The sequence below is a fragment of the Flavobacterium kingsejongi genome, assembly GCF_003076475.1.
GTDB classification, from domain to species: domain Bacteria; phylum Bacteroidota; class Bacteroidia; order Flavobacteriales; family Flavobacteriaceae; genus Flavobacterium; species Flavobacterium kingsejongi.
On sequence record NZ_CP020919.1, the window covers coordinates 2,997,369 to 3,055,039 of the forward strand.

Sequence of the window (57,671 nt, forward strand, 5' to 3'; positions counted from 1 at the left end):
GCCCTTATTAGTAGTTGTAGGAGTAATTGAATTTACAGATTTACTTTTTGCCGTAGATTCAATCCCTGCGATATTTGCAATCGCGCCTGATGATCCGTTTATACTCTATACTTCAAATATTTTCGCAATCTTAGGATTAAGAGCGTTGTATTTCCTTTTGGCAAACTTTATACATTTATTCAGCAAATTAAAATACGGATTAGCAATTATCCTGACCTTTATCGGTGTGAAAATGGTAATTTCTCCGTTCTTCCATATTGAATCCCTTCATTCGCTAATTGTTGTGGGAAGTGTATTGGTACTTTCAGTAGTAGCTTCTTTGCTTTTCCCAGAGAAACCGGAAAATGAGATAGAAGCATAAGTAGAAATGCCGTTTATGTAGGTAATTTATAAAGCAAAAAGCCCTGTTCATTGAGATGAACAGGGCTTTTTTATAGTTAATGGTTTTCTGTAGCTGTTATTTTTAAATAAGGGTAGCTTAACGTATACCGTATAATTTAATATATAAAATAGGGAGCATATTTAATGTAATATTTCATGGCTATACTACAGTTGATCCAGGTCGATACGGAGGAATATCCTTTTGCTGCTTTGGTAATTATTTCGTTTTTCATAACCTTATTATTTGATAGTATAAATTTGCGAAAAGATTAAAATCTAAGTGTTATACCATTTTTAATTATGTTTATATGATTTCCATTTGATCAATTTAAATGAGATGCAGCAGTATAAATATCTAATATTCCAACTCCCGTAAGGCTTGTCGTACTCTTTTTTCATTCATTCGCTCGAGTTGGTGTAGTGCCTCAATACCATTTTTCGCACAGCCATCAATTGTCTGGAAACCTTTTATAAAATGTGTAAGTTGCGTTGCTTCTTCCTGTGTCAGTTTCGGTAAAATCAATTTTGTAAATTGCTTGAAATCATGGTGGAGTGCGGTATGTTCATAATATTCTGCTTTCAAATCGTTATAGTATTCTTTGATGTCTTTGCTAAGCTCGCCACCATAAGTAGTATTGATTTCTGCATATTCCTTTTTTATTTTCTCTTTACTGCTGCTAAATAATCCCATACAATTTTCTTGGTTTAAAAGTTTTGATGCTGCAATATGATTAATTTTTTGGAGTACTTTTTTAGCTGGAGATTATTAATGTATTATTTATATTCTATAAAAAAGTCTGGAAATACCGATGAAATGGACACTTGGCACAAAAAGAATAATAATAACATAATAGTTAAATCATTACAAATCAATATTTTTATACGTATTTATAATTATAACTTATATGGACCTAACAGGCAATAAAGCGCATACAACTCCGGAAGATCTCTTTTTTGACAGGGATATCAGCTGGTTGTCGTTTAATGAAAGGGTATTATTAGAAGCCAAGGCTCAGGAAGTGCCTCTTTTTGAACGTATAAAATTCCTGTCCATTTATTCTTCCAATCTGGATGAATTTTATAGGGTGCGTATTCCTTCCCTGATGGCTTTAAAAAAAATTGCCCAGAAAAAAGTAGAAAACAATACCCTTTTTCAAAATACCTTAGATACAATTCAGCATATCGTAAACCAGCAGCAGAAAGTTTTTGGCACTATAATGAATGGATTGCTACCGGAACTCCGGAAAGAGCATATCCATCTTGTCTATGATGAGCCAATCCCTGCAAAGATACACCAACAGGTAACCGATTATTTTTTTACAGAAATCCTTTCATTCCTACAAATTGTACAGATTACTGCAGCGACTGAATTTTTTCCTGAAAATAATAAATTATATAAGATTGTTATTCCACAGGATCAGGAGGAATCAAATGCCGGTAGGATTGTAACGATACCTTCGGACGACCTGCCGCGATTTTTTAGTACAGAAGACGAGGGCGTACTGTATATTATTTTTATAGATGATATTATAAAGTTAGGGCTACCATTAGTATTTAAAAATGAATTGCTGTCGGATTATAACTTTAAAGTAACGCGTGACGCTGCGTTAGAACTGGATGATGAATACGATGAAAGCCTGGCGGAAAAAATGGAGAAGAAAATTGCAAAGCGCGATTTTAGTTTTGCCACACGTTTCTTATTTGATTCCCGTATGCCCGCACCATACCTGCAACTTCTGATTGATTGTTTTAAATTGAAGGATGCCACAATAGTGCTGGGCGGGCCTTACCATAATCTTAAAGACCTGGCGACACTGCCCATCCATAATCCAAAATTAGCATACCCCAAAATAACTCCGGTACCATACTTTTTGGATAGTAATACAATGCTATTCGAGAAAATTGCGGAACGTGATATTCTCCTTAATGTACCATATGAATCCTATACACCCGTTTTGCGTTTTTTTAATGAAGCGGCAATTAATCCCCAGGTAAAAGAGATCTATGTTACATTATACCGTGTTGCCAGTGATTCCAGAATTGCCAATGCACTGATCAGTGCAGCGCGAAATGGTAAAAAAGTGACTGTCATTGTAGAGCTCAAAGCCCGGTTTGATGAAGCCAACAATATCAAATGGTCTAAATTTCTGAAAAAGGCCGGCGTAAAGATTATTTATAGTATCCCATCCTTAAAAGTCCATGCTAAGATTGCACTGGTAAAATTTTCTGAGGAAAGTGCCCTTCCTGTATTGGGATTATTGGCTACTGGTAATTTAAATGAAAATACCGCCCGTTTTTACACCGATCATATCATCATGACACCAGATCCAAAGCTAACCCATGAACTTGAAAAATTATTCCGGCATTTGGGAGATATTAAAAAAATATCAAAAACCAATAAGACTATTTTTAGCCATCTTTTGGTCGCTAAATTTAACCTTCGGGATCGTTTCATAGCCTTGATTGACCGCGAAATAGAAAATCAGAAAAGGGGCCTTGCTGCGGGAATTACACTAAAAATGAATAATCTGGAAGAAAAAAAGCTGATTGGAAAATTATATGAAGCTTCAAATGCAGGAGTACACATCAATTTGATTATCCGTGGGATTTGTTGCCTTATTCCGGGGGTGCCACAAATGAGCGAAAATATTGTCGTTCATAGGATTATTGACCGTTATTTGGAACATGGAAGAATCTTTATTTTTAAAAACAATGATGATCCGCTGGTTTATATGGGATCGGCCGATTGGATGAATCGTAATATTTACAATCGTATTGAAGTCTGTTTTCCTATTTATGATGTGGACATAAAAGAAGAAATTATGGCAATCGTGCAGTTACAGTTGGAAGATACTTTAAAAGCCGTATTGCTGGATAGCGAATTGCATAATGTGCCTTTTAAAGAGGCAGGAAAGGGAGATAGTGCACAACAAAAGATATACGAATATACCACAAACAGGAAAACTACTTAGCGGACTATTACCAATACAATAGTCTATCAAAGTAGTATTTTACAAGGAGATTTTGAAAGAGTATCAGTTATCATACGAATAACGGAAAGTCATACTCATTGTCATATACATCTCTGTCTTCTGTCTCGTCTTTAGTATCCTCGAATTTATTTCGGAAAATTCTATTTAGGAATGCTGTAATCAGATGGTAAAGTTTTAGTATCATGATATTTTAATTACTGGTGATTGATTGAATATAGTATGGTCTATTAATAGAAAACGGCTTAATCATGGGAATGATAAGCCGTTTTCATTAGATACAACTAAGAAATCCCTTAGGCTCTTATGTAGTTGCATTTTTTGCTGTATCGGCTGCATCATTAGCAGAACTTGCTGCTTTTTCAGCATATTTTTTACCTGTATCAATTGCAGCATCAAGTTCTTTTCCTGCTGAATCTTTTAGGTTGTTGAATTTATCTTTGACGTTGGAAGCTAAGTCTCCGGCTTTATCACAGATCGAATCAAAATCGATCAGGCCTTTCTTTTTACAAATTACTCCGGCTACTGCTAAGGCTGCAACTCCCGCTGCGATTCCTAATATTAATTTTTTGTTACTCATAAAATACTGTTTTAATTAGTTAATTCTTTTTTTCCTTTATCTCCATCTCAACAAAAAATGCTGTGATAGAAAGTGGAGCTTTTTATTCCTAAAAAACTCCACTATGAATAAAGAGTTTGGTTGGTTGGTTATAACATTACAAAGTTGCTGAAATCCCGGAAGAGTTGTATTACAACTTTAATTGGATAGTTTACACAATTCCCATATTAGCTTTATTTTAAGAAAATTACGAATAATAATTATCATGGAATTTGAAGGTAATTTCTTTGTAAACCTGATCGTTAGCGTAGTACTTTTAGAATGAAACTAAAAAAAAACGCTCCCGGATAGGAGCGTTTTTATAAACTATAAAAAATGATTTATTTCGCAGTCATGTTTTTCATTTCTTTTTCAATCATGTCGTAGAACTGATCAATTTTTGGAAGTACCACAATACGTGTTCTTCTGTTGATTGCTCTGTTTTCTGCACTGTTATTGTCTACTAAAGGAATATATTCACTTCTACCGGCAGCAATAAGTTGTTTTGGATTAACGTTCAATTCCTGTAACACACGGATAATAGAAGTAGAACGTTTAACACTCAAATCCCAGTTGTCTAACAATACACCATTAGATTTGTAAGGTACATTATCAGTATGCCCTTCAACCATACATTCGAAATCTGGTTTGCTGTTTACTACTTTTGCAACTTTCGCCAATACTTCTTTTGCACGGTCACTTACATTATAGCTACCACTTTTAAACAATAATTTGTCTGCTATAGAGATAAAAACCACTCCTTTTTCTACGTTGATCTGGATATCCGGATCGCTGATTCCTACAGAGCTTTTTAAACTGCTTACTAAAGCAAGCGTTACAGAATCCTTACGGGTAAGTGCATCCTGAAGACGGGTGATCTTAAGGTCTTTTTCTTTCATGCTTTCCAATGACTTCTCAAGGTTTTGAGCTCCTTTAGTAGATAACGTGGTAATATTACCCATGTTATTCATTAAATCAGAGTTGTTTTTCTTAAGATATTCTACCTGGCCAGCCATTGCTTCTCTTTCAGTAAGACAAGTGTTCAGTTTTACTGTAGCTGTATTCAACAAATCCTGGATTTCTTTGTTTTTGCTTTCTAATTCAGCAATCTTCTTCTTGGTACCACAAGAGGTTGACAATAAAGCTACTATTGAAAGTGCTAAAATGACTTTTTTCATAAGTTTCGTTTTAATTGAGTAATGTTACAAAGTTAGTAATAATAAAAAAAATAGTCATAAATTGATATAAACTATTGTTAATTTTGGTTATCAAAGACTTTGCCATTTTTAAAATAATAGCGGTAAACGATGCTGTTAATAGTGTAATATTTTTCGGACTGGTAGGTGCCCCTCTTTTTGTAATTCTGCATAAAATTCCTGTAGAAGTCATAATGTGCCCTGAGTATGGCCCATAGATGGGATGGTTTGCCTTGAAGCAAGAAAAGAATCCCTATCGGGCCATCCTGGACAAGCCGCATCAATAATGTTGGAAATAGTTGGTGCTTGGGCAGGTTTTTAACCAACATGTATAATGAGTTCCTAAAATTCAGGAATGTTTTTTGGGAACTTCCGGTTTTAAGCGTAGCGCCTCCAACATGGTATACTGTAGCGCTGCCACAATAGTAGATTTTATAACCTTTATTGAAAGCCCTCCAGCACAAATCAATTTCTTCCTGATGTGCAAAAAAATCACTATCAAATCCTCCCAGTTCACGGTATACCGATTTTCGGATGAAAAAACAGGCACCGGATGCCCAGAAAATTTCAATGGTGTCATTATATTGCCCGGTATCTTTTTCAAGCGTGTTGAGAATTCTGCCACGGCAATAGGGAATACCGTATTTATCCAAATAGCCACCACCAGCACCGGCATATTCAAAATAACTTTTGTTTTTAAAATCGAGTATTTTCGGCTGTACAATTGCCGTTAACGGATCCGTTTCAAAAAGCGCTATAGGGTCGGTCAGCCAATTGGGGGTTACTTCAATATCAGAATTCAATAAAACATAATACTCTTCTTCAACCGACTTTAGCGCCTCATTGTAACCTTGGGCAAAACCATAGTTCTGATTATTTTGGATGATTTTAATGTTGGGATACTCGGTCTGTATATAGGCTATGGAATTGTCTGTAGAGGCATTGTCGGCGATATATATAACGGCACCGGCAGAATGCTGTAGTAGTGCCGGAAGAAATTGTTCCAGTAACTGCTTACCATTCCAGTTGAGTATTATAATGGCTGTAGTGTGTTGTGTCATAACTGTAAAATCAACTGTTTTTATTTTGATAATCCGGTAGCTCCTGTAAGAAATTATATTGTTCCTGCTCAAAATCCATCTGGCAAAAATAATGATTGAGGCCGTTGGTTACCATCAGGTATTCGGCTTTCATAGTCATATTATACCGCGCAATCTGATCGAATGTAATCTGGGAGATCGAAATATCAGCAGACTTGCATTCTACCAGGATAAAAATACTGCCATCTGTATTGAAAACGACCACATCATAGCGTTTGGTAATGCCATTAATTTTGAGCAGTTTTTCGACATTGATCATTGATTTTGGGTAGCTTTTGGCTTCAAGAAGGTAACGGACTACATGCTGACGGACCCATTCTTCCGGAGTGAGGATTACAAATTTTTTACGGATTTCATCGAAGACCGCAATTTTATTTTCGCTATTTTTGAAACGAAATTTATAAGCAGGGAAATTCAGTTGATGCATAAGGCAAATGTAATTTGAAAATTCGGAACTTAAAAAGCTGGAGATTTATATTTACCATAAATTTGCAGCCAAGCCAACCCAATACATGAAATGGACGAAGTAGTAAAAATTGTAAACGAAATAAAGCAGGGAAATATAAAGCCTATTTATTTTCTGATGGGTGAGGAGTCCTATTATATCGATAAATTATCGGAATATATTGAGCAAAATATACTTGCAGAAGAGGAAAAAGGATTCAATCAAATGGTATTGTATGGACGCGATGTTACTATTGATGACATTGTTTCCCATGCTAAGAGGTATCCTATGATGGCCGATCGCCAGGTTGTAATTGTTAAAGAAGCCCAGGAACTCAGTCGTACAATTGACCGCCTGGAATCCTATGTTGAAAATCCACAGCCCACGACAGTACTGGTATTTTGTTACAAATATAAAACCCTGGACAAACGCAAGAAACTTACGAAGTTATTGGGCCAAAAAGGGGTAGTGTTTGAAAGTAAGAAACTCTATGAAAACCAGATCGGGGACTGGATCAAGCGGGTGCTTTCCGGGAAAGGCTATACCATTGAACCCAAAGCGGCAGCCATGCTTGTTGAATTTTTGGGAACCGACCTGAGTAAAATCAATAATGAATTGGAAAAACTGCAAATCATATTACCCAAAGGCGGGACAATTACACCCAAGCTGATTGAAGATAATATTGGATTCAGCAAGGATTTTAATGTATTTGAATTACGAAAAGCATTAGGGGAGAAAAACCAGCTCAAGGCGTATCAAATTGCCAATTATTTTGCAGAAAATCCCAAGGATAATCCTATTGTAGTGACGACAAGCCTGGTATTTTCTTTTTTTCTACAATTGCTGCAATACCACGGGCTAAAAGATAAAAATCCCAAGAATGTAGCGTCCGTACTCCGGGTGAATCCTTATTTTCTTAAGGATTATGATGTAGCACTCCGCAATTATCCAATGCGCAAGGTGAGCCAGATTGTAGCTACTTTACGGGATGTCGATGTAAAAAGCAAAGGGGTGGGTGCCAATGCATTGCCACAGTCCGATTTACTTCGGGAAATGTTATTTAAAATTTTTAATTAGCAGCCGGCACCCTTAGCGAACAGATGTAACTTGTTATGATCGTTTTACCAATTAAAATTTCGATATTTGTAATGCTATCAGAATAAGAAAAAATATGGGAATGAATAAAAATACAATTTTAGGATGGGCCACTTTTATTATGGTTCTTATGGGACTATTATTAATTGCGCTCGGGATATTCAAATACAGCGAATTAGCAGGATATGGTTTTTCGGCTGTAGGAATAGGTTTCTTCGCTATCGCCTGGGTTTTTAATGCGCTTAAAGGCAGGGTATAATCCATTAATAAACTATTATCGAATAAAAGAATCCGCTAATTGGCGGATTCTTTTGTTCTAGCATACTCATTTTAAGAGCTATTTTCCATCAAAAAATCGTTTGAAGAAATCCAGTTGCAATAGCGCTGCCTTTGACCAATAGGCCGCATTATGGTTCCCCGGATGTTCCATATAGTCGTGGAGAATTTTATGTTGTACCAAAAGATCGTGGAATTGTCGGTTTTGCTGTGCCAGCGGATCTTCAGTACCACAATCCAAAAGTATTCTTTGGCCTGAAGTTTCCAATGCTGTAATGCGGCTTCTGACCAGGTATTGCTCCCAGACGAATCCGTCATTGCCCAACACCTTATCGATGTCATACTCTTTTACATAGTCCCTAAAATCGATTACACCACACATACTGCCCAAGATACCAAAGGTCTCAGGATGCTGGCTACCAATGGTCAAAGTGCCAAAACCTCCCATGCTCCAACCGAGCAGGCAACAATTTTTAGGCCCTTTTTTGGTTGGGAAATGTGCCTCTGTATAGGAGGGAAGCTCTTTAGAAATAAAGGTTTCATACTGGATACTTTTGTTTACTGGGCTGTTGACATACCAGCTGTTAAAACCGCCGTCAGGCAGGACAAAAATTACCTGATCGGTATCTGCACGCTGTACAAGGGATGGAATATCCTGTGAAAGCGTACGTTGCGGATTGCCGCTGTAACCATGTAAAATGTAAATCACCGGATAATTACTTTTGATAGTAGTCTTATCGGGCACAATTACAAGGACAGGGATTATTTTACCCATAGATGCACTATAAACAGTGATGGAATGTGTTTTTGAAGCCTGGATACAATTAGTAATTATAAGTGCCAAAAGGAGCATTATTTTTTTCATCAGTTTTTATTTTGAAGGTTATTTTTTAGGCAGTACCGCAATGGCATCGATTTCTATTTTCATATGGTCCAATGCCAGTCTTGGCACCGGAATCAAAGTACTCACGGGATAGTTTCCATTTTTCCATATTTTTTGAACCTCTTCGGTATAAATCCTCAGTTTTTCAGCATCGTGATCCACTATCAGGATTGTAAATTTGATGACATTTTCCGGTGTAAGCCCGTAGCTGGCCAGTGCAATTTTAAGATTGGCCAGTGTAAACTGAACCTGTCTCCTAAAATCATTGCTTAATGTACCCGAGCGATCTTCCGATCCACTTTGCCCTGCGATGAAAACATACTGGCTGCTGGCAGGTGCCGTTGCGGTATGGCTAAAACCATAAGGTGATGGATCAAAAATGCCTGATGGATTTTTAAATGTTTGTGCCTTTGCAGGTAGGATGATGCTGCACAATAGCGTAGCAAATACTATTTTCATAATTAAAAAGATTAGAATTAGAAGTACAAAATTCTGTCTTTTTACTCTGTAAAACATTTACATATGTTGACGTTTATGATTTTTCCAAATCGCGTCGGATGCGGCTGAGTTGTGTAGGCGTAATGCCAAGGTAGGAAGCGATTTGATGTTGCTTCAACCGGGGTTCAATGGTATGGTATTCCATTTTGAATGTGCTATAGCGTTGTTTCGCTGTTTCATATTTCAGGGAGATTTCCAGGTTTTCTTTTGCAATAACCCAATTGATTTCGAGGTATTTCAATTGAAAAAGAGTGAGTTCATGGTATTTTTCCATCAACTGCCGAAATTCCTTGTTGGGATAAATCAGGATTTCACTGTCTTCCAGGGCACAAATGCTAAAATGGCTCGGCTGTTGCTGCAGGAGGGCGGAAGTAGAAGCCATAAAACTATTTTCTCCAAAAAACTTTTTGATGACATCATCCCCATTATCGGCACTGTGGTAGTAGGAGAACAATCCTTTTGTAATAAAAGCATACGTATCGGGAACAGCTCCCTGACGCAGGAAAAAATCATTTTTTGCAATGAATTTGGGAACAACTAAAGCAGATAATTCCCTTTTGCATTCGGGAGAGAGCTTTTGGTATTTTTCAATTTCCTCAAATAGTTTTTCCATAACGATAGCTACAATAGTAATAGGTAAAGATACACTATCTGTTACAATTGGAATTTCAATTTTGCCGGAGTATAGCCAAATTTATTCTTGAAGGCCGTGGTAAAATGATGAACGTGCTGATAGCCACAATAATCGGCGATTTCCGGAATGGATTTATGCTCATCCAGTAGCATTCTTTTGGAATATTGCATCCTGATCTCATGCAGGTAACCAAAAACAGTAGTTCCAAACAGCTGCTTGAACCCTTTCTTCAGTTTAAAATCATTCAACCCTACTTTATGTGATAACTCCAGCAAGGAATAGGGCTGGCTCATGTTTTTTTCGACCAGCTCTTTGGCATAATAAATCTTCTCAATATCTTCTTTACGCAAATTAGGAGGAGCAACCGTATTTTGTGAGGCTTCAAATTGCTCAATCTGTAGTAGTAATAATTCGATGATTTTGGATTCGAGATACATTCGTTTTAGCATGCCGGTTTTTTGGCAGCTCCCAATCTCAAACAGAATGAGGTTCATTTGAGGTGTAATAGGCATATTTTTAGGACTCAGCAGATTCACCATTTCATAGTGCCCGGATTGTTTTAGGAAATTTTGGATCGTTTTATTCTCTGCATCAGCAAAGCGATTGAAATAGGCTTCTGTAAAGTGAATTTCAAAAACCTCATGATTTTCCCTTTGTTTGCCTACCTTAAAAGTGCCTTCAAACTGATTGGAAAAGAAAAAATTATGCTGTTGGGCAGCAAAGCAAATGCGTTGATTGTGGTTTAAAGAATCTACCTGGGCTGTGCCACAAAGTGAAAAATGCATTTCATAAATGGAGTCTTTATTGTCAAAATTGATAGCAAGATCCTGGTTCATCTTACTGCTGTGTTTTAAAATATGTACCCCGTCAAACCAGGTTTGGCGAATGATAGCTTCTCCTATTTTGTCATCTTTTAGTTTTGCGGTTTTCTCCACGATACTCTGGCTGCTATTGAAACCATAGTCAAAATGATGCTCTAATAATATCTCTTTTAAATCTTTATCCTGTATAGTAAGTTTCATAATCCGTCTGGCGTAAAATATAATCCGTTTAGCGTATGTAGTCCACAGATACAATAGCAGATATTTGCAAAAATATAATTATTTAGAATCAATCTAAACAAAATAATTTCATTATGCCAAAAATTTCAAAATGGCTGGGGGACACGATGGAAGTGGTCTACCATAAATTTATACATGAGGTAAAAGTAACAGGCATCCAGTATTTGGATTCCAATTTAAAAAAAATCCGATTCACAGGGGATTTAAAAAATATTCGGTATGTGCCCGGCAATGTGGTTAAAATTCGCGTGAATGATACAGCATTCAGGCACTATACTATTTCCGCTTTTGATGCCGAATCAGGGAGTTGCGAAATTTTGTTTTACCTTCATGAAAAAGGGCCTGGAAGTGACTGGTCGGCCACATTGAAGGTCGGAGATACCGTTAGATTATTGGGGCCTGGTGGTCGTTTGCACTATATGCCGGATCAGGAAAACCATTTTTTATTTGGGGATGAAACCTCACTGGGCTGGATGCAATGCATGGAGCATGAAATTGATAAAAATAACCAATTCTTTTTCGGCTTTGTAGAATTGGATCCGGAGCATGGGCATTGGGCGAATCTGGCTGACAGTTCTGTAAAAGTAGTATCAAAATCAATGGCTGATCCGGCAGCGCCTACTATTGCCATCCTGAAAGAATGGGAAGACGACTTTTGGGAAACCTCAGACCGGATGGTTTTTTACCTGACCGGCAGGGCACAATCAATCCAGGCATTCCGAAAATTTCTATTATCCAAAGGGATTTCCGGCAGGCGCATAAAAACAGAACCGTATTGGGCCGATGGAAAATCGGGTTTATAGTGCAATAATGACATTAAGCAATACTTTTTTTGGCTTGTGCCGGCAGCTTATAGACCAATAAGGAGAAAATAATCAGGCATCCGATATCCAATACCATTCCGATCCTGAAAGCAGTATAAAAATCATCCTGAAGGGTAAAAAATGTTCCCCCAATCAATGTAATTCCCAATGCTGCTGCTGTTTGTTCAAAAGTGACATATACTCCGGAAGCTACACCTGCCAATTGTTTGGGTACATTTCGTAATGCCACATTCAATAACGACGGCAGTACCATGCCAACTCCGAGGCCATGAAGACCGAGAAGTATACAAATGGAGGTGAAAGGAACATCCTGATACTTAAAAAATGCTGCCTGGAAGCCAATTGAAATAGCGATAAGAAGTGCGCCGAATTGCAGCACTTTTTTGCCATACTTCGGTGCGAAACGAATCGATAGCAGGGAGGAAACCATAAAACCCAATCCCTGGAATACGACTATTATTCCTGAAGCAGCAGACGTCAGGCCCCGGCCTTCCTGTAGGTAAACGGAAAGCATCATAAAATAAGAATCCAGCATCATGAAAAAGAATGAAACGGCAAAGATACCAACGGCGAAGCTGGAGTAAGTAAAAAGGGTAGGGTCAATCAGGGGTAACTGTTGTTTCCGGAATTTTTGACGTTGGGAATAGGCAAAAAATAAGAGGATTATAATTGCAGTTCCGATAGATATAAATGTCCAAGCCGGCCAATGCAAATCACGACCCAGTGCTAATGGGGCAATTAACGCAATCAGCCCAGAGCTGAGTAATAGTACACCTGATACGTCAAATTTTCCATCATGCCGTTCTGTAGCTTTGAGATATTTTTGAGCCCCCCAAAAACCGAGGATGCAAATGGGCAGGTTGATGAAAAAGATAAGGCGCCAACCGGCAACTGCTCCGTTACTACCGGAAAGAATACCTCCTAATAATTGCCCGGACATTGTGGCAAGGCCGATAACAATCCCATAAATACCAAATGCTTTGGTACGTTCACCAGGCAAAGGAAAAAGGAACTGGATATAGGATAATACTTGTGGGGTCAGAAAAGCGGCACTCATTCCCTGAAAGAATCGCGCAGCATTCAGTTGGAAAGCCGTTTGGGCCAATCCACAGGAACAGGAACTCACAGTAAAAAATACCAAAGCCCAAAGGTATGTCTTCTTCCGGCCGTAATAATCTCCGGCGCGGCTTCCGGTAATCAGGAACGAAGCGTAGGCAATCAGGTAGACTGCAATCATTAGTTGTATGGATCCACTGGAGGCCTGCAGGCTGTTTTGTATGGAGGGGATGGCGACGTTGATAATAAAAATATCCATAATGACCATGAAAGTAGCCAGTAGCAGGAACGATAGCGTTATCCATCTGGAAGATAATTTCATTGTTGGAATCATAATAAGGATTGAATTGTCTTTTTTACCTGCACGAAAGGCCAGGTACTTTTATAAATACTGGCGGCTGTAACAGCCCCTTCAATAAGTAAAAATAACATATCGGCTAATGCTATTTTTTCTGTTTGGCTCTTATCGGGTATTCCTGCTATGATTTCCATGATGTAGTTGCGTTGCAGGTCTTTATGCAAGCGTATTACATTCAGGATTTCCGTTTCACCTGAATTGATTTCCGCATTGATTTTATTAAAATGACAACCTCCAAATTCCGAGCTTTCCTGAAGTTCCATCCTGAAATCGACCAATTGCAGTATTTTCTTTTTTGGATCTTTCCCATTGATGGGATAACCGGCTAGTTTTTCAAGCCAAATTTTATTTTCATACTCCAGATAGGCGAGCAGTAAAGCCGTTTTCGATTCGAAATGATTGTATAAGGATCCAATAGCAATCGCTGCCTCTTTTACAATCTGGTTGATTCCAGTGGCTGTATAGCCCTGGGTATAGAATAAATGGGAGGCTGTATTTATAATACGGTCCCGTACAGGTATTTTTTCGGGCATCATTTTTTTTACAAAGTAAATCAATTTATTTTTTAAATAGAGTGATCTATATAATTTATTTGTGCAAATATAAATTATTACATGGTTTTTTAGTCTATGTATAGTATAAGGGGGGCTTTAATTGCCCCCCAATTGTTTTTGCATATCCAGTGTAAGCATATAATTCTCCGTTGTTGGGACAATTGTACGGCTCAGCTCTTCAAAATCAGTATATTTTGTCCATAAAAAAGGATAAAAGGCAACAGTCTGATTACCATTCATATTTTCCAAATCGGTCTGCCAGCCTTTCCATTTAAAGGTTTGATAAAACTTTTGAAGATCTCCGTTCAGTGCCCATCCGATAAAGTCAGAATAGCCACAGCCCAAATTTTCCCATTGTAATGTATCTTGTGGTAAATAGTAAACCATACCGGGCTCATCGCCAATCCCACCCGCATTTAATGCAAAATAGCCACCAATTGTATCATCAGCAATGAGGAGATGTGTTGGTTGTTCGCTAACGGAGGTTACTGTTTTTCCCGTATTCCATTCCATGATGCCCCGGTCAAGTTGTGGGCTTCCGGATCCTAAAATCCTGATCCAGCCATGATCGATTAAGATGCCACCCGTTTCATAGATAATGGCACCCATGGTAGAACGTGTAGTGACTTGCGCCTGCACTAATTCCCGTTCTGCCCGTGTTGCCTCCTTGGGTAATATTTCATAATGATTGGTAGCCTCTTTCAGCCATTCCTGTATCAAATCCCATCCCGGATCTGTTGTATTAATGAGTTCGTTGATCGATTTCATGATTATAAATTGGGTTTACAAAATAAATATACTATTTCTGGTCCAAGCGATTGTTATGACAGATTAAAAAAACATTTTTAAATTCCAGCACTTTCGAAACCATCTCTTAATAATTCCGCTGTACCATTTTTATTCTCTTTTATTTAGGGCTATATTTGCAGTTCTGAAAATACTATATATTTGTAGTAGGGAAACAGTATTCCGTGCCGGTATTTTAAAGTGTTATAAATAAAAAAATAAAATCAATATGTCAGACGATAAGAAAGTCATTTTTTCGATGTCAAAATTGAGTAAGACTTACTCAAGCAGCAACAAACAGGTATTAAAGGATATTTACCTGAGTTTTTTCTACGGTGCTAAAATTGGTATTTTGGGTCTTAACGGATCTGGTAAATCATCATTATTAAAAATTATTGCCGGAGTAGATAAAAACTACCAGGGAGATGTTGTTTTTGCACCGGGTTATACTGTAGGGTACCTGGAACAGGAGCCCCTACTGGATGATACCAAAACAGTAATCGAAATTGTTCGTGAAGGTGTTGCAGAAACCATGACTGTTCTGGATGAGTTTAATAAAATTAACGATATGTTTGGCTTGCCGGAAGTATATGAAGATGCTGATAAAATGCAGCAACTAATGGACAGGCAGGCTGACTTACAGGATAAAATTGATGCTTTGGGTGCGTGGGAAATCGATACCAAACTGGAGATCGCAATGGATGCCTTGCGTACACCGGAAGGAGATACCCCGATTAAAAATTTATCCGGAGGAGAGCGAAGACGTGTAGCTTTATGCCGCCTGTTATTGCAACAACCTGATGTATTGCTTTTGGATGAGCCTACCAACCACCTTGATGCAGAATCGGTACTATGGCTCGAACAACACTTAGCACAATATGCAGGAACGGTAATTGCAGTGACGCACGACCGTTATTTCCTGGATAATGTAGCGGGATGGATTTTGGAATTGGACAGGGGAGAAGGTATTCCATGGAAAGGGAATTATACTTCGTGGCTGGATCAAAAATCAAAACGTATGGAGCAGGAAGAAAAAACAGCTTCAAAACGCAGAAAAACGCTGGAGCGCGAATTGGACTGGGTACGTCAGGGCGCCAAAGGACGCCAGACCAAACAAAAAGCACGACTTCAGAATTATGACAAATTGCTGAATGAAGATCAAAAACAACTGGATGAAAATCTGGAAATCTATATCCCGAACGGGCCACGTTTGGGAACTAATGTAATTGAAGCGAAAGGTGTTGCAAAAGCTTTTGGGGATAAATTACTGTACGAAAACCTGAATTTTACATTGCCACAGGCTGGAATTGTTGGAATTATCGGGCCTAATGGTGCGGGAAAAACAACTATTTTCAAAATGATCATGGGCGAAGAAACTCCAGACAAAGGAGAATTTGCTGTAGGTGATACTGTAAAAATAGCATACGTCGATCAGACCCACTCTAATATTGACGCTAATAAATCCATTTGGGAAAATTTTGCTGATGGGCAGGAATTAGTGATGATGGGTGGTAAACAGGTAAATTCAAGAGCCTATTTAAGTCGTTTCAATTTTGCTGGAAGCGATCAGAATAAAAAAGTCTCCATGCTTTCCGGTGGTGAGCGTAACCGTTTGCACTTAGCAATGACACTGAAAGAAGAAGGAAACGTCCTATTACTGGATGAGCCAACGAATGACCTGGATATTAATACGCTTCGTGCACTGGAAGAAGGGTTGGAAAATTTTGCAGGCTGTGCCGTAGTAATCTCTCACGACAGATGGTTCCTGGATCGAATTTGTACTCATATTTTAGCGTTTGAAGGCGATTCAGAAGTGTACTTTTTTGAAGGTAGTTTCTCCGAATATGAAGAGAATAAGAAAAAACGTCTTGGTGGTGATTTGACTCCGAAAAGACTGAAATATAAAAAACTGATCCGAAACTAATTTCTAAAATCCCGATAGTCTTATCGGGATTTTTTTTTTTCAATTTTAAGCGTAGATTTGCAATCCCAATCTTATTGAAAGTCCTACACTTATGTCAAAAATTACCTTGTTATTTTTGAACATTTTTTTTCTAACTGTTTTTCCTGTGCCTTCTCAGGAAAAGGATACCATTAGAGAAGAAAAGCTCTATAAGTCCATCCTTAAAGGTGAAAACCTTTTAACAGCTATGGAGTATAAAGAATGTCTTGAACTCTGTCAGTACAACATCAAAGAGTCCCTGAAACTCCATAATGACTATTATACTACGATATCCTATAATACGATTGCCGGCGTATATGAAGTGCTGAAAGAAACAGATAAGGCGCTTTACTATTACAATAAAGCATTGCACCACGCCCAAAAATCCAGGAATGATAAAACGATGAACTGGATTTATAATAATCTTGGAAACATCTACCTGTTTGACAAGAAAAATGCGGACAAAGGGATTGAGCTGTATATAAAATCATTGCAGCTGAGTGAAAAGATAAAAGACACCACTGAAATCAATTATACGAGACTCAATTTAGGCTGGGCTTATTTTTGTAAGGAGGAATATGAAAAAGGATTTTCAGAAATAGAATTTGTAAAAAAACATCCAAAATTTAGTGCAGACGCCGATTCTCAACTGATCCTCAATACCCTTTATGGTATTTATTACAGCCATATAAAAGACATCAAAAAAGCAGATTATTATTTTGACAAAGCCATTAGAATAGGGGAGCAAAATGATAAATCACTGGAACTTGCAGAGACCTACAATCAATATTCCACGCATCTGTTTAGCATCGGCAATTACAAACAGGCTTACCTGATCAGTGAAAAAGAGAAAATCCTTCAAAAAGCGATATTTACCAGCACTAAACTGAGGAATGCTCAGATGGCCTGTGCCAGTTTTGAAATTGATGAATTCAAGCGGGAAATCGATAAGATTGAAAGTGAAAATAAAGTACACGAACAAAATCTTATGATGTCAAGGATTATTGTTGTTTTGGCCATTGTTATTATGGTGTTCCTATTATTATTGCTATTTTCCCTTTACCGTAATATAAAATTCAGGAAGAAGATTAATGCCTATCTCACTTCTGAAAATGTAGAGCTGGCCGAAGCCAAAAACCGGGCCGAGGAATCTTCCATACTCAAAAGCCAGTTTATTTCGACTATTAGCCATGAATTGCGTACGCCTTTATATGGTGTTATTGGAATGACCAATATTATCCGGGAAGAGCATCCCGAATTGGAAGATAATCCCCATTTTAAATCCCTGCAGTTTTCTTCTACCCACTTGCTCAAACTGATCAATGAGATCCTGCTGATCAATAAAATAGAAGACAAAAAAGCTACCAGAAAATTTACTGCGTTTCAATTGTCCGATGAAATAAATACAATCAAAGACAGCCTGGATTATATTGCGCACCGCAATAAAAATGAAATCAGGATTGAAATCGATCCCGATATCCCGGAATCCCTTATAGGCGATAAAATTATGTTGTCACAGGTATTGGTCAACCTAACGAGTAACGCACTTAAATTTACTACAAATGGGCAGGTATGCCTAATCGTTGACCTGATTGGGATTGATAATGGATATTGTACGATGCGTTTCAAAGTAATGGACACGGGTTGTGGTATTGACATCCAGGATCAGAAAAAGATTTTTGATAAATTTGTACAGATTAACCGCAAAGAAGAGGATTATCAGGGCACAGGACTGGGATTATCCATTGTAAAAGCACTTTTAGACGCTCAGGGCAGTGAAATAATCCTGGAAAGTAACAAGAATGTAGGCTCAGTCTTTATCTTTACGCTTCGGTTCGAAATCGACAATGCGATAACCTATCCAACCGCCCATAAACAACTGAATATAAACGTGCTGTATCAATACAAAGTTTTAATAGTAGAAGACAATAAAATCAACCAAATGGTCACCCGTAAAATCCTCGAGAAAAAGCAGTGCGAATGCGTATTGGCTGAAAGCGGGGCAGAAGCGGTGGCACTTTTGGAAACGGAAACATTTGATGTAGTCCTGATGGATATTAATATGCCGGTGATGAATGGATTTGAAACGACACGCCTGATTCGCAGTAAGGGAATTACCACACCGGTAATTGCGCTTACAGCATTTGATAAAAACCAGATTGTAGAGGAAGTATATGCATCCGGTATGGATGGTATCATTATCAAGCCTTTTGAGCCGGAAAAATTGTTCAGTATGATTGAAGAGTTAACCCATAAAAAAAACGCTGATTAATACCAGCGTTTTTTGTTTTGTTTTGAAGCATCCGATTTTCGTGATTTAGTACGTTCTCCGCCACGGTTGGAATTGCCTTGTTTTTTTTCTGTGGTTGCACTTCCGCCGCCACTTCCTTCCGCCCATGGATAAGGATGGTCTTCTATCGTTTTTACATTCACTTTAATAAGCTTTTGGATATCGGACCAGTAGGCCTTTTCATCTTTACTGCAAAAAGAAATTGCGATTCCACCATTTCCAGCACGTCCGGTTCTACCAATACGATGTACATACGTTTCAGGGATATTGGGAAGGTCGAAATTGATTACAAAAGGTAACTGGTCTATATCGATACCACGGGCAGCAATATCCGTAGCTACCAGTACACCGACTTCTTTCGTTTTAAAATGCTCCAATGCCCTTTGTCTGGCATTTTGGGATTTGTCACCGTGAATTGCTTCGGCATTGATTCCGTTTTTCTTCAGGGCTTTTACAACATTATCAGCACCGTGCTTGGTTCTTGTAAAAACCAATACATCGGATAAATCGTCATTTTTGATCAGGTGATACAGTAATTGCCTTTTATTTTCTTTTTCAACAAAATAAACGCGTTGTTCTACAGTTTCTGCTGTGGAAGAGACAGGAGATACGGTAACATATTCCGGAGATTTCAGGAAGGCATCTGCCAGTTCCCGGATCGCCATAGGCATTGTAGCAGAAAACAATAAGGTTTGTCGGTTGGACGGGGTCAGTTTGACGATTTTTTTCACATCGTTGATGAATCCCATATCCAGCATTTGATCTGCTTCATCCAGTACAAGAAAGTGCAATTGATCAAGATCAATAAATCCCTGCTTGTGTAAATCCAGTAATCTTCCCGGAGTAGCGATAAGCACATCGACTCCTTTTTTTAATTTGTCTACCTGCGGCACCTGTGATACACCACCAAAAATAGTAAGTTGTACCAGGTTAGTATATTTTCCATAAGCATCAAAACTTTCTCCAATTTGTATGGCAAGTTCCCGGGTTGGAGTTACAATCAGGGCACGGATTTGTTTTGCTTTTTTGGATGACCCTACCATATGATGCAAATGATTGATGATCGGGATTGCAAAAGCAGCCGTTTTACCGGTTCCGGTCTGTGCACAGCCAATGAGGTCAGTTCCTTTCAATATGATCGGGATAGCCTGTTGCTGTATCGGCGTGGGTGTGTTATAGCCTTCGTCAATGAGGGCTCTTTGAATACTTTTATTTAATGATAAATCTTCGAATTTCATAAGTGTATTTTGTGCTTTAGTGATAAAGCCATTATAATGATGTTACAAAGGTAACTTTATTCTTGTAAATAGCATGAACTAAATTGTGCCATCCGTGCGGTAACGACTTGATTTCTTCTTATAGCGATAAATAAAAAACTCCGGCACCTTTTTAGGGTATGCCGGAGTTTCAACCAAATCAACTTTAATCAACCTATTTATTTTCTTTTTTACGGTAGGCATAATAGAATACCTGAGGCAGTACGGTAAGCGATAGTATCATACAGATTATAATTCCGCCCACAATCATAATGGCCAGTGGTTTCTGGATTTCAGCTCCCATACCGCTCGATAATGCTGCGGGCAGTAATCCTAAGGATCCCATCAGTGCGATCATTACTACAGGACGGATTCGGCTATAAACACCGTCTGAAATCGCCTGTCGCAGTGGAATCTTGCTTTTCATGTTTTCTTTCATTACACCAATCAGTACAATCCCATCAATGGCACTCACCCCAAAGAGGATGATAAAACCAATTCCTGCAGATATTCCGAAGATGGTGCCTGTTGCCCAAAGGGAGATAAATCCACCAATAAAAGCATAGGGCATGGTACTAAGCGCAATCAGCGTGTCTTTAAGATTTCCAAAATTGAAGTACAGTAAGAACAGTATAAACAAGAGTACCACAGGTACAATCATTGCCAATTGTTTTGAAGCTCTTTCTTTACTTTCAAATTCACCGGCCCATTTCATGGTATTCTGTTTCGGAAGCTTTACTTCACGGGCTACTTTTTTCTGTGCTTCGGCAATGGTACTCCCCAGGTCACGGCCTTCGATACTAAAACCAACAGCAATATAGCGGCTGTTGCCCTCGCGGTAGATAAAGGTCGGGCCCGTTTTATAGCTAACCGTAGCAATCTCTTTCAACGGAACCTGTTTGCCGTCCATTGTCGGGATCAGTATGGTTTCTATTTTGTCTTTGGAATCCCGGTATTCTTTAGAAAATCGCAACCTGATGTCGAATGTTTTTTCATTATCATAAAAAGTCGACGCTGCCTGTCCACCAATAGCCATTGCAATGACCGCTTGAGCATCGGCAGTAGTAACCGCATACTTGGCCATTTGTGCATCATGGAGCTGGATGCGTAATTCCGGCAAACCGATATTTTTGTATACATTGATATCTTCGATACCGCGTACTGTTTTAATCGACTTGGCTACCTCAGCAGCATATTTTTCAAGTTCATACAGGTCATCACCAAAAATCTTGATTACCAGTGGGCTTTTTACGCCGGCCACATACTCTTCGACATTATCCTGGATAGGCTGGCTAAAACCGAAATTAATTCCAGGATATTCTTCTAATACTTTTTTAATTTCACCTACTAACTGTTCCTTGGTCATTTTTCGTTTCCATTCCTTTTCAGGTTTCAGCTCCATGTGGAATTCGATATTGAAGAATCCGGTTGGATCGGTTCCGTCATTAGGCCTTCCGGTTTGGGTCAGTATGAATTTTACCTCTTCAAATTTCTGAAGCTTGCCTTTCATTTCATTGGTCAGCCGTACCGATTCATCAAGATTGATACTGTTCGGAAGTGTAGCTCGGATGTATACCGCACCCTCGTTCAGTTTTGGTATAAATTCGGAACCGTAGAAGGCGAACCTGCCCAGGCATATGGACAGGATGATCAGGAATATATAGATAGTACTTCGTTTATGACGGGTGCTGAATTTGAAAAGCTTGTATAGATTTTCCCTGAAAAAACGGGAAATGATATTTTCCTTTTCCTGGATGTTTTTAGTCAATAGGACTTTACACATAGCCGGTACGTAAGTAAGACTCAGGATAAGGGAACCAACTAGTGCGTAGCCCAATGTGAAAGCCAGTGGCGAGAACATTTTTCCTTCTACTTTTTGGAAAGAGAAAATAGGCATCAGGGCTACAATCAATATAAGCAACGCGAAGAAAATGTAGGTAGCCACACTTCCGACACTCTTCTTGATGAGTCCCATTTTTGACATTTTATTGAATTTTTCCATCCCCACCCGATGGGCTTTCTTTTCGAGTGAGACAAATACCTGTTCGACGATGACCAGTGTTCCCTCCAGTAACAATCCAAAGTCCAAAGCTCCCATAGAGATCAGGTTGGCAGGAAGTCCCTGGATTTTCAGCATAATAATAGCAAACAGGAAGGATAAGGGAATAACGGAAGCTACAATAACAGTAGTTCTCCAGTTGTATAGGAAGATAAATACAATCAGGGAAACGAGTATAATACCTTCGGTAAGATTCTTGGTTACGGTATGCACAGTAGTGTTTACAAGTTCTGTACGGTCGATGAACGGAACAATGGTAACTCCTTTGGGTAATACACGGTTATTCAGGTCTTCGATCCTGGCTTTGAGGTTTGTAATTACCTCACTTGGGTTTTCGCCTCTCAGCATGACAACAATCCCTTCTACAAGGTCTTTATCATCATTCAGCCCTACCTGGCCCAGACGGGGTTTGGCAGAAATGGAGACCTCAGCAATATGCTTCACCAGAATCGGTGTGGAACCTTTTACTTTGATCAGGATGTTTCCGATATCTTCTACATTATCAATCAATCCGACCCCACGAACGACATAAGCCTGATCACCTTTCTGGATCACATCACCACCTACATTAATATTACTTTTGGATACCGCCTCATATACATCCAAAGGAGAGAGGCCATAGTTAACGAGTTCTGTAGGATTGATTTTAATTTCATATGCTTTTTCTTCACCACCAAAACTTACGACGTCTGCTACACCGGGTACCGATACCAATTCGCGTTCAATTACCCAATCCTGGATGGCGGTAAGTTCCTTAATGGGGAGGTCTCCCTTTACAACATATCGAAAAATCTCTCCGGTAGCACCATACGGTGGCTCTATAGAGACATCACTGCCTTCCGGCAGATCAATTCCTGCCATACGGTTTGAAGCATATTGCTGGGCATAAAAATCCTCAACGTCATCTTCAAAAAGTACAGTAACCACAGACAAACCAAATAAAGAGATGGAACGAACCTCTGCTTTTTTTGGAATGGTATTCATTTGTTTGGAAATAGGAAGCGTGATGAATTTTTCTACTTCTTCAGCACTTCTTCCAGGCCATTGCGTAATAATACGGGCACGGGTATTGGTTACATCCGGAAAAGCTTCAATAGGCGTATGGATGTAGCTGTAAATTCCTGCGGCAAATAATAAAGCGGTCGCGAAAAATACGATGAGCGAATTTTTCAGTGAAAAAGCCACTATATTCTGAACTAATTTTTGCATTTTGTAATTGTTATAGATTTCACTATTTTCATAAATAGGATTCCCCGGTTACAGGATCATCTCGTAAGCATCAGTAGAACGATTGTTTAATTTTTTAGGCGCTCGTAAATCAGTAATTGATTTTTAGTAATGATTTTTTCATTTTCCTGAATTCCTTTGTCAAAATAGAGAACCTGGTCATTTTTGGCACTGGGCTCTACTTCGCGTACTTCCAGGTTACAGTCATCTTTATACACTAACAGGAAATTACGGTTGTTATCAAAAATCATTGCCTTATTTGGAACGGCTACCGCCTGCTTGTCTGATACCTCTTTATTGATGATGATATCGGCAGACATTCCCGGTTTGAGTTTCAGGTCTTTATTCTGCATCACAATACGTGCTTTAAGCACTCTTTCTTCTGAATCAAACACATTGGACAGCGATGATATTTTGCCATTGAATATTTCATCCGGATAAGCCAGTGTTTTGATTTTTACATTCATATTCTCTTTGATGCTTTGCATGTTTGTGGCGTAGATATTCACCATTACCCATACTTCATTCAAATCTGAAATGGTAAAGAGCGATTGGCTTTCGGAAGAAATCTGCATTCCGGTACTCATGTTTTTTTCTACGATATAACCATTCCCCGGAGCTTTGATCTGGAATACTGATTTTTCAGAACTGGCACTGTATAAATTCAGGTTCTCCCGGATATTTTCTAAAGAAGATTTTAAAACGTTGACATCATTCTCTGCTGACAGTAAATCTTTCTGTGAAGCAATCCCGTCCTGAAACATCGACTTCGTAGATTGCAGCTGTCGTTGTGCTACCGCAAGCTGGGATTGCAAAGAACGATTTTCCGATTGCAATCCGTTGAGTTCGGTACTTTTAATTTCAGCTAAGACTTGTCCTTTTTTGACATAATCCCCAAGGGAGAAATAGGTTTTAGTCACCACACCGCTAATAAGGCTGGTAAACTGTACGACGTTATCCGTATTGTAGGATACGTTTCCAGTAAGCGTGATGGTTTCTGTTAGTGGTTCTTTTTTAAGGGTGTCAATGGTAATCTTGCTTTTCAGTTCCTTATCCAGGCAGAATTTAGGTTCCGTTACAGGAGTAGTCTCGGCTGTTTTTTCGGTACAGCTTTGTAACGTGATCAGCGCAAGAAGGGAAAGTGTGGCTATTGTATTTTTCATTTGAATTGATTTTTTTAAGATGGCAAATTGCTATTTTCGGCGGTATGGAATTATAATTCTTTACCAATGGCAAATTGTAATTCCTCATAATGTTGGTTCAGTTCTTTTTTGCTGTCCAGGATAATTTTTTTATTTTGAAGGTAAGCTTCAACATAATCTAAGTATTCGAGCATGCTGGTATTGCGTTGAGCGAAATTTTTAAGGTGGCTTTCCAGTAGTTTATCCAGGTCGGATTCATAGGTAGCGTCTACACTTTTGTATAATTTTTCGGCAACAACCAGGTTTTGATAACTTTGGATCACTTCCGATTGGGCCTGAAGATTTTTCTCCTGTGCCTGAAGATTACTTTTTTCAATATCAATTTTGGCAATTTTAATATTTCCCTGATTCCTGTTAAAGAAAGGCAGATCCATCGAAAATCCAAATCCAATAAAATCCCGCATGATGTTTCCTCCACGGTCATAACTGGCCTGTAGGGTAACATCAGGTGTTTTTTGTGCCAGTTCATATTTGTATTTATTCGCACTGTAAGCTTGTTCTAATATAGAGGCTTTAACATCGGGCCTGTTTTGCAGCGCGGAAGCAGTCAGGTTTGCCAGGTTGATGTTTTCTATTTTCTGGATATCCGGCACAAAGCCTTCAGCGGTCATTTTTATGATGCTCGTTGCCGGTAAAGCCATCAGGACTTTCAGTTCCTTCTGGATTTCGTTATTCTCTTTCTGCAGGTCACTAAGCTCTTTTACAAATTCGAGTTCCGAAGCCTTAAGCCGGATGTATTCGCTTTTGCTGATATTACCTTGTTTCAGCTGGTTGGTATAAGCACCCAGCAATTTTTGTATTGAGGTAAGCTGTCGGTTATAGATTTTTTGTTCTTCCTGTAGGTATTGCAGACGGGTAAGGTTATTCCGAAATTCTATTTTAAGGTTCCGAAGGAAATCTTCAAAATATTGTACACTCATTTCCTTGGCTACTTTTTCCATAGCCACCAGTTTCTTCCGTTTTCCGGCGGTAACAATTAGTTGTTCCAGGGAAGCTGTGATCTCAGAGGTTTTTCCGAAATTTTTGTAAATAGGAGGGAGCTGTTCTGCTCCGCCATTGGTCCAAAGGTTGACTTCACTTACCTCGAGGGTAGGATTGGGCCATAACTTGGCCTGGATCACCTGGGCTTCTGCCTGGTCGATACTGAGTTTTTCTGAAATTAACTTCAGGTTTTTCTGCAGGAAAATAGTCTCAGCTTCAGCGCGGGAAAGCGAAATGGTATCGCTTAGCTGCTGTTGCGCATGGATTTTTCCAAAGAATAAAAACAGGAGGGCTGCTGTAATACTAATACGTTTCAAAATAGCTTTTTTTTTATGCAGCAAAGCTATAGCGCAAAGATTACAGCTAAATTGAACCGGGATTAAGATTGGATTACAGCAACATTAGAAAACGATTAGAGTTTTGGAAAGACCAATTCAATCAGGGTACCGTGGTCTTTTTCAGAGGTGATGAAAAAGGAAATATTATGCTGCCGGAATATTAGTGTAGCAAGGGATAACCCTATACCGCTACCGGTTACACCAGAAACATTGCTGCCCCTGAAAAAAGGCTGATTGATATGTGCCAGTTCATTTTCGGGAATGCCCCTGCCAAAGTCCTGCACAATTAGTTTAAGTTGGTTTCTTATATTGGTGAGCGTAATTTTAACGGGATTATGATCGGCATATTTTACTGCATTCTCGATAATATTGTATAGGGCGAGTTGCAACTGTAAGGTATTGCCTTTTACAGACAATAACGCTTCATGGCTGACCTCGATATTGGCCTGTATAGAAGTTTCCTCAGGAGGATAGCTCAAGGCAATACGATCAATAATTCCCCAGATAATTTCATCGACCCGGGCAGTTTCATTTTCAGAAGCAATAGATCGTAATCCTGAAATAGTCATGAGCGTATTCAGGATTTCTTCGATGTGGTACACGTTTTTTAAAGCATCCTGGGCTACTTCTTTATATTCGGCTCCCGTACGTTCCTTTTGGGCAAAAACTTCCAGATTGCCGGATATGGCAGCCAGCGGTGTCTTAAATTCGTGGGATACATAATTGATGAAATTCTTTTGGATCACAAAGGTGTCGGATAGCCGGCTCAGCAGGTTATTGAATGTAGTGATAAGATCCTGGATTTCATCGTTGGAATTGGTCGAAATAATCGATTCGTTCAGGGAATGAGGCTCTATTGCATTTACCTGGTTAATGACATGAGTAATAGGGCGGTAGGCAATATTGGATAAAGCTTTACTAACGAGTAGGATAATAATAAGCCCGGAACACAGTACAGAAGTCAGGATGATGAGTAATAGTTTTTTCTGGGATTGGAAAAATTCATTTTCTGCTTTGATGAATACGACAAAATTGCCCTGATTATCCGGATAGTATATCCCGTAATAAAAATATTGTTCGTGCTTGAAATAGACTTTCTCCCTGTTTCTAACAGCATCTAAAATAGCAGGAGTGATGAGTGGATCCGGTGTTTTATTACCATAGGAAATACCATTTTCCGCATTGTAGATTTTAAATTCAGAATTTTGTATGTTTTCTTTGAATTGTGCCCTGATGGCCTTGTGTTCCTTGCTCGACAACTCATCTTCTTCGAGGTAGAAGATACCCGTGAGCTGGACCGTCTTAGCCAGCTCATTAAAGATTATTTTTTTGGAACTGTCGTAAAAGATATAATACACCAGCGCAGAAGCGATGACAAAAACGACTCCAAAAGTGAGGGAGGAAATAAGTGTTAAGCGGTTTCTGATAGTCATTGGTATCGTATTTGCAGTTACAGGATCTTAATCCTTGATCATATACCCGGAACCTTTGATGGTGTGGATAATTTTCTCGGTTCCCGTTTCGATCTTATTCCTAAGATACGAAATATAGACATCGACCACATTGGTATTGGTGTCATAGTTAATCCCCCATACGGAATTCAGGATTTGTGTGCGGGTTACGACCTTATTTTTGCTTTCCAGCAAAAAAAGGAGAAGCTTATATTCTCTCGGGGAAAGTTCAATCGGAATGTCATTTTGGGTGACCTGGTGCGTATCCAGATTTACTTTAAGATCATTGCAGAAATAAATCGTTTCCCGCGTCTGATAATTGAATTTTGTCCTTCGGGTAAGGGCATTGATACGGGAGATGAGTTCTTTAAAATGAAATGGTTTTACCAGATAATCGTCAGCACCATTGTCCAGTGCCGCTACACGGTCGTCAGCATCACCAAGGGCACTTAAGATCAGTATTGGAGTGTGGATTTTTTTGTAGCGGATCATTTGGGTTAGCTGTATCCCATCAATGCCGGGCAGCATAATATCCATTAAGATAATGTCCCACTCATTTTGCATGACCAGTTCCCGGGCTAATTCACCCGATTTGGCCAGGGTAACCAAAAAACCATTTTCTTCCAGTCCTTTGATTACAAAATCACTGATCCTGCTATCGTCTTCTATTAATAATATATTCATCTGAATTTTCCGTATTTGATTTCATGAAATCCGTTACGAGATAACCGATTAGTTTACCAATAAGATGGTTGTTCTTTTCTTCTCCTAAAACGGGAGCGCCTTCACAAATGTGGAGGTAAGAAGCATTTTTATGTTGCCCGAAATGATAAATAAAACGGCGCAACTGCTCTACCGAGAATCCACTCATGGTCATCGCGCTGCTCGCCACGTTGGGGATGGCGTCTAAATCAATTTCAATGCCATAAAAATCCGTACGTACAAAATTATAGGCATCTGTGATTTCAGCATCAAAGTTCTTCATCCTGCTGATGGAGATTTCATCATAGGTATTGTAACGCACACGATCTTCGGTTTTCTTGATGATATCGAGTACGCTTTTGGACGTATAACTTTCGTGTAATCCGAAAATAAAGTATTTACTCAGGAAGCCTTCTTCATAAGCATAGGAAAATCCATTACCACTATGGCGGCCTTCCAGGATTCGGAAGTCAGAATGGGCGTCAAAATTAATAGCATTAATCGGTTTTGCTTTCGCAAGTGCCGTTCCTTTGATGCAACCATAGGCATTATTGTGCCCGCCACCGATGACAATTGGAATTTTACCCGATTTAATAATATTAAAAATAATATGGGATACTTCTTTATCTATTTTTTCTACCAGCTTAAACAGCTGTTTGCGGTCTTCTTTTTCTAAGTAATTGAGTTTTTCCGCTTCATCCATTTCGGCTGAAACATCCAGATGTCCCAAAATTAATAACTGGCTGCCTTTACAAAACCGGTTGTTCTGTATGTTGGCAATGGCACTCACTGCACTTTCCCACGCTGATGCAGCTCCGGGGCGGCCTATGTTGGCACGGATGCCAATGTCTTCCGGAATCCCAAACAGCACATAGCGGGCTTCGCTGGTGTTCAGGTGCTCGATAATATCACGCTCCAAAGGAATAATTTCTACCCTTTCTCCAAATTTAACCTCACCATTTCGGTAGTTGGTTACTTTCGTTAAATCATTCTGTGTGAATCGAATCAGTTTTTCCATGTTAATTTAGTTGAGGTCAAAAATAATATAATTATATAAATTAGCGTTATTAGATTTACATTTAACCCAAATTATTCTATTTTTATAAAAAAATCACATCTATGGAAAACCAAAATTATGAACCCCAAAAGAGCAATTCAAGTTTAAAAGCAATTATTATCGTTTTGGCTATATTGTTAGCCGGTAGTTTAGCATACATGTATAAAATGAGCCAGGATATCCATACTGTGGAATCGGCTTTTACCAATGAAAAATCTTCTAAGGAAGAAGTGCTGAAAGAATTAGAAACTTTAAAAGCGAGTTATGATACTGCCATTGCTGAGAAGTCCGTACTTTCGGATGAACTTAAAATCCAAAAAGAGAAAGTAGAAAAACTGATCGCTGATCTTAAAAAATCGAATAATGATGTTTCTTCATTATCCAAATATAAACAAGAAGCACAACGCTTGAAAGTACGTTATGACACTTTGGTGAAAGAAAATGATATTCTTAAAAAACAAAATGCAACCCTTCAAACGGAAAGAGACAGCACACAAACCCGACTGGAAGAAGAGCGTCGTTACAACGATTCTTTGGTAAACCAAAACTCGAACCTGGCCAAAACGGTTGAAAAAGCGTCTAAATTATCCATATTGAACCTGAAAACGGAAGCTTACAAACAAAGAAGTTCCGGGAAACAGGTAACTACAGAAAGAGCGAGAAGAGCAGATGGTTTAAAAATCAGTTTTACAATCGCTGAAAATGAAGTGGCAGCTTCTGGAGACAAAAGCTACTACGTACAGGTAATCGATAGTAAAAACAATGTACTGGGAGATAAGAAAACCAATACTTTTGGTGAGTTTTCATTGACCTACAGTTTTACAACTACAGTAAAATACCAGAATAAAACGGTAGATGTTGCTGAAGACCTTCCAGGGGAGGATTTTGAAAAAGGTACTTATTTTGTCAATATCTTCGATAAAGGACAATTGGTTGCAAAAACAAGCTTTACCTTGAAATAGTAATTCAACACTTATAGTATATTTGAAAAGGAACCCAAGATTGGGTTCCTTTTTTTGTGTAATCAAAGGAATATTTTAAATGGTCTTTTTAATTTTGGATAAGAATTCGTGGGAAACCCCAAAATAAGAGGACAGATTCTTATTAGTGATGTGCGGTGTTTTGTGTGGGTATTTTTTTATGAATTCCATATAACGTTGCTTAACGGTTTTATTCAATGCATCCAAAAGCCTCTCCTGTATAAGGGTATTGGCTCTTTCCACCATTAGGATATGGAAATGAAGCAGTTTTGGAACCTTTTCAAATAAGAGGGTTTTATTGGATTTGGTGATGACAATTACTTCGCTATCTTCAATCGCTTTTATATTGTATTTGGTTGGTTTTTGATGATAAAAGCTTTCAAGATCACACATCCAGTCATTTTCAAAAGAGAAAAACAGGATGCTCTCCGTCCCATCTTCGTTTATAATATAAATCTTGAAGGCCCCTTTCAAAATAAAACCTTCATAAGCGCAATTAGAATCCTGAACCTGTAGGAACTGGTGTTTTTTTAAGGTAACGAGTTCGGCTTTTTCCGCTATAGCTTGCCATTCGGCATCCGTAAGGCTAACTCTTCGCTCTATATTTCGTCGTAAAGGTGTATACATAATATTATTGTTAGGAGTACTTACCTGCTTCAGGAGTTTGTAGCATATAAGGCAATAATTAAATAATGTAATCGATTGCGTAAAGCTATAAAAATTAAATTATTGATGAAATTTTAATTAAAAAAAAATAAACTATTTCATAAAAGTAGAACTTGTTCAATTTTTTTAAAATAGTTTAGAAACATATTTGTGGTGTTATAAAACAAATAATAATCCCCAAAATCTTTTTTTATGAAATTTAAATCTACATTATCCGCTTGCTTGCTAACGGTTGTAATTGGTATGGCCAGTTGCAATACCGAAGAGCTTACACAGGAAACATCATCGGTTGATCCAAGCACTGCTGCAAAAGCTGGCAATTGTACCGCTGTTCCCGGTTGGGCATCCCAAAATGGAAGCACCACAGGCGGGGGAAGCGCAGCAGAAACTACTGTAACTACCTATGCACAGTTAAAAACGGCTATAGAAAATAGTACTGTAAAAGTGATTAAGGTGTCCGGTACCATTATGATTACTGCAAGACTGACATTACAAGATCAGTCCGGTAAAACCCTTTATGGTGTTAGTGGTGCAAAATTACTATCTAATGACCAGACAAAAGCTACTTCTGGTATTTTGAATGTGAAACGTTGTACTAATATAATTATTCGTAACCTGATATTTGAAGGTCCTGGTGCCTACGATACAGATGGTTGGGACAATGCTGTTTTAGACGATTGCAAAAATGTATGGGTGGACCATTGTGAATTTAGAGACGGTGTAGATGGTAACCTGGATGTTAAAAACAAATCTGACTATATTACTATTTCTTATACGAAATTCAATTACTTAAAAGCACCAAAGCCAGGAGGTTCAGGAGGTACTGATGATCATCGTTTTTCAAACCTGATAGGGTCCAGTGATACTGCTACAGCCGATCGTGGTACGCTGAGAATTACTTTTGCACGTTGTTGGTGGGCTCCTGGTTGTAAGGAAAGAATGCCAAGAGTTCGGTTTGGCAAAGTGCATGTAGTAAATAGCTATTTTAATAGTTCCGTTAGTAATAAATGTATTAGTGCTGGTTTTGAAGCGAATCTTTTAGTTGATCGGAATGTATTCGAAAATGTAGCCAAACCTATTGACTTATTGACGGGATACACCGCAGTAACCGCTACAGGTAACGTTTTTACCAATACCACAGGAAATACAGCAGGAAGCAATACCGCTTTCACGCCTCCGTATTCCATTGTTACCCTTGCTGCTTCAGCAGTTAAAGCTGATGTTTCAGCAGGTGCAGGTGCTACGCTTACCGGTAATATTTGCGGTTCTTTCTAATAAACAAAGTACAGATACTAAAAGGAGCTGACCCAATGGGCGGCTCCTTTGTTTTTATAAGCCTTAAGGAATAGTATAAAATGATTCTAAATATTCTTTATTGTGTTACCAATTTTCCTTCAAGTAGAACCTCACTGATAAGGTTGGTGCCAAATGAATAGGGAAGCTCATAGAATGAATTAATGGGTTTTGTAATGATCAGGTTGGCTCTTTTTCCTTTGGTAATGCTACCATGACTATCGGAAAGGCCCATGGCATAAGCCCCATTGATGGTAGCCGCATTAATAGCTTCCTCAGGATTCATTTTCATCTTGATACAGGCAGTGGCTACAACAAGGTTCATATTACCGGAAGGCGTTGTACCCGGATTGTAATCGGTTGCTAAGGCTAAGGGAAGTCCTGCTGCCATCATCTTGCGGGCAGGAGTGTAGGGAATACTGATAAAAAAGGAACAGGTAGGCAAAGCTACAGGCATTGTAATGCTGTCTTTCAATGCCTCAATATCAGCATCGGTTACCACTTCCAAATGATCAACGGACAAGGCACCATTGGCTACACAAGCCTGGATACCACCGATCGCCGTAAACTGATTGACATGGATCTTGGCAGTTAATCCGTATTGGGTTCCGGCTTTCATAATACGATCCGTTTCCTCAACCGAAAAATAACCGGTTTCCAAAAAAGCATCTATATAATCGGCTAAATTTTCATTGGCTATCGCCGGTAACATTTCTTCAATAATAGAATCGATATAACCACTATGATTGTCTTTGAATGCAGCAGGAAAGGCATGCGCTCCCAAAAAGGTAGCTTTTACTGCTATGGGGTAATTGTCTTTGAGCCTTTTGATAACACGCAACATTTTTAGTTCTCCTTCTACTGTCAGGCCATAACCCGATTTTATTTCAATAGCGCCCGTTCCTGTGGCAATTACTTCTTCCAGTCGCAGTCGGGATTGTTCGTATAAAGCATCTTCGGAAGTCTCATTCAACTTTTTGGCAGAATTCAAGATACCACCACCGCGATTGAAAATTTCCTCATAGGTAAGCCCGTTAATGCGATCTACAAATTCCTGTTCGCGGTTGCCCGCATACACCAGGTGGGTATGGGAATCACACCAGGAAGGAAGTACCATTTTTCCGGTAGCATTAATTACGGTTTCGGGATAGTCAGGGCAATTTTCCATAGTGCCATAATCAGCGATCAGGTTGTCTTCAATTAGCAGGTACGCATTTTTAATGGTAGGCAATATTGCCATAGCTGCACCCGAAACTTTATCAGGAGCATTATCCCGGACCTGTAGGAGTTCTTTTATATTAATTAACAGTGTTTTCATGGATTTGAATGATATAGCGAATTAGTAAGCACCACACGGAAATCTCCGGATTTGATGTATTGCAAATTTAGTTCTAAAAGATAGCATCTCCCAAAAACTTTCAATTTAGTTCTGTTTTTAATCGCCTGATAGTCGCAAAATTCTTCTAAAACAGTATCGGTTTTTTAAAAAGACAGCTTATATTTATATAAAATTAGTGGCCTTGAGAAAAGTAAAATACAAACATGTCCGTAAGGTACAGCCCAATTATTATGAATATACCGGAATCCATAAATCGGATCCCGTGGCAATGCAGTTATTTGTATATAATGATGATGGATTTGAGGAATATACTGATATAACATTTCCGAAGATTAAACAGGAGCTGGAAGACGCATCTCAGATGGATGAAGTGAAATGGCTCAACGTGCATGGGCTCCACAATGTAGAGCTGATCAAAAATATAGGAGAACTGATGCAGGTACAGCCTTTTATTATAGGCGATGTGCTCAATACTTCCCGCCGTTCGCGTATGGAGGAATTTGATGATGTATTGTTCTTTAGTATTAAGTCCGTATTGCCTGGGGAAAGTTTGGATAATATCCAGGTAGAGCAGGTGAGTTTCCTGCTGAAAGACAATACGCTGATCTCGTTCCAGGAGAAAAAAAGCGATTATTTTACCCATATCCGCGAAAGAATCCGGACGCATACCGGAATTGTCTGCAAAAAGAAAAATGATTACCTGTTGTACCTGATGCTGGATGCTATCATGGAAAATTTCTTTATCTCTATTGAAAGTTATGAAGAGCGAATTGAAGGGCTGCTGGTAGAAGGGAAGACAGGATATAAAAAAGACCTCTTGGAACGGATTGAAAAAAACCGTGAGAATGTCAATTACCTTAAGAGGGCAGTATTGCCACTACGGGATGCCTTATACAACCTGAAAAGCATACAGGATGATTCTGATTTTGACGGGATCGAAAAGGCAAATTATACTTTTTTTGCGCGGTTGCATCAAAAGGCATTAGAACTGCTCGACCAAATGGAATATGATATGAGTTCGCTGGATAGTGCTTCTAATTTCTTTTATTCTTCCCAAAGCCAGCGGATGAACCAAATAATGAAAACCCTGACCATTTTCTCCGTTATTTTTATGCCATTGACATTTATTGTAGGGGTATACGGAATGAATTTCGACCACATGCCAGAACTACGGCTGTATAACGGGTATTATTATGTTTGGGGACTTATGATTGTTATCGCTATTGGAATGGCAATTTACTTTAAACGCAAACGCTGGTTCTAAGCATCACTACACCATCGTATATAAATAAAAACTCCTGTAATTATAAATTAATTACAGGAGTTTCATCATTACTATAAATGTAATAGTTACCACGTAGAATAAAAATGTAATATGTGATAATCTATTACATAAAGATACGAATAAAAATCACTTATGCTACCTGATTAACTGATTTTTATGATAATATTAGCACCCTAAGGGCATCACCAATATACAATCAAATCACTGCAGCAATACGATTATTTTAAAGTTCCTACCATATCTTCCGGACGTACCCAGGCATCAAAATCTTCCGGGGTCACATAACCCAGGCGTACCGCTTCTTCTTTCAGGGTGGTGCCATTTTTGTGGGCAGTCTGAGCGATTTCAGCAGATTTGTAATAGCCAATTTTCGTATTCAATGCCGTAACCAGCATTAGAGAGTTATCCACGAGTTCTTTGATTCGTTTGTGGTTAGGCTCAATACCAGCTGCACAATGCTCTTCAAAAGAAATGCAGGCATCTCCAAGTAGGGTAGCCGACTGTAGGAAGTTGGCAGCCATCAACGGTTTAAATACATTCAGTTCATAATGTCCCTGAGTACCACCGATAGTGATTGCTACATCATTCCCCATTACTTGTGCGCAAACCATAGTTAAAGCTTCACATTGTGTCGGGTTTACTTTCCCGGGCATGATAGAAGATCCCGGCTCATTTTCCGGAATGATGATTTCCCCGATTCCGGAACGTGGTCCTGAAGCCAGCATACGGATATCATTGGCAATTTTGTTTAGTGATACGGCCAATTGTTTTAAGGCACCATGCGTTTCTACAATAGCATCATGAGCCGCCAGAGCTTCAAATTTATTTTCTGCAGTGATGAATGGAAGTCCGGTAAATTTTGCAATATACTCGGCAACCTTTACATCATAACCCGCAGGAGTGTTCAATCCGGTTCCTACTGCAGTACCGCCTAAAGCGACTTCAGAAAGGTGTGCTAATGTATTTCTTAGTGCTTTTAAGCCGTAATTCAATTGGGCAGCATATCCGGAAATTTCTTGTCCTAATGTTAAAGGTGTAGCATCCATAAGGTGCGTACGGCCTATTTTTACCACATTTTTGAATTCTTCTGATTTCGCTCTTAAAGTATCTCTTAATTTCTCTACTCCTGGGATTGTTACTTCAATTACGGCTTTGTAAGCAGCAATATGCATTCCTGTAGGGTACGTATCATTAGAAGATTGTGATTTGTTGACATCATCATTGGCTTTAATGAAAATTTCACCTTCACCAATTTTTCCACCGGCCAATACGTGGGAACGGTTTGAAATTACTTCATTGACGTTCATGTTGCTTTGTGTTCCGGAACCCGTTTGCCAGATTACTAATGGAAACTGGTCATCCAGTTTACCTTCCAGGATTTCATCGCATACCTGTGCGATACCATCTCTTTTTTCAACCGAAAGTACATTCAGGTCATGGTTGGCATAAGCAGCAGCTTTTTTCAGGTAAGCAAATCCTTTGACAATTTCTTTAGGCATAGAGCCTGCAGGGCCAATTTTAAAATTGTTTCTTGAACGTTCGGTTTGTGCACCCCAGTATTTGTCTGCAGGAACCTGCACTTCACCCATGGTGTCTTTTTCTATTCTGAATTCCATTGTTATATGTATGTATTTGTTTTACACTGTCGCATTCCGGAGTTTACTGTAACGATCACACTTTTGTTTCCCGTTTTACAAAAAGAAAAACTAAAGGCAGGAACAGTTGAATTGCTTTCCGGAATTGTTCAAGCCAAATTTAGGCATATTTGACTGTTTGAAAAAATTAGAATCCTACTATTTTTATTAAAATCCCATATTTTATTGGTAAGAAAGAATATTAAAAGTATCTTTGGGCTTGAATTCATTAAATTCCGGAAAACATGTTTGAATTTCAACAGTATTTAGGCTTCATTCTTTTCTTAACAATTTTAACTATCGGTTTTTGGCTGATGTTCTTTTTGGTAGGGTTCGTTCAATATTGGTTGGGCGGTGCGATTATCGAATTGATTAAAGAGAAAAGAAGCAAAAAGAAGTAAGGAGCTTTACACCGTAAAGTAATCCAAAAAAAAAAGGGAAACCATCGTGGTTTCCCTTTTTTTGTTTATCCTCCCATGTAATCCTCGCCACCGTTACTATCGGTTTCCTTACGGGTTTGTTTTTCCCGTTCGGTTTTCGGTTTGTTGAAACGGTACGTAAATGACAAGGTAATCTGGCGTTGTCTCCATTGCATTTCCGAATAGGAATTCTGCGTTGGCAGATTGGTTTCCATTTTTCGTTTTCTGGAGTTGAATAGGTCACTGGCATTTAAGGCTATGGTAGCTTTGTCTTTCAAGACATCCTTACTCAGAGCCATATTGGCACTGATGATTCCTTTAGAGCGACCCTGGGCATTCTTTTCGGCACCATTATAGGTAGCGTTCGTCTGCCAGTCGATTTTATACGGCAACGTTACTTTAGAACTCACTCTCGTAAACCAGGAATAGGCTGTGTTATTGAAATTTTGGGTAAACGTTTCGTTTTCCAAATTGGTATAGCTATAGTCACCACGCGTTTCATTTCGGTAGAAATTAAAATTACTGTTCAGCTTCCACCATTTGTATGGATTATAGCCAACATTAAATTCAAAACCAAAACGGTCTTCATAACCCACATTCACCGGTTTAGTTACTAAAACCGGATTTCCGGAAATAGTTTCCTGAGTACGTACATACTGCTCTGCATCCTTAGTATGGTTGAAGTACATTGAGCTGTTCAGCGTTACCTGATCCCATTTCATCATATAGCCTAAATCAAAGGAATTAGTATACGATGGATTCAGGTCCGGGTTTCCGATAAACTGGTTTGCAGTACTTGAAATGTTAGAGAACGGGTTAATAGAGCGGGAGCGTGGTCGCGAAATCCTTTTGCTATAACTTAAGGTCAGGTTACTGGAATCATTCAGTTCATAGGATACAAATGCGCTTGGGAAAAAGTTATTGTATTTTTTATTTTTGAATGCATTCGTGGTAAGCTGATTGATATCAATATTACTGTCTTCCCATCGCAATCCTAATAAATAAGAGAATTTATTGACCTTAGAACCAAATTGGGTATACAATGCGTTTACTTTTTCCTTGTATTCTAACGTATTGGTATATAAAGGATCATTAACCCAGATTCCATCCTGTAAGGCTTCTACAGAGTAATCAGTAGTCAGTTTTGAGAAGTTACCACGGTATCCAGCCTCAAAACGGCTTTGTTCTCCAATAGGCAATACATAATCTGCCTGGATGAGGTTTCTGTTTTGAGTTTGTGCATTACCGGTACGCTGGCTTCCCAAGGTAGTTGTAGCCGCTACATAATCATTATCCGTAGTGGAGATGGTAGAGTCATCATGATCATCATTACGGGAAAAAGAGGCATCAACAGAAAGCTGGTGGCCATCTTTTTTGAATTTTTTGATGAAATTAGTACTGTATTCCAGGTTTTTGCTGTCGTTATTCTGATCGTTGAAACGGTTAACATAACGCGTGTTATTACGGCTCGCATCAAAATAATTCAAGTTGACATTATCCGGATTGCTACCGTCGCTTTTTCGATACGATAATGTATTGGTCCAGCTTGTCGTTTTGTCTAAGAATATTTCAGCGCCAATTGTTCCATTATAGCCCTGGCTCTGGCGTTCGTTTTTACGACGTTCTTCCAGGAATCGCTCATTCGGATTGGTATTCATCAGGTATTCGGTATTGGTCATCGAATTACCTGGGTTTTTCCTGTAGTTATAGCCTTGTGTAGTAAATAAATTAAAATGTTTACTACGGTAATTTATATTCCCGGTAATACCATACGTTTCCGGATTTCCCGTAGAGGCCGTTACAGTCCCGTTTAATCCCTGTGCTTTTCCTTTTTTCAGGATGATGTTGATGATACCACCGCCACCTTCAGCATCATAGCGTGCAGAGGGGTTGGTAATGATCTCTACTTTATCTACAGAATCTGCCGGTAGCATACGTAACGCATCCGCCACATTAATACCGATCATCCCGGATGGTTTGCCATCAATCAGGATTTTTACGCTGCCATTACCACGAAGGCTTACATTTCCTTCGGCATCTACGGTAACAGAAGGGACGTTATCCAGTACATCACTTACGGTTCCACCTTTTACCATCATGTCCTGGCCTACATTATATATTTTTTTGTCAAGCTTAAATTCAACGGTTGATTTTTCTGCGGTAACTTCCACTGCATCCAGTTGCTGTGCATCAATACCCAAGGGAATTGTACCAAGATTGGTGTTCGCCGTGATTTCACGTGCCGGATATTCCTGGGATTTAAAAGAGATGAAATCAATTTTAATGGTATAGCTCCCAGTCGGGACATCAAAGCTGAAACCACCATTGGACTCGGTCATTCCACCATAAATTCCTTTGGGATTTGTGGTACTGTTAATGGTTACTGTAGCATATTCCAGGGGTTGTTTGGTGTCTTTATCGACTACCGTTCCGGATACTTTTACTTTTGATCCCGGTGCTTCCTGAGCCCAGGAAACCAGTCCCGCACACAGTAACATAAAAGTAACTACTAATTTTAAATTTTTCATCAAGTAAGGTTTAATATAGGTTTAAAGGTATAAGACCGCAAAAACTCCTATAGGTTTAATCGCGGAATCATAAAGGTTTGTTAAAACAAAAATCATGCCTTTTGCAGGAAAGTACTGGTTTTTTCCGGTGGTCTTCCAATGACTCCAGCATTCCCCTTAATCACTATGGGACGTTCTATAAGCTTCGGATGTGCTACCATAGCGGCTATGATCTCAGGGTCAGTAAGTTCCTTTCCTTTATAGGATTCAATCCATATCGTTTCTTTCTGGCGTACGAGATCGATGGGGTTAATGTTAAGGATCGCTATTATATCTTTTAATTCGGTAGCATTCAGCGGTGCGTCAAGGTACTTTACGACTTCAAAGGGCTGTCCGGATTCTTCCAACAGTGCCAATCCTTCCCTTGATTTTCCACATCTTGGATTATGGTATATTTTCAGAATAATTTTTTTTGTTATTTTTATGCAAAGTAAGGCATTACTCAATAATAATTGCGTTAAATTAGTTCAACAAAAAATCAACAGAATGCTAATTCTGAGTCATTAAAAAAAAAGTAATATAAATGTTTTTATCCCAGGCTTTTAGGCACCAAAACGAATTGTGGAAATATGCCATCGGTTTTATTATTATCATGGTAGCCTATTTTATAGGACAGCTTCCGCTCACTGCTGCGGTATTGCTAAAGGTATTTTTGGAGGATGCCCCGATGCCAACTACCAACGATGAGGTCTTCGGTTTTTTTACACCCAACCTTACTTTTTTCCTGATGCTCCTGATTTTTGTATTTGCGTTAGCAGCCCTCTACTTAGTAGTTAAAAAACTCCACAAACAGCCTTTTCTGGAGGTAACGACTGCCCGTAAAAAGGTGGATTGGAACCGCATTTTTTTCTCTTTCTCCCTCTGGGGTGCTTTTACGGTGATTACTACTGTTGTCGCGTATTACCTGAATCCCGGAGATTATATCGTAAATTTTAAACTGGGTCCCTTTTTGATCCTGAGTGTTATTGCCATAGTGCTTATTCCGATACAGACCAGCTTTGAAGAATATCTCTTCCGTGGTTATCTGATGCAGGGATTTGGCATGATGGCCCGTAATAAATGGGTACCTCTCGTGCTGACCTCTGTCATTTTTGGCTCCATGCACTTATTGAATCCGGAAGTCGAAAAAATGGGCTATATCATATTGGTCTATTATATTGGTACTGGGTTTCTGTTAGGAATACTGACACTAATGGACGAAGGAATGGAACTAAGTCTGGGTTTCCATGCGGCAAATAACCTTTTTGGAGCCCTGCTGGTTACCGCTGACTGGACTGTATTCAAAACCGATTCTATTTTGCGGGATATTGCAGAACCTACTGCGGGCTTTGATGTGCTATTGCCCGTATGCATCGTATATCCGATTCTTTTAATTATCTTTAGTAAGAAATACAACTGGACAGGATGGAAAGAAAAACTGACCGGGAAGTTATACCCGGAACTTAAAACTGAGAATAACGAAATTGCAAATTAAAATATGAATAATCCGACTTACACCAATGTGCATAACCGTTTTAAGCTGAATGGATTTCAGCTGGACAGGGAAGATTTATGCCGAGTTGCCTACAGCTTTATTAAAGAAGGTGATGATTTTGAAAAACCGGTCGGAATTTTTATCCGGGACTGGTTTGATGATAAAAGTACCATAACGCTTAACAGTTCCGGAACTACCGGAAAGCCGAAATCATTCGAGGTTGATAAACAGGCGATGGTTAATTCTGCGATTGCTACCGGAGATTTTTTTGACCTTAGCCCGGGTAATAAAGTGCTTCACTGCCTGCCTGCAAATTATATCGCAGGGAAGATGATGTTCGTGAGGGGATTTATTTTAGGTCTTGAATTGGATTTTGTTGCCCCAACATCTAACCCTTTGGATCGCAATGAAAATGAATATGATTTTGTTGCAATGGTGCCGCTACAGGTTCAAAATTCACTGGATAAACTGGACAAAGTAAAAAAACTGATTGTAGGGGGTGCCAATCTGAATCAGGATCTTGAAGAGCAACTCAAAGAACTCACCAAAACGATAGTGTATGAAACGTATGGCATGACGGAAACACTAACGCATATTGCGGCGAAGAAAATAGGGGAGGATGCGTTTACCGTATTACCCAATATTACTATTTCACAGGATGATCGACAATGTGTTGTAATCAGTGCGCCTCATATTAGCGACGAGGAAATTGTAACTAATGATCTGATAGGGCTGCTTTCAGACAATCGTTTTGTTTGGCTGGGGCGTGTGGATAATGTGGTCAATAGCGGAGGGATTAAACTGATTCCGGAACAGATTGAAGAAAAGTTACGTACTAAAATAGCCGGCCGATTTTTTCTGACAGGAACAGCAGATCATGATTTAGGCGAAAAATTAGTTCTGGTCATTGAAGGTCCGGAATATCCGATTGATGCCAGCATTTTTGAGGATCTTGGGAAATATGAAAAACCGAAAGAGATCTTTTTTGTTCGAAAATTTGAAGAAACTACCTCCGGAAAACTCCGTAGAAAAGAAACATTGAATATGGTATAACAGCTGTTATGCTAACGATGCAAGGGGCTTTACAGATAGTAAAGCCCTTTTTTTATGTAAAATAAAGTAGCGATGGCCCGTACGCCCTCTTCCAACTGACTTTCGGTGAGTAGTACCGCTTTTTCCATAATAGTATCGCCTTGTATAATGCCATACAAAATAATAGTTTGGATAAAACGCAAAACTTTTTTATCAACAGTTGGGGTTACTGCGATTTATTGTAGGTGCTGGTATCCCACGGATCATACAGGCGGGCCTGGAATTGCTGGGCGATGATGAGGGGATGCTCCGAAACCCATTGCAGCCGCTTGCTGCTCCCGAAAGGAAGGTATTAGAGCGTTTATTACGGCAAATATAAATTCAACCGTTAAATATGTTAAAGGAGTAGGTAGGTCAAAATGATTTTCTACTCCTTTTTTCTTAACATAGATTTTAAAAAATTCCCCTTTTCATTGCGTAACTTTAGGTAAACAATTAATTACGAGTACAATGAACAGATTAAAAGATAAGGTTGCCGTTATCACCGGTGGCGCAGGAAGTATTGGAAAAGCAACGGCTAAATTGTTTTTAGCCCATGGTGCCAAAGTCATGTTGGTTGATTTAAAAGAGGAAGATTTGAAAAAAGCGACTGCAGAACTTAATTCTGATAAAGTGGCCTATATAGTAGCTGATGTTACACAATCAGCAGATGCTGAAAAATATGCTGCTGCAACAGTTTCAAAATTTGGAAAGATTGATGTTTTCTTTAATAATGCCGGGATAGAAGGTGTGGTCAAACCTCTTACAGAATATCCGGAGGAAATTTTTGATAAAGTTTTTGCCGTAAATGTAAAAGGGGTGTGGTTCGGAAATAAAGCCGTATACCCGCAAATGAATGATGGGGGAAGTATTATTATCTCCTCTTCTGTAGCAGGATTGGAAGGAACAGCGAATACTTTAGCCTATACGGCCAGTAAGCACGCTGTGATCGGAATAATGAAAGTATCTGCGTTGGAATTTGCTGCCCGTAAAATAAGGGTGAATACTGTCAATCCATCGCCTGTAGACAATAGGATGATGCGATCGCTTGAGGAAGGTTTCGCTCCGGGACATGCTAAGGAAGCAAAAGATAATCTTGAAAAAACAATACCATTAGGGCGTTATGCGCAACCTGAAGAAATAGCTTCCCTGGTTTTATTCCTGGCTTCAGATGATAGTAAATTCATCACCGGGACATTCAATAGGGTAGATGGAGGAATGGGAGCCTAATTACTGGCTAATTCCCATCGCCATGAAAGTTGGTTTTGGTTGTTTGTAAAAAAGAGTAAAATACATCGTATTTTACTCTTTTTTTATGGTGTTACTTTTGGATAAATTTTATGTAAAACTTTTCTTTGACCAGTGTTACCGGATCACTTTTTTTAGTTGTATACGTTTGGACTGCATTTGTAGGCTCAAGGCGTACTATTTTCTTCCCGATGTTTATTTCTACTGGCATGGAAAAATTAGGGACATCTGTCAGCCATCGGTATTCAAAACCTTCTTTTGTAGTTTTAATTTCTAATTCTGGAATTTTATTGTGCCTTAAATACTGATCAAAAATCGGGGTCAGGTTCCGTTTACTATGGGTATTGAAAAATTGAATCACGGTTTCAGTATCAATAATTTTGTGACGGTAGGTATTCGAGTAGTCCAACAGGAGTTTCCACCATTTTGCATCATCGTTGATAACATTGCGTAAAGTGTTCAGCATCAATGCTCCTTTGAAATACATGTCAATTGACCCTTCATGGTTCACATTATAATCGCCAATAATGGGCCTGTCATTCATGACCCTATTGGCCTGTCCATTGATATATGCCATCGCTTTTTCATAACCAAAGTTGCATTCTACAAAAACAGTCTCAGAATAAGTCGTGAAAGCCTCATGAATCCACATGTCCGCAATATCTTTGGAAGTAATACTATTCCCAAACCATTCGTGCCCGCTTTCATGGATGGTGATATAATCGAATAAAATCCCCACTCCGGATTCTGAAATATCAGTACCGGCATAGCCGTTTTTGTATTTATTGCCATACGCCACAGCACTTTGATGTTCCATTCCCAAATAGGGTGTCTCTACCAGTTTATAACTGTCTTCTGCAAAAGGATAGACTCCAAATTTTGCCTGGAAGCAGTCCATCATAGGTTTAACTTCCTGGAAATGCTCTTTTGCTTTTTCAAGATTGTAAGAAAGCACATAAAAATCGAGGTCTAAATCTTTATAACGCTCTCCAAAGTGTACATAGTCACCAATGTTGACTGTAATATCATAATTATTGATAGGGCTTTTTACTTCCCAGTCCCAACGGGTATAACCATTCTTGAGATCTTCTTTTCCGGTAAACCGTCCATTGGATACGTTCATAAGGCCATTTGGAACAGCTACTTTAATGGTAGCTCCTTCATCCGGTTCATCGGTTTGATGGTCTTTTACAGGATACCACAGGCTGGCACCAGTTCCTTGTACAGCTACCGCAATCCAGTCCTTCCCCTTTTCATCTTTTTTCCATACAAAACCACCATCCCAGGGCGCATTTTTTGCAGCAATAGGTTTTCCCGAATAATAAAAGCGTAATTTTTCTTTGGTATTTTTTTGTAATGGGCGATCAAAGTAAAGAAATACGGCATCATAGTCCCGTTTATACGCTACTGCTTTTCCGTGATACAATATGCTATCTACTTTCATATTTTCAAATAAATCCAACTGTATTTTAGTGGTATTTTCTAAAACTTTGAATGTTATGTCATTGTAGCCTGAAATGAATTTTTCTACCGGGTCTACTTTGATATTCAGGTCATAACGCAGGACATCATAGTCATTCCGTTCCGGTCGTAAAGCACCCCGCAATGAGTCTTTTCGGGTGTAATTTTTTTCTTTACTAAAAAATTGTGCTGTCGCATGCTGCTGGCTCAGGAAGAATATCCCGAAAAACAAAACCTTAGATAAGGTTGCTACCGGTTTCAAATGGGTCATTATAAAATGTTTTAGGTTTTAAAAGTAGGCAATAGAATCATAAAAATACCTAACGAATTGTTAATTTACAAGTTCCTCAAATCGGCTGATTTCTCCTGTATCCTTTCTTTAAAGTAGTTTTTATATTTTGGGCTTTTCAATACCTGGGAGCTATAAATGCCTGAATTGCCAGAACATGCATAGGCACCCAGGCAGGCTAAAGCAATATATATACCGGATTCCATACCAAATAATTCCATGCCCATAATGGAGCACGCAATAGGGGTATGGGTGGCACCTGAAAATACGGCAACAAATCCCATTCCCGCCAAAAGCGCCAGGGGAAGTGGTACAAAAGGGAAAAGTGCATTTCCCAGTGTGGCGCCAATGAAGAAAAGAGGCGTTACTTCACCACCTTTAAACCCCGCTCCCAAGGTAAAAGTGGTCAATAGCATTTTAATAGCGAAATCGTAGGAGGGCAATTCATTGCTAAAGGCCTCAACAATTACAGGTATTCCAAGCCCGATATATTTTGTGGTTCCCAATCCCCAAACGGCTAATGCAATTATAATTCCACCGAGAAATGGCCGTAATGGCGGATAGCTGATTGTGGATTGGAATAGCCCGGACCAAAAGTGCATTGTCCTGGAGAAAATGAAAGCCGATACTCCGAAGACTGCACCACAGCCAAGTGCCCAAAGCAAAGAAATGAAATCCAGTTCCGGTACTTCCGGGATACTATAATGGGTATGTACAACAGAATATAAGAGGCAGAAATAATGGGCACTATAAGCAGCCAAAAAACAGGGAAATACAGCTTCCAATTTCATTTTTCCCAAAACAAGCACTTCAAGCGCAAATACTGCTCCTGCTAAAGGTGTACCAAATACAGCAGCAAATCCGGCGCTAATCCCGATAATAATTAGAATTTTGCGGTCTCCGGGTTTCATGGCAAAGAAACGGGTAAACTGATCGGCAATCGCACCGCCCATTTGTACAGCAGTGCCTTCTCTTCCTGCAGATCCCCCAAAAAGATGAGTAATCAGTGTTCCGAAAAGCACTAACGGAACCATACGAAAAGGGATAGTTGCGCCTGGGTTTTCATAGGTTTCCAGCAGAAGGTTATTTCCTTTCACTACCGTCGTACCCCAATAATGGTAACTCAGCCCGATCAGTAGTCCTCCTATGGGCAATAAGGCAATAATATAGTGATGCGTTTCCCGGAATGCTGTTACTGTGGCTAAACTATTCAGGAAAAAAGCGGAGATGCTCCCAATGAGAAATCCTGCTATCAGGCAGATAAGGATCCATTTTATACCATAGGAAAGCAATGGATAGTGAAGCTGAAATGCAATGCGTTTTGAATTTACTTGTCTGTTCATAATACCTTTTATTTAATACATCTACTGTGGCATAAGCCATTATTGTAGACGTCATCAGCTTTTTAAGGCGGTTCAGGGCAGACATCATTACCATGTGGAACTACAAATATAAAATATATTTTATTTCAAACCAATTATTCCCCTACAATCTCCCGTCCTGTATCTGCATGTTGTGATTCAGGGTTTCGTTTGAGGTACATTAATATGATACCGGCTATAATGAAAGGAATGCTTAGGATTTGTCCCATATTAATCACCAGGTCATCTTCAAATGCCTCTTGGTTTTCTTTATAAAATTCTAAAATAAAACGGGCGGCAAATAGTAAAACCAGGAAAAGCCCAAAAAGGAAACCTTTGGCAAAAGACTGTCTTTTATAGCTATAGAGGTAAAACAATACAACAAAAATAAGTGCATAAGCGAAAGCTTCATACAATTGTGCCGGATGGCGTGGCAACAGATCCTCGCTTTCAAAAATGAAACCGTAATTGCTATTTGTGGGTTTGCCTATGATTTCAGAATTCATAAAATTACCCAACCGAATGAACATTCCGGTCAGTGGCGTCGCAATTGCAACTTTATCCAATATCCATAAGAGGTTAATTTTGGCTCTTTTGCAATATACCAATATGGCAATCAGAATCCCAATAGCACCACCATGGCTTGCCAAACCGCGATAACCAATATATTGAAAATCGCTACCGTTGATTTTAAACGGCAGGAATATTTCCAGGATATGATGGGAATAATATTCAAAATCATAGAAGAGGCAATGCCCAAGACGGGCACCGACCAAAGTACCAACGAATATATAAATGGCAAGCTGATCCAGTTTCTCTACCGGAACATTTTCTTTACGAAACATGCTACGGACAATCAGGTAACCCAATACCAGCCCAGTGGCAAACAGCAGTCCATAATAGCGTAGGGGAATAGTATGGAATAGGTTTATAATTTCAGGGTCGGGGTTCCAGTGTATCGCTCCACTCATGAGTATTGTTTCAATTTTAATTGGTCCGCAAGGTACGAAAATGTTCCTAATGGATAAAGTTATAATACCGGGCACCGCGGAGTACAGGGCTTTCCGTTTCAATATAGTCCAGTACAAATTCATCCTTTGGAGGGAGTATGGACTCTTTAAGTTCTTTTTTATGCAAGGCAGTATAACGCTCCATACTGATGGGTGTACTCTCTTCGAGGATGTTATAGAGTGCTGTCCGTACTACAGCATCTTTCCATTTTGCTTCAATTGTGCCTTCAAAAACCTTTGATTTAGAGCCACTCCCATACGCTATAAAGCCGATCGTATTTCCGGTAGCTTCGATATTATTTTGTGCCTGATAGGCTAACGTTGCAGCCAGCCCAAGAAATAGCGATCCGGTATACATATTCCCTACTACTGAAGAAGCCCATTCCGAAGGGGCAATAGTTTGTTGTACAAAATCGAGGTAAGCAGCGCTTTTGGCAATAGTCTTGATTTGTTCTTTATAATCGGGAGCTGTCGGTAAAAGTTGGATTTCCGGATTTTCGCGGGCATAAATTTCAGTAAAAGTACGCCTGCCCTGATACGCATACGGTAAGTGCATAACGATACTGGACCAATTTTGATAAAGCACTACATTTTCCTGTCCTGTAATTTTTTTATAATGCGTATAGGCTTCAATAATGCGATCGATATAACACGTATTGGAGTATTGCCCATCAAAAACGGGCTGTTCCTGGTGCAGGGCAATTTCATTTTCTAAAATACCAAACCACTCCGGATTGTCCTGTTTTCCGGTAACTGCAGCTTTTGATAAATAGCGTTTCGGTTTGAAAAAATCAAAAACACCACGAGTGCTTACTCCGGTAGCTTCGGAAAAAGAAATCATATCAGGATCCTGTTTGATGTGCATGGCTATTGCACCGGCACCCTGTGTATATTCCCCGGTGGATTCCAGATCGTATTTTGCAAAATCGGTTGCTACAACAATACCTTGTCGTTTCGGATCGAGCCGAATCCAGTCTACCGTATTTTGTAGTGCATCGACACCACCAATACAGGCAAATGTAATGTCCAATACATCGCAATGGCGTAAAGCATGTTTTCCAAATTTCGGTTCCAGTTGCTCTTCTATTAATTGTAAAACATAGGATGCAATGGGTTTGGAGGCATCAATACCGCTTTCAGAGCCAACATATATCCGGCCTATACTTTCGGGATTGATCGTGGCCTGTTGAAAGAGGTTGTACACTGCGTTCGCGGCAAAGGTAATAACATCCTGATGGACATCGGGAAAGGTCATTTTTTGCAATCCAAGGCCTTTGATTAGTTTATCGGGTTCTATATTCCGGTTTTCAGCTAATGTTTTGATGGGCAGATGTATCTTAGGTACTGCTACTGCCAGACTGTCGATTCCTATTTTCATAGCTACAAAAATAAAAAAGGTATTTTTACGAACGCGTAAAAATACCTTTTATTGAAAGAAATACAACCGATTTACGATTATCGTAAAACGAAGTGATTATTTTTTAGAATCCTGAATTTTTTAAAACGATTCCTTTTCCTTTTTTTATTGCAGTAACTTTAATTGGTTTTAAATTTAATTAATATTTTCATCCTCAAATAAATCGTTAATAAAATATTGTAAATATTCAATATCATAAGCCCTAGGAAATGAATATCCATTAACAAATAAAATAGGAGTATAGTTAAAACTATTTTCATCACACCAATTTTTAAACAGCTCATATGTTAAACTAACCTTTTCATCATTTGATTCAGTAAACATTCTTGCAAATCTCGCTCTTTCTCTTTGTGCAACACTTCTAATATTTCTCGAAATCCCTTTTCTCCTTGTTTAAAATATGTATTTAATAAGACTTTATAAAAATCTTGTAATGGGGCTTTTTCAATATTTAAATCTACATTTATTATAAAATTCAGATGTAACTTATCTCTATTCCTATCTAAAATTTCAATTAAGCTTTGATGTAATACTTTGCAATGGGAACAAAATGGGTTTGTAATGATTGAGAGCTCAATTTTAGTCGTTTTATTGCCGATAATGATTTCAGAAGGGTATAAACTTAATGCTTCGTTAAAAAAAAGTGCTTTACTGAAAACTTCATAATTTCTAATTAGTCTATTGGTTTTTATTTGAAATTTTATATGATCTTTTTGTTTTAATAGTAAGTGTTTATAATTTAACCACAATATAGTAAAGGATAGCATTATGATTAAAATAAGGATAAAGGATTTGAGACTGGTCGAAATTTTGTGTAAACAGTTCTTAGTGTTTAATATTACACCTTTCTCCAAATATGACCAAGAACTGATTCATGATTAATCCCCAGCTTGGTATTGCATTTATCCAGCTTTTTTCACAATTTTGTATTGCTAAATAGACTGATTTCTTGACGCTTTTTTCATCTGGGAACTGCACTTTTGTTTTGGTATATTTTCTAATTCCCCTGTTTAAGTTTTCTATTGTATTTGTGGTGTACATTATTTTCCTGATTTCAGCAGGATAGGCCAAAAAAGGCATGAGATTTTCCCAATTCTTTTCCCAGGAGCAAACGGCATATTTATATTTTGCTTCCCAGTTTTTTTTAAATTCAGCCAGAGCTAAAACGGCTTCTTCCTGATTTATTGCAGTATATACTTCTTTCATTGCACTGCAAAATGCTTTTCTATCCTTAACTACTACAAACTTAAGGCTATTCCTTATTTGATGAACAATGCAAAGCTGGGATTCTGTATTTGGAAAAACACCTCTGATAGCTTTTGTAAATCCGGTAAGGTTATCTGTACAGGCAATGAGAATATCCTTTACTCCACGAGATTTTATGTCAGAGAGTACAGTCATCCAAAATGAAGCCGACTCTTCTTTATTTAGCCACATTCCTAATACTTCTTTCTTACCATCTGTTTTTAGTCCGATTACAATGTAAATTGCATGGTTTTCATATTTCCCATCTGTTCTTACTTTCATATGCACAGCATCCATCCAAACAATCAGATACTGTGGTTCTAAAGCCCTTTTAGTCCATAAATCAACATCAGCCAGTATTCTATCAGAGATGGTCGAAATCGTGGACTCACTTACTGATATCCCATAAACTTCTTTAACTTGTTCTACAATATCACTACGGGTCATTCCACGACTGTACATTCCTAAAATAGCATCTTCAATCTTTTCACTCATCGATTGGCCTTTTCCGATGACCTGAGGCTCGAATTCACCATTTCTATCCCGGGGAATAGCCAGGACCATATTGCCCAAAGTCTCTGATTTTATATTCTTTGAGAAAGAACCATTACGGCTATTGCCTGTATTGTATCCGTCAATATTATGCTTCTCATATCCCAGATGAGCATCCAATTCTCCCTGGAGTAGTTGTTCAATGCCTTGTTTATACAGGTCTTGAAAAAAAGTATGGAAGTCTTCTTTGTTTTTAAATTGCTTTGCAAAATCTTTGGGTAATTTACCATCTTCGATCATAATCCGCTCTTTTTAAATTATTTAAATGTAGTTCTTTTAAATTCTATACTTAATGATCTGTTGTTTTTTGGCTAAGCCTTAAAATCTCAAATCAAATTAAAATCAATTTCTACGTTTACACAATCTAACGACTACTCCCAAGGATTGATATAAATATGTGTTATTTCAGTAGTTATGCTTAAATAAATTAATTCTACACCTATTATTGCAACTATAAATAAGCAAAGTATACACCATTTTTTTTCAATAAACTTTTGGAAATATAAAGAAAGCAAAATGATAGGTATACTACTAAATAGAACTATTTTTTGAATTTGCATAAATTCATTTATTTTATTGGCAAATAAAAACACAATTATTCCACTGAATTGACTTATAAAAAATACAATGCTCAAATCACTAAAATCAATAAATTTTTGAATTTTCCATTTTTTTGAGGAAAGTAAAGTACTACACGAATTAAGATTGCAAATAGAATCAAGTAATTTAAAATCAAAACCAATTAAGCTTTTTAGTGATAATATAGATAATAAAATACCTATAAATACAAGGCAGATAAAAAATGATATTTGTTCTGAAATTCTAGAAGTTATGCATAAACTAAGAAATAACAATAGCAATACAATCAATAATAGTAAAGAGGGATTATTTTTTCGGGGTTTGATGATCTGCTTTTGATCTATTTCTATATGTAGTACGATATTGCACCAACTACTCTTTAAAGTACTTAATTCTATTTTATTTCTTTTTGAATTATATATAGAAAAGTAGTAATCACCTTTCTTTTCTATTAAGTAAAGATTTTTTTTATCCTGTTCATCAATAAGTAAACAAATGAATTTATTTGGTAATAAATTTAAATCAGAAAATTGAACTTCAAAGAAGCTGTTTGAAATATTAAAAAAATTTAAAGTATCTGATATTGATAATAAAGAAGAGGAATCGGGGTGTGATTGGATTTGAAATAGAAATTCTGACTTATCATATAATACCTTTCTTGGTCCAAAAGCAAAAAAATGGCATTGTAGTCATTTAACATGTCGAAATATTATTTAGTATAAATGATTGAAAGCAAAAGACACTTCCAATCATTTATGATTCAGAATTACAATTGTGCTAAATACGGACTTAACTGATTTGGTGGATTATTTGGATGTGCATCCCATGGCATTCCAGGATAGACATAACAACCATTTTCATTAATAAAATATGGGGTAGGCGGTGCTAATTCATTTGGTCCCCCTCCACGGATGTCAATAACATTATCACTTCTTCTTCTACACCAAGTTACAATACCTCCTGAAATGGATTTCAATTCATTTCGATCAAGTTTTTTAAAATTTTCCATTAATTAGATTAAATTAGGTTAATAAGATGGTAATATAGTTATATATAACTTATATTTAAGTAATTTATTTTATTTTATTTTTTTAATAGAATAGTATATTGATTGAATTGGATTTTAATGAATAATTTATATAATAATATTTTTCCTTAGAATAAATTTTTAAAAGTATCTCCTTGTTTAATATCTCCAGTTGTGAATCCCTTTTTAAACCAATACATCCGCTGTTCTGAAGTGCCGTGGGTAAAGGAATCGGGAACTACCTGCCCCTGCATTTTCTTTTGGATGGCATCGTCTCCTACAGCATTGGCAGCACTAAGCGCCTGTTCTATATCGCCGGCTTCTAGGATATGATTTTCTTTTTCATTGTAATGTGCCCATAAACCGGCATAGAAATCGGCTTGTAACTCTAAGGCTACCGAAAGTTTATTGGCCTCTTTTTCGCTCATTCCTTGTTGCATCTGCCGCACTTTGGCAGAGGTTCCCAATAGGGTCTGAACATGGTGTCCCATTTCGTGGGCAACTACATATGCAACTGCATACTCACCACCTTCTGCACCAAAGCGTGTTTTTAATTCTTCAAAAAAAGACATGTCCATATAGACTTGCTGGTCAGCAGGACAGTAAAAAGGCCCAGTGGCAGCACTGGCACCGCCACAGGCTGTTTGTGTCGAATTCTTGAACAAAATTAATTTTGGAGCCTTATAAGTCATACCATTCTCTTTGAAAATTTGTGTCCAGGCATCTTCATTATATCCTACTAAGGCATTTACAAAGTCTTGTGTTTGGAGTTCTTCAGTGGTTAAAGCTCTTTCAGTGGTTGATCCATTCCCTTGTTCCTGAAGTTGCTGCTGCACCTGATCCAGGAGTTGGGAAGAATCCCCACCCATGAACATATTAATCAGTAGAATGATGATACCAATGGCACCACCGCCTAATGCTACTTTACCACCGGAAAGCCCTCTTCGGTCTTCCACATTTGTACTACGTCTACCACCTTGCCATTTCATAGGTTTTTGTTTTAGGGTTATTCAAATGTAAAAAAAAAAGCATTAGGATTACTAATGCTTTTTAGACTTTCATAAAAATAGAAACCGGATTTAAGCTTAAAAATCAGAAGAACCAATTTCGTCAATTTCCGAGGTAGCATCGGTGCCAACGATCTGTTCATACAGCGTATATATTACACAGTAGAGGAAAGGCATGGTAAACAATATCCCGATACAAAAAGCAAACAATCCAAGCATAGCGCCAATTGCAGCAATAATGTAAATTAATAAAATCATGAAGAAACCTTTCAGTACAATTGAAACACTATTTTTTATAGCATCACCGATCGTGAGGTCCCCGAAAATAATCAATGGAATCACCAAAAGGGTACCCAGGCTTACAATCAAGCTTAAAACAGTTCCGGCAAAAGGAACAATGGTAAATTCTAAGGCAGTCGTAATACAGGCATTCAATAAAGAGATCAGTATCCCTGAAAAAAACAGGCGGGAGAAATAAGGCCCGGAATAATAACTGAACATAAAAGAGACTTCCACTTCTTCATCGTGTGCAGCAGCATAACACATTTTAAGCAGGCCCGCTGTAAAGGGTGCCATAATACCGGAAATTAAGGCAATTACAGCGATATAACCAATGATATAAGGTGTACTAAAACTGGTGATATCAAAACCAGCCATATCTTCGCTGAATTTTCCTGAAGAATAAAGATAGCCCGATGCTGTAAGCGCAATGGCCATGATAAGTGCAAAGAGTAAAAGAATGGCTACTGTAGCCTTTAAAACTACTTTTTTATAGTTCTCAAATGATTTTTCAATGATAGTGCCAAGGTCAATAGAATAGCCCTTTTCATTAATTTCCTGTATCCTTCTTTTGATGAGATTGGTCATAGTTTATTTTTTTGCAATAATAAGAAATCTAAAAATATACACGCCTATTTTAGCGGCTTTTTTATAGCTATAATCAGCGTCTTTTTGAGTACTGAAAACAGCCTCTAAATCGATTCTGGAAACAGTTATTTATGTAAGCTTATTTTAGGATGTGCTGGCTTAATATCAGGTATACTTCATTGATATTATTATCTTTTCCAAATTCTTTTCGGATTGGGACCGGTTCGCCTTTGATCCATATTTTTAAAATAGCATCTAAATCCATTAATCCGGCACTTTCTTTTGAAAAACGCAATATACTGGTGTAAGGGATGGACTGATAATCAACTTTACTTCCGGTGAGTCCTTGTTTGTCTACCAGGATGAGCCTTTTTGTGGTAAAGACAAAACGATCCCGTATTACCTTATAGGCCTTTTCAATGGTTTCCCCGGGAATTAATATGGATTTGAACTCCTCGTTGATTTTGTCAATTGATACTTCTGATGCCTGCCCCATAAGGGCATTAAATAATCCCATGCTTATTGTGTTATTGGTTAATTTTTGCGATGCGTAATAAAATCGGAAAATTAGCCTTTTTTTTCGGATTCGGGCCCCAGGTTTTTTGCAAATCGTCGAATAGTAGTGCTACCGGATCTTTACCGTTTTTTGTTTTGTAATGCTGTACTGCGGACCAGGTAGATAAATAACCCACCAAATCTTCAATCGACCAGGAATAGGTATTCTCAAACGTTCTGGTATTCAGATCTTCAAAGGGGAATGGAATGGTGGTGTAATTGTCATCAATGTATTTGCGTTCGGCATCCCAGTAGGGGCCAATGATGTCTTTATAAAAATGTTGTAGGATGGCATTTGTGTCACCTTCCATCGAAAAAACACCATAACCGAGCACTGCAAGCACGCCTTCTTTTTTTGATGTACGGCGTACTTCGGCATAAAAAGCCTCAAAATCGAACCAGTGAATAGCCTGGGCAACCGTAATTAAATCAAAAGAAGCCGCATCGAAATCGGTTTGCTCCGCCGGCTGTATGCTATAGTGTAGATTGTCTTTTGTAACCGCATTTTCAATCTGATTCGCACTAATATCCGTCGCAACGACGGTCGTAAAGTTTTCGGCAAGCACTTTGGCGACCTGTCCATTGCCCGTGCCACAATCCCAGGCAGCAGTTTTGTCATTGCAAAAACTAAAAATGTAAGGATATACAGCTGCAGGATATTCCGGACGGAAGGCAGCATAATCGGCTGAATTTTTGGAAAAATTGTCTTTCATTGCGTTATCGGTTGAATTTAAAAATTTGGGTATCCGGATTGGCTTTGCCCGTATACAGATCACGAATCATTTCGGCAGCGATGACACTAAAGGTAATGCCGTTGCCACCATAGCCTAAGGCAAAATACATGTCTTTATGTTCAGGGTGTTCCCCGATGAAGGGGAGGCCATCCTTGGTTTCACCAAAAGTTCCGCACCAGTAGAAATCAAGTTCTATTTTACTTTCCGGGAATAGTTTTTTAAAGCGTTTCAGGATGGCATCATTTTTCTTTTCCATCAGCTTATCGCGCCTTTTGGGATCCTGGAAGGGTTCATCGAAGCCACCCAACATAATCCGGTTATCGGAAGTGGTACGAATGTAAATGTAGGGGCGTGCCGTTTCCCAGATCAGGCAGCGTTCGTTCCAGAAATCAGTATCTTTTAAAGGCTTACTTACTAATACATAGGTCGAGTTGAGCTTCATTACTTTTTCATTCAACAGGCTTTCTGATTCGAAACCCGGTGCCGCAACGATCTTTTTTGCTTTGATGCGCTGCTTTTTTTCGGTATGTGCAACAATCCCATCACCTGTATTTTCAATTTTGATAATGTCCGTATGGCTATAGACGATCAATCCGCATGTCTTTTTGTAATGCTCCAGGATTTTCTGGCAAAGCAAATAAGTATCCACTTGTGCAGAGCAGTCATTGTACAAGGCATTCCTGCGGTCAATATTAAATTTTTCCTTCAGGGTTGCCCTATCCAGCAGGGTTACCGGCAACTGATGTTTTTTTCGAATGGCATATTCTTTTTCCAAATCCTTGGCACCATGCCTGTCTGAAGCAAGATACAGGCTGGATTTTCGGCTAAAGTCACAAGAAATCCCTAACTTTTTTATAATTCCTTCTAATGTGGTTATGGATTCCAAACACAATTTATAAGCCCTGACGGCAGCTTCTTCGCCAACAAGGTCAATGAGCTCGAACAGGAAGACATCGATTTCATATTGAAGTTGTGCAGTACTGGCCGTCGTACTTCCGGTAGAGACCATACGGCGGTCAACGATGGCACATTTTACACCGGCTTCACATAAAAAATGAGCCGTTAATGCACCGGTGATGCCGGAACCGATGATCAGTACTTCTGTTTCAAGATCGGAATCGAGAGTATGGTAGTCTTTGGAAAGGCCGTTTTTAATCAGCCAGAAGGGTAATCCTGATTTAAGGTTCATAAGCAGGTTGCATTAGTCTTTTCAGTGGTGGATTGAAAATCTTTTATTTTGGTATTTATAAAATAACGAAAATAAAGGGACATTCTCAGGCTGTTTAACAAATGAATAATAGCATTTTGAATCCATTTCAGATCTTTTTGCTTTTTTTTGGGGATGCAAAAGCAATCCGCATGACATTTATAGGGATTGCGACAAACTAAACTTTAAGCTGAAATACAGTTGTTGAAGTTGTTTTTCAAAAGGGTGATGGGTATATTTGTTTCAGAGCGGCTTCGAATATTTCGAACACGCTATTTTTAATAAACTATTAAAGAATTAGCAATGCCATTGTTACCCGATTTTCAACCGATAGATTCCGCCACCTGGGAGCGTAAGCCTTACTTTGATTATTTTTATGACACCATAAAATGCAAATACAACATCAATGCGAATGTTGATATTAGCCAATTAGTGCAGCAGGTAAAAGAGAAGGAATTGAAATTTTTTCCTGTTTTCCTCTATATAATCATGCGATCTGTGAATCAGAATAAAGAATTCCGGATGAGTTTTGATCCCGATGGCAAGTTAGGCTATTGGAATTATGTACTGCCTTCGTATACTATTTTTCATGAGGAAGACAAAACCTTTTCCGATATCTGGAGTGACTACCATGAAGATTTTAGTACTTTTTATACCACTGTTTGTAACGATATGGAAACCTATGCCAACGTAAAAGCGATCAAAGCCCGCCTGGATCGTCCTGCGAATTATTGCCCGGTATCGGCATTGCCGTGGTTGAGTTTTACAGGCTTTAACCAGGACACTTATTCAGAATCTACGATGTTATTCCCCTTAATCCGTTTTGGGAAATTCTTTCAGGAGGGTGATAAAATATTATTGCCTGTGGCAGTATTTGTCAACCATGCCGTAGCCGATGGCTACCATACCTGTAAATTAATAAATGATATGGAGAAATACGCCACTACGGCAGGAGACTGGCTGAAACTGTAGCGATTATTTTTTTATACCCCGCAGCGCATATACCATTGGTATTTTATTTCCTAAGTGTTCAATTCTGTATTTTCCGGGTTCAGATTCTATTGTATTTTGGAAACAATTATACGGAGAATAATCATATTCCCGGAAAGTGTCGATGCTGATACCTTCCTTGACCAGGTTGTCA

Annotated in this window: 54 protein-coding genes and 1 riboswitch (2 of these 55 cut by a window edge); of the genes, 15 read left to right on the forward strand and 39 right to left on the reverse strand. The window is 38.6% G+C overall.

Features of this window, described 5'->3' with window-relative positions; genetic code table 11:
- On the forward strand, positions 1-361 hold the end of the coding sequence (locus FK004_RS13445) for a TerC/Alx family metal homeostasis membrane protein (RefSeq protein ID WP_108737722.1). The gene continues 635 nt to the left of window position 1, outside the view; only the last 361 of its 996 coding nucleotides appear in the window; its start codon lies off the left edge, out of view; it ends in the stop codon at positions 359-361.
- 375 nt (positions 362-736) lie between these two features.
- On the opposite strand, the gene FK004_RS13450 is transcribed toward FK004_RS13445, so the two are convergent.
- Positions 737-1,072, reverse strand: coding sequence for a hypothetical protein (locus FK004_RS13450; protein ID WP_108737723.1), 336 nt, complete (start codon positions 1,070-1,072; stop codon positions 737-739).
- A 214-nt stretch (positions 1,073-1,286) separates the two neighbouring features.
- On the opposite strand from FK004_RS13450, the gene ppk1 reads away from it, so the two are divergent.
- Positions 1,287-3,353 (forward strand): polyphosphate kinase 1, encoded by a 2,067-nt coding sequence (gene ppk1, locus FK004_RS13455; RefSeq protein ID WP_108737724.1) that lies wholly within the window; start codon positions 1,287-1,289, stop codon positions 3,351-3,353.
- A 70-nt stretch (positions 3,354-3,423) separates the two neighbouring features.
- Here the strand turns inward: ppk1 and FK004_RS19575 are convergent, their stop codons facing one another.
- The 5 genes from FK004_RS19575 to FK004_RS13475 form a co-directional block, all read right to left on the reverse strand.
- Positions 3,424-3,558, reverse strand: coding sequence for a hypothetical protein (locus FK004_RS19575; protein ID WP_262497649.1), 135 nt, complete (start codon positions 3,556-3,558; stop codon positions 3,424-3,426).
- A gap of 117 nt (positions 3,559-3,675) precedes the next feature.
- Positions 3,676-3,951 carry a hypothetical protein gene (locus tag FK004_RS13460; RefSeq protein ID WP_108737725.1) on the reverse strand — a complete coding sequence of 92 codons (276 nt, stop codon included), beginning with the start codon at positions 3,949-3,951 and terminating at the stop codon, positions 3,676-3,678.
- Between the two features lie 359 nt (positions 3,952-4,310).
- On the reverse strand, positions 4,311-5,147 hold the full coding sequence (locus FK004_RS13465) for an OmpA/MotB family protein (protein ID WP_108737726.1): 837 nt from the start codon (positions 5,145-5,147) through the stop codon (positions 4,311-4,313).
- A 77-nt stretch (positions 5,148-5,224) separates the two neighbouring features.
- Positions 5,225-6,226 carry a glycosyltransferase family 2 protein gene (locus FK004_RS13470; protein ID WP_108737727.1) on the reverse strand — a complete coding sequence of 334 codons (1,002 nt, stop codon included), beginning with the start codon at positions 6,224-6,226 and terminating at the stop codon, positions 5,225-5,227.
- Between the two features lie 10 nt (positions 6,227-6,236).
- A complete protein-coding gene (locus tag FK004_RS13475) occupies positions 6,237-6,692 on the reverse strand; it encodes a type I restriction enzyme HsdR N-terminal domain-containing protein (protein WP_108737728.1) in 456 nt (151 codons plus the stop codon).
- Between the two features lie 90 nt (positions 6,693-6,782).
- Here FK004_RS13475 and holA point away from each other — a divergent pair, with 90 nt between their 5' ends.
- Together holA and FK004_RS19335 are read left to right on the forward strand one after the other, a co-directional pair.
- Positions 6,783-7,787 carry a DNA polymerase III subunit delta gene (gene holA, locus FK004_RS13480; RefSeq protein WP_108737729.1) on the forward strand — a complete coding sequence of 335 codons (1,005 nt, stop codon included), beginning with the start codon at positions 6,783-6,785 and terminating at the stop codon, positions 7,785-7,787.
- 100 nt (positions 7,788-7,887) lie between these two features.
- On the forward strand, positions 7,888-8,064 hold the full coding sequence (locus FK004_RS19335; protein ID WP_193844341.1) for a CAL67264 family membrane protein: 177 nt from the start codon (positions 7,888-7,890) through the stop codon (positions 8,062-8,064).
- Between the two features lie 78 nt (positions 8,065-8,142).
- Here FK004_RS19335 and FK004_RS13490 read toward each other — a convergent pair whose 3' ends face one another.
- The 4 genes from FK004_RS13490 to FK004_RS13505 form a co-directional block, all read right to left on the reverse strand.
- Positions 8,143-8,946: an alpha/beta hydrolase gene (locus tag FK004_RS13490; RefSeq protein WP_108737731.1), complete on the reverse strand. Its 804-nt coding sequence runs from the start codon at positions 8,944-8,946 to the stop codon at positions 8,143-8,145.
- Between the two features lie 18 nt (positions 8,947-8,964).
- Positions 8,965-9,423 carry a RidA family protein gene (locus FK004_RS13495; RefSeq protein ID WP_108737732.1) on the reverse strand — a complete coding sequence of 153 codons (459 nt, stop codon included), beginning with the start codon at positions 9,421-9,423 and terminating at the stop codon, positions 8,965-8,967.
- A 73-nt stretch (positions 9,424-9,496) separates the two neighbouring features.
- Positions 9,497-10,075: a Crp/Fnr family transcriptional regulator gene (locus FK004_RS13500; RefSeq protein WP_108737733.1), complete on the reverse strand. Its 579-nt coding sequence runs from the start codon at positions 10,073-10,075 to the stop codon at positions 9,497-9,499.
- Positions 10,076-10,116: 41 nt separating this feature from the next.
- Positions 10,117-11,118, reverse strand: a complete 1,002-nt coding sequence (locus FK004_RS13505; protein ID WP_108737734.1) for a helix-turn-helix domain-containing protein — start codon at positions 11,116-11,118, stop codon at positions 10,117-10,119.
- A 113-nt stretch (positions 11,119-11,231) separates the two neighbouring features.
- Between FK004_RS13505 and FK004_RS13510 the strand changes: the two genes are divergently transcribed.
- On the forward strand, positions 11,232-11,960 hold the full coding sequence (locus FK004_RS13510; protein WP_108737735.1) for a siderophore-interacting protein: 729 nt from the start codon (positions 11,232-11,234) through the stop codon (positions 11,958-11,960).
- 13 nt (positions 11,961-11,973) lie between these two features.
- Here FK004_RS13510 and FK004_RS13515 read toward each other — a convergent pair whose 3' ends face one another.
- From FK004_RS13515 to FK004_RS13525, 3 genes are all read right to left on the reverse strand, one after another.
- Complete coding sequence (locus FK004_RS13515) at positions 11,974-13,371, reverse strand: MFS transporter (RefSeq protein WP_108737736.1); 1,398 nt, start codon at positions 13,369-13,371, stop codon at positions 11,974-11,976.
- The gene (locus FK004_RS13520; RefSeq protein ID WP_157956105.1) at positions 13,368-13,931 is read right to left on the reverse strand and encodes a TetR/AcrR family transcriptional regulator; all 564 of its coding nucleotides are present in this window, start codon (positions 13,929-13,931) and stop codon (positions 13,368-13,370) included. Before FK004_RS13520 ends, FK004_RS13515 begins: the two co-directional genes overlap by 4 nt.
- Positions 13,932-14,045: 114 nt before the next feature.
- Positions 14,046-14,717 carry a DUF2625 domain-containing protein gene (locus FK004_RS13525; RefSeq protein WP_108737738.1) on the reverse strand — a complete coding sequence of 224 codons (672 nt, stop codon included), beginning with the start codon at positions 14,715-14,717 and terminating at the stop codon, positions 14,046-14,048.
- Between the two features lie 247 nt (positions 14,718-14,964).
- Here FK004_RS13525 and ettA point away from each other — a divergent pair, with 247 nt between their 5' ends.
- Both ettA and FK004_RS13535 read left to right on the forward strand, forming a co-directional pair.
- On the forward strand, positions 14,965-16,659 hold the full coding sequence (gene ettA / locus FK004_RS13530) for an energy-dependent translational throttle protein EttA (protein ID WP_108737739.1): 1,695 nt from the start codon (positions 14,965-14,967) through the stop codon (positions 16,657-16,659).
- A 115-nt stretch (positions 16,660-16,774) separates the two neighbouring features.
- A complete protein-coding gene (locus FK004_RS13535; RefSeq protein WP_170108559.1) occupies positions 16,775-18,949 on the forward strand; it encodes a tetratricopeptide repeat-containing hybrid sensor histidine kinase/response regulator in 2,175 nt (724 codons plus the stop codon).
- Here the strand turns inward: FK004_RS13535 and FK004_RS13540 are convergent.
- From FK004_RS13540 to FK004_RS13570, 7 genes are all read right to left on the reverse strand, one after another.
- Positions 18,946-20,205: a DEAD/DEAH box helicase gene (locus tag FK004_RS13540; protein ID WP_108737741.1), complete on the reverse strand. Its 1,260-nt coding sequence runs from the start codon at positions 20,203-20,205 to the stop codon at positions 18,946-18,948. The genes FK004_RS13535 and FK004_RS13540 overlap by 4 nt on opposite strands.
- Before the next feature lie 193 nt (positions 20,206-20,398).
- A complete protein-coding gene (locus tag FK004_RS13545) occupies positions 20,399-23,491 on the reverse strand; it encodes an efflux RND transporter permease subunit (protein ID WP_108737742.1) in 3,093 nt (1,030 codons plus the stop codon).
- Positions 23,492-23,577: 86 nt separating this feature from the next.
- Positions 23,578-24,672 (reverse strand): efflux RND transporter periplasmic adaptor subunit, encoded by a 1,095-nt coding sequence (locus tag FK004_RS13550; RefSeq protein WP_108737743.1) that lies wholly within the window; start codon positions 24,670-24,672, stop codon positions 23,578-23,580.
- A gap of 50 nt (positions 24,673-24,722) precedes the next feature.
- On the reverse strand, positions 24,723-26,009 hold the full coding sequence (locus tag FK004_RS13555) for a TolC family protein (protein ID WP_157956106.1): 1,287 nt from the start codon (positions 26,007-26,009) through the stop codon (positions 24,723-24,725).
- Between the two features lie 95 nt (positions 26,010-26,104).
- The gene (locus FK004_RS13560) at positions 26,105-27,463 is read right to left on the reverse strand and encodes a HAMP domain-containing sensor histidine kinase (RefSeq protein WP_108737745.1); all 1,359 of its coding nucleotides are present in this window, start codon (positions 27,461-27,463) and stop codon (positions 26,105-26,107) included.
- Positions 27,464-27,490: 27 nt separating this feature from the next.
- Entirely contained in the window at positions 27,491-28,165 is a 675-nt protein-coding gene (locus tag FK004_RS13565; RefSeq protein ID WP_108737746.1) for a response regulator transcription factor, read from the reverse strand.
- On the reverse strand, positions 28,137-29,201 hold the full coding sequence (locus FK004_RS13570) for a formimidoylglutamase (protein ID WP_108737747.1): 1,065 nt from the start codon (positions 29,199-29,201) through the stop codon (positions 28,137-28,139). Before FK004_RS13570 ends, FK004_RS13565 begins: the two co-directional genes overlap by 29 nt.
- A 101-nt stretch (positions 29,202-29,302) precedes the next feature.
- Here FK004_RS13570 and FK004_RS13575 point away from each other — a divergent pair, with 101 nt between their 5' ends.
- Positions 29,303-30,202, forward strand: coding sequence for a hypothetical protein (locus tag FK004_RS13575; protein WP_108737748.1), 900 nt, complete (start codon positions 29,303-29,305; stop codon positions 30,200-30,202).
- A gap of 75 nt (positions 30,203-30,277) precedes the next feature.
- On the opposite strand, the gene FK004_RS13580 is transcribed toward FK004_RS13575, so the two are convergent.
- The gene (locus FK004_RS13580) at positions 30,278-30,847 is read right to left on the reverse strand and encodes a Crp/Fnr family transcriptional regulator (RefSeq protein ID WP_108737749.1); all 570 of its coding nucleotides are present in this window, start codon (positions 30,845-30,847) and stop codon (positions 30,278-30,280) included.
- A gap of 231 nt (positions 30,848-31,078) precedes the next feature.
- Here FK004_RS13580 and FK004_RS13585 point away from each other — a divergent pair, with 231 nt between their 5' ends.
- The gene (locus FK004_RS13585) at positions 31,079-32,161 is read left to right on the forward strand and encodes a pectate lyase family protein (RefSeq protein WP_108737750.1); all 1,083 of its coding nucleotides are present in this window, start codon (positions 31,079-31,081) and stop codon (positions 32,159-32,161) included.
- A gap of 97 nt (positions 32,162-32,258) precedes the next feature.
- On the opposite strand, the gene hutI is transcribed toward FK004_RS13585, so the two are convergent.
- Positions 32,259-33,497, reverse strand: a complete 1,239-nt coding sequence (gene hutI / locus FK004_RS13590) for an imidazolonepropionase (RefSeq protein ID WP_108737751.1) — start codon at positions 33,495-33,497, stop codon at positions 32,259-32,261.
- A gap of 202 nt (positions 33,498-33,699) precedes the next feature.
- Between hutI and corA the strand changes: the two genes are divergently transcribed.
- Positions 33,700-34,782 (forward strand): magnesium/cobalt transporter CorA, encoded by a 1,083-nt coding sequence (gene corA / locus FK004_RS13595; protein WP_108738846.1) that lies wholly within the window; start codon positions 33,700-33,702, stop codon positions 34,780-34,782.
- Between the two features lie 239 nt (positions 34,783-35,021).
- On the opposite strand, the gene fumC is transcribed toward corA, so the two are convergent.
- The 3 genes from fumC to arsC all read right to left on the reverse strand — a co-directional run bounded on the left by fumC (position 35,022) and on the right by arsC (position 39,827).
- Complete coding sequence (fumC, locus tag FK004_RS13600) at positions 35,022-36,419, reverse strand: class II fumarate hydratase (protein ID WP_108737752.1); 1,398 nt, start codon at positions 36,417-36,419, stop codon at positions 35,022-35,024.
- 484 nt (positions 36,420-36,903) lie between these two features.
- On the reverse strand, positions 36,904-39,384 hold the full coding sequence (locus FK004_RS13610; protein ID WP_108737754.1) for a TonB-dependent receptor: 2,481 nt from the start codon (positions 39,382-39,384) through the stop codon (positions 36,904-36,906).
- Between the two features lie 92 nt (positions 39,385-39,476).
- Positions 39,477-39,827 carry an arsenate reductase (glutaredoxin) gene (arsC, locus tag FK004_RS13615; protein ID WP_108738847.1) on the reverse strand — a complete coding sequence of 117 codons (351 nt, stop codon included), beginning with the start codon at positions 39,825-39,827 and terminating at the stop codon, positions 39,477-39,479.
- A 119-nt stretch (positions 39,828-39,946) separates the two neighbouring features.
- Between arsC and FK004_RS13620 the strand changes: the two genes are divergently transcribed.
- A complete protein-coding gene (locus FK004_RS13620) occupies positions 39,947-40,897 on the forward strand; it encodes a CPBP family intramembrane glutamic endopeptidase (protein ID WP_108737755.1) in 951 nt (316 codons plus the stop codon).
- A gap of 3 nt (positions 40,898-40,900) precedes the next feature.
- Complete coding sequence (locus FK004_RS13625; protein ID WP_108737756.1) at positions 40,901-41,950, forward strand: AMP-binding protein; 1,050 nt, start codon at positions 40,901-40,903, stop codon at positions 41,948-41,950.
- 29 nt (positions 41,951-41,979) lie between these two features.
- On the opposite strand, the gene FK004_RS19230 is transcribed toward FK004_RS13625, so the two are convergent.
- On the reverse strand, positions 41,980-42,132 hold the full coding sequence (locus tag FK004_RS19230) for a hypothetical protein (RefSeq protein WP_157956107.1): 153 nt from the start codon (positions 42,130-42,132) through the stop codon (positions 41,980-41,982).
- A gap of 17 nt (positions 42,133-42,149) precedes the next feature.
- Between FK004_RS19230 and FK004_RS19235 the strand changes: the two genes are divergently transcribed.
- Together FK004_RS19235 and FK004_RS13630 are read left to right on the forward strand one after the other, a co-directional pair.
- Positions 42,150-42,308, forward strand: a complete 159-nt coding sequence (locus FK004_RS19235) for a hypothetical protein (RefSeq protein WP_157956108.1) — start codon at positions 42,150-42,152, stop codon at positions 42,306-42,308.
- A 131-nt stretch (positions 42,309-42,439) separates the two neighbouring features.
- Positions 42,440-43,198 carry an SDR family NAD(P)-dependent oxidoreductase gene (locus FK004_RS13630; RefSeq protein WP_108737757.1) on the forward strand — a complete coding sequence of 253 codons (759 nt, stop codon included), beginning with the start codon at positions 42,440-42,442 and terminating at the stop codon, positions 43,196-43,198.
- 91 nt (positions 43,199-43,289) lie between these two features.
- Here the strand turns inward: FK004_RS13630 and FK004_RS13635 are convergent, their stop codons facing one another.
- The 12 genes from FK004_RS13635 to FK004_RS13700 form a co-directional block, all read right to left on the reverse strand.
- A complete protein-coding gene (locus FK004_RS13635; RefSeq protein ID WP_108737758.1) occupies positions 43,290-44,948 on the reverse strand; it encodes a M1 family metallopeptidase in 1,659 nt (552 codons plus the stop codon).
- Positions 44,949-45,013: 65 nt separating this feature from the next.
- Complete coding sequence (locus tag FK004_RS13640; protein ID WP_108737759.1) at positions 45,014-46,309, reverse strand: voltage-gated chloride channel family protein; 1,296 nt, start codon at positions 46,307-46,309, stop codon at positions 45,014-45,016.
- A 38-nt stretch (positions 46,310-46,347) separates the two neighbouring features.
- Positions 46,348-46,410, reverse strand: a riboswitch (Fluoride riboswitch).
- Positions 46,411-46,443: 33 nt separating this feature from the next.
- Positions 46,444-47,298 (reverse strand): prolipoprotein diacylglyceryl transferase, encoded by an 855-nt coding sequence (lgt, locus tag FK004_RS13645; protein WP_108737760.1) that lies wholly within the window; start codon positions 47,296-47,298, stop codon positions 46,444-46,446.
- A gap of 46 nt (positions 47,299-47,344) precedes the next feature.
- The gene (locus tag FK004_RS13650) at positions 47,345-48,715 is read right to left on the reverse strand and encodes a hydroxymethylglutaryl-CoA synthase family protein (protein WP_108737761.1); all 1,371 of its coding nucleotides are present in this window, start codon (positions 48,713-48,715) and stop codon (positions 47,345-47,347) included.
- A 326-nt stretch (positions 48,716-49,041) separates the two neighbouring features.
- A complete protein-coding gene (locus FK004_RS13660) occupies positions 49,042-49,521 on the reverse strand; it encodes a thioredoxin domain-containing protein (RefSeq protein WP_108737763.1) in 480 nt (159 codons plus the stop codon).
- 58 nt (positions 49,522-49,579) lie between these two features.
- A complete protein-coding gene (locus tag FK004_RS13665) occupies positions 49,580-50,791 on the reverse strand; it encodes an IS256 family transposase (RefSeq protein WP_108735429.1) in 1,212 nt (403 codons plus the stop codon).
- 1,105 nt (positions 50,792-51,896) lie between these two features.
- On the reverse strand, positions 51,897-52,139 hold the full coding sequence (locus tag FK004_RS13675; protein WP_108737765.1) for a bacteriocin-like protein: 243 nt from the start codon (positions 52,137-52,139) through the stop codon (positions 51,897-51,899).
- A 146-nt stretch (positions 52,140-52,285) separates the two neighbouring features.
- Entirely contained in the window at positions 52,286-53,146 is an 861-nt protein-coding gene (gene ypfJ, locus FK004_RS13680; protein ID WP_108737766.1) for a KPN_02809 family neutral zinc metallopeptidase, read from the reverse strand.
- 96 nt (positions 53,147-53,242) lie between these two features.
- A complete protein-coding gene (locus FK004_RS13685; RefSeq protein ID WP_108737767.1) occupies positions 53,243-54,031 on the reverse strand; it encodes a hypothetical protein in 789 nt (262 codons plus the stop codon).
- Between the two features lie 139 nt (positions 54,032-54,170).
- Positions 54,171-54,548, reverse strand: coding sequence for a PH domain-containing protein (locus FK004_RS13690; RefSeq protein WP_108737768.1), 378 nt, complete (start codon positions 54,546-54,548; stop codon positions 54,171-54,173).
- Between the two features lie 10 nt (positions 54,549-54,558).
- Positions 54,559-55,299, reverse strand: a complete 741-nt coding sequence (locus tag FK004_RS13695) for a class I SAM-dependent methyltransferase (RefSeq protein WP_108737769.1) — start codon at positions 55,297-55,299, stop codon at positions 54,559-54,561.
- Between the two features lie 4 nt (positions 55,300-55,303).
- On the reverse strand, positions 55,304-56,509 hold the full coding sequence (locus tag FK004_RS13700) for an NAD(P)/FAD-dependent oxidoreductase (protein ID WP_108737770.1): 1,206 nt from the start codon (positions 56,507-56,509) through the stop codon (positions 55,304-55,306).
- Positions 56,510-56,830: 321 nt separating this feature from the next.
- Here FK004_RS13700 and FK004_RS13705 point away from each other — a divergent pair, with 321 nt between their 5' ends.
- Entirely contained in the window at positions 56,831-57,499 is a 669-nt protein-coding gene (locus tag FK004_RS13705; protein ID WP_108737771.1) for a CatA-like O-acetyltransferase, read from the forward strand.
- Between the two features lie 3 nt (positions 57,500-57,502).
- On the opposite strand, the gene FK004_RS13710 is transcribed toward FK004_RS13705, so the two are convergent.
- Positions 57,503-57,671, reverse strand: partial view of a class I SAM-dependent methyltransferase gene (locus tag FK004_RS13710; RefSeq protein ID WP_108737772.1) — the end only. It continues 632 nt past the right edge of the window; 169 of the gene's 801 nt are visible here — the last part of the coding sequence; its start codon lies off the right edge, out of view; it ends in the stop codon at positions 57,503-57,505.

Bases quoted from the DNA above. Each gene is read 5' to 3' on its own strand.
- FK004_RS13640 (WP_108737759.1), bottom strand. From the start codon at position 46,309: ATGAACAGACAAGTAAATTCAAAACGCATTGCATTTCAGCTTCACTAT.
- FK004_RS13465 (WP_108737726.1), bottom strand. From the start codon at position 5,147: ATGAAAAAAGTCATTTTAGCACTTTCAATAGTAGCTTTATTGTCAACC.
- FK004_RS13570 (WP_108737747.1), bottom strand. From the start codon at position 29,201: ATGGAAAAACTGATTCGATTCACACAGAATGATTTAACGAAAGTAACC.
- FK004_RS13550 (WP_108737743.1), bottom strand. From the start codon at position 24,672: ATGAAAAATACAATAGCCACACTTTCCCTTCTTGCGCTGATCACGTTA.
- FK004_RS13540 (WP_108737741.1), bottom strand. From the start codon at position 20,205: ATGAAATTCGAAGATTTATCATTAAATAAAAGTATTCAAAGAGCCCTC.
- FK004_RS13560 (WP_108737745.1), bottom strand. From the start codon at position 27,463: ATGACTATCAGAAACCGCTTAACACTTATTTCCTCCCTCACTTTTGGA.
- FK004_RS13500 (WP_108737733.1), bottom strand. From the start codon at position 10,075: ATGGAAAAACTATTTGAGGAAATTGAAAAATACCAAAAGCTCTCTCCC.
- FK004_RS13515 (WP_108737736.1), bottom strand. From the start codon at position 13,371: ATGATTCCAACAATGAAATTATCTTCCAGATGGATAACGCTATCGTTC.
- FK004_RS13450 (WP_108737723.1), bottom strand. From the start codon at position 1,072: ATGGGATTATTTAGCAGCAGTAAAGAGAAAATAAAAAAGGAATATGCA.
- FK004_RS13610 (WP_108737754.1), bottom strand. From the start codon at position 39,384: ATGAAAAATTTAAAATTAGTAGTTACTTTTATGTTACTGTGTGCGGGA.
- FK004_RS13685 (WP_108737767.1), bottom strand. From the start codon at position 54,031: ATGACCAATCTCATCAAAAGAAGGATACAGGAAATTAATGAAAAGGGC.
- fumC (WP_108737752.1), bottom strand. From the start codon at position 36,419: ATGGAATTCAGAATAGAAAAAGACACCATGGGTGAAGTGCAGGTTCCT.
- FK004_RS13475 (WP_108737728.1), bottom strand. From the start codon at position 6,692: ATGCATCAACTGAATTTCCCTGCTTATAAATTTCGTTTCAAAAATAGC.
- FK004_RS19335 (WP_193844341.1), top strand. From the start codon at position 7,888: ATGAATAAAAATACAATTTTAGGATGGGCCACTTTTATTATGGTTCTT.
- FK004_RS13525 (WP_108737738.1), bottom strand. From the start codon at position 14,717: ATGAAATCGATCAACGAACTCATTAATACAACAGATCCGGGATGGGAT.
- FK004_RS13625 (WP_108737756.1), top strand. From the start codon at position 40,901: ATGAATAATCCGACTTACACCAATGTGCATAACCGTTTTAAGCTGAAT.
- FK004_RS13700 (WP_108737770.1), bottom strand. From the start codon at position 56,509: ATGAACCTTAAATCAGGATTACCCTTCTGGCTGATTAAAAACGGCCTT.
- FK004_RS13580 (WP_108737749.1), bottom strand. From the start codon at position 30,847: ATGTATACACCTTTACGACGAAATATAGAGCGAAGAGTTAGCCTTACG.
- FK004_RS19575 (WP_262497649.1), bottom strand. From the start codon at position 3,558: ATGATACTAAAACTTTACCATCTGATTACAGCATTCCTAAATAGAATT.
- FK004_RS13675 (WP_108737765.1), bottom strand. From the start codon at position 52,139: ATGGAAAATTTTAAAAAACTTGATCGAAATGAATTGAAATCCATTTCA.
- FK004_RS13635 (WP_108737758.1), bottom strand. From the start codon at position 44,948: ATGACCCATTTGAAACCGGTAGCAACCTTATCTAAGGTTTTGTTTTTC.
- FK004_RS13650 (WP_108737761.1), bottom strand. From the start codon at position 48,715: ATGAAAATAGGAATCGACAGTCTGGCAGTAGCAGTACCTAAGATACAT.
- FK004_RS13545 (WP_108737742.1), bottom strand. From the start codon at position 23,491: ATGCAAAAATTAGTTCAGAATATAGTGGCTTTTTCACTGAAAAATTCG.
- FK004_RS13520 (WP_157956105.1), bottom strand. From the start codon at position 13,931: ATGATGCCCGAAAAAATACCTGTACGGGACCGTATTATAAATACAGCC.
- FK004_RS13585 (WP_108737750.1), top strand. From the start codon at position 31,079: ATGAAATTTAAATCTACATTATCCGCTTGCTTGCTAACGGTTGTAATT.
- FK004_RS13630 (WP_108737757.1), top strand. From the start codon at position 42,440: ATGAACAGATTAAAAGATAAGGTTGCCGTTATCACCGGTGGCGCAGGA.
- FK004_RS13695 (WP_108737769.1), bottom strand. From the start codon at position 55,299: ATGAAAGACAATTTTTCCAAAAATTCAGCCGATTATGCTGCCTTCCGT.
- FK004_RS13460 (WP_108737725.1), bottom strand. From the start codon at position 3,951: ATGAGTAACAAAAAATTAATATTAGGAATCGCAGCGGGAGTTGCAGCC.
- FK004_RS13660 (WP_108737763.1), bottom strand. From the start codon at position 49,521: ATGCTATCCTTTACTATATTGTGGTTAAATTATAAACACTTACTATTA.
- FK004_RS13470 (WP_108737727.1), bottom strand. From the start codon at position 6,226: ATGACACAACACACTACAGCCATTATAATACTCAACTGGAATGGTAAG.
- FK004_RS13510 (WP_108737735.1), top strand. From the start codon at position 11,232: ATGCCAAAAATTTCAAAATGGCTGGGGGACACGATGGAAGTGGTCTAC.
- FK004_RS13705 (WP_108737771.1), top strand. From the start codon at position 56,831: ATGCCATTGTTACCCGATTTTCAACCGATAGATTCCGCCACCTGGGAG.
- lgt (WP_108737760.1), bottom strand. From the start codon at position 47,298: ATGAGTGGAGCGATACACTGGAACCCCGACCCTGAAATTATAAACCTA.
- FK004_RS13495 (WP_108737732.1), bottom strand. From the start codon at position 9,423: ATGAAAATAGTATTTGCTACGCTATTGTGCAGCATCATCCTACCTGCA.
- holA (WP_108737729.1), top strand. From the start codon at position 6,783: ATGGACGAAGTAGTAAAAATTGTAAACGAAATAAAGCAGGGAAATATA.
- FK004_RS13505 (WP_108737734.1), bottom strand. From the start codon at position 11,118: ATGAAACTTACTATACAGGATAAAGATTTAAAAGAGATATTATTAGAG.
- FK004_RS13620 (WP_108737755.1), top strand. From the start codon at position 39,947: ATGTTTTTATCCCAGGCTTTTAGGCACCAAAACGAATTGTGGAAATAT.
- FK004_RS13565 (WP_108737746.1), bottom strand. From the start codon at position 28,165: ATGAATATATTATTAATAGAAGACGATAGCAGGATCAGTGATTTTGTA.
- ettA (WP_108737739.1), top strand. From the start codon at position 14,965: ATGTCAGACGATAAGAAAGTCATTTTTTCGATGTCAAAATTGAGTAAG.
- FK004_RS13490 (WP_108737731.1), bottom strand. From the start codon at position 8,946: ATGAAAAAAATAATGCTCCTTTTGGCACTTATAATTACTAATTGTATC.
- FK004_RS13665 (WP_108735429.1), bottom strand. From the start codon at position 50,791: ATGATCGAAGATGGTAAATTACCCAAAGATTTTGCAAAGCAATTTAAA.
- ppk1 (WP_108737724.1), top strand. From the start codon at position 1,287: ATGGACCTAACAGGCAATAAAGCGCATACAACTCCGGAAGATCTCTTT.
- ypfJ (WP_108737766.1), bottom strand. From the start codon at position 53,146: ATGAAATGGCAAGGTGGTAGACGTAGTACAAATGTGGAAGACCGAAGA.
- FK004_RS13690 (WP_108737768.1), bottom strand. From the start codon at position 54,548: ATGGGATTATTTAATGCCCTTATGGGGCAGGCATCAGAAGTATCAATT.
- hutI (WP_108737751.1), bottom strand. From the start codon at position 33,497: ATGAAAACACTGTTAATTAATATAAAAGAACTCCTACAGGTCCGGGAT.
- FK004_RS13575 (WP_108737748.1), top strand. From the start codon at position 29,303: ATGGAAAACCAAAATTATGAACCCCAAAAGAGCAATTCAAGTTTAAAA.